This window comes from Tolumonas auensis DSM 9187, from assembly GCF_000023065.1.
Classification (GTDB): domain Bacteria; phylum Pseudomonadota; class Gammaproteobacteria; order Enterobacterales; family Aeromonadaceae; genus Tolumonas; species Tolumonas auensis.
The window spans coordinates 2,527,305-2,584,456 of record NC_012691.1 but is presented as its reverse complement, the minus strand read 5'-3'; the positions used below and the strand labels follow the sequence as shown (position 1 = coordinate 2,584,456).

Here is a 57,152-nt window from a genome sequence, read left to right as displayed (position 1 = left end):
GCAATGTGGTGAATAAAAATGATCTGGAAAAGCTGACTAATAAAATAGATCTTTTACGTTCATTAGATATGGCCGGCCTGAAAGCGTTATATAAAGAGCAACGGCGTAAACCAGTGACGGACAATGCACCGGGTGCCGGGCTGGGTTTAATTGATATGGCGCGAAAATCAAGTCAGCCGCTGGCTTATGAAGTTCAGGAAATAGATAACAAAACTGCATTCTTTACATTAAAAGCAGTGGTATAGGGGTAAAAAATGGAATTATTAAGCCGGGTTGCCAGTATCTCATCACCTGCCGTTTATTTTGATCCGGAAAATGGTCAGCTGACGATGTCAGGTGAAAGTTATCCTGAAAATACCTTCGAGTTTTATGCTCCCATTATTGGCTGGTTGAAAGCGTTCGTTGCAGAAACTGATTTTGCTATTACGCTGACGCTTGAACTGGCGTATCTGAACACCGGGAGTGTTAAATGTCTGATGGATATTTTTGATTTACTGGAGGATGCATTTCAGGAAGGGCGACAAGTATTAATAATCTGGCGCTACCATAAGAAAAATAGCCGGGCACTGGAAACAGCCGAAGAATTCAGTGAGGATTTAATGCTGCCATTTCAGATTGAGGCCTTATAACCATGAACGGACAGGATGACACTTTACAGCCGGTTGATTCGGGTAAACGGTATATTCAGCTGGAAAAACAATATACCGGACATCCTTTATTGGCTGAACTGGACAGCTTGCACAGACAATACCAGCGGCTGGAGCGTCGTCTTAATAAAATCGCCCGGATTGGTGATTTAATGCAGGCACAGATCATGGATCTGAATTCCGAGCTGGATAAACGGGCGAAAACAGACCCGTTAACCGGTTTGTTTAACCGTGGCGGGTTATATCCGCAGATGTTTGCATTGAAAAAGCAGCTGGAGCTGAACCACTCCTGTTTTGGTGTATTACTGCTGGATCTGGATTATTTCAAGGAAGTGAATGATCAGTTCGGCCATCTGCAGGGCGACCACTTGCTGATTTCCGTCGCCGCTATCCTGCAGTCAATCTGTTCAACGCAGGGTGTTTGTGCCCGCTGGGGTGGGGAAGAGTTCCTGATCCTGATGCCGGATTGCAGTGAAAAATCACTACATACCATGGCTGAAAATATTATGCAGGCTATCCGGAGTGTTCCGTTGCCGGGTAATGATGAACGCTATCTCTCAGCCAGTATCGGGGTTTATTTTTGCCGGGAAGCAGAGATGATCGATGACAGTATCCGTAAAGCGGATCTGGCGATGTATAAGGCAAAAGCACAGGGACGCGATCAATTGGTGACTTATTCCCCTGAATTGGGTGAAACAAAGGTTGTTCTTTAACCCTGACTTTGATAGATTAGCGGCCGTCTTATCAGCCGGTATGTAACATTCTGATGTTACTGTATTTTATTTAACCGGTCATGCCTTGCGGGCATCGTATAATGGCTATTACCTCAGCCTTCCAAGCTGATGATGCGGGTTCGATTCCCGCTGCCCGCTCCAATTTCCCCGAATCTGCTTCTCTTCCGTTTTGCTGTTAGCATTCTTTTGTTCAAATGCGGCCGAAGGTTTTTCTCCGGCAATGCCAGTGTTAGAATGTGATCTGTCCTAAAATCCTGAAAATTATTCCAGTCACAAGGAAGCCCATGAAAGTCAAAACCCGTTTTGCGCCGAGCCCGACTGGCTTGCTGCACATTGGTGGTGCCCGTACTGCACTCTATTCCTGGTTATATGCTAAAAATCAGGGTGGCGAGTTTGTTCTGCGTATCGAAGATACTGACACTGAGCGTTCTACTCAGGCAGCAATCGATGCCATCATGGAAGGGATGACCTGGTTAGGTTTTGACTGGGATGAAGGCCCGTATTATCAGACCAAGCGCTTTGACCGTTACAACCAGCTGATCGATCAGCTGCTGGCGGAAGGTAAGGCGTACAAATGCTACTGCTCGAAAGAACGTCTGGAAACCTTGCGTGAAGCGCAAATGGCGAACGGTGAAAAACCACGTTATGACGGTCATTGCCGTGACAGCGATGAACATCATGCCGATGATGAACCGCATGTGATCCGTTTCCGTAATCCGCAGGATGGTGTCGTGGCGTTTGATGACCATGTGCGTGGCCGTATCGAATTTGCCAACACCGAGCTGGATGATCTGATCATTCGTCGTACTGACGGTGTTCCTACTTACAACTTCTGTGTGGTGGTGGACGACTGGGATATGGAGATCACCCACGTGGTGCGTGGCGAAGACCATATCAACAACACACCGCGTCAGATCAACATCTATAAGGCACTGGGTGCACCAGAACCTGAGTTTGCCCATGTATCCATGATTCTGGGTGATGATGGTGCCAAGCTGTCGAAACGTCATGGTGCGGTCGGTGTGATGCAGTACCGTGATGATGGCTATCTGCCGGAAGCGGTGCTGAACTATCTGGTGCGTCTGGGCTGGTCGCATGGCGATCAGGAAATCTTCACCCGTGAAGAGATGATCAACCTGTTCAGTCTGGATTCCATCAGCAAATCAGCATCTGCATTCAACACAGAAAAACTGAGATGGCTGAATAACCATTACATCCGTACCATGGATCCGGTTTATGTTGCTTCGCATCTGGAATGGCAGATGAACGATCTGGGTATTGATTATAAAAATGGCCCGGCGCTGGCCGAGATCGTGACACTGCTGGCGGAACGTTGCCACACCTTGCGTGAACTGGCACAGCAAAGCCGTTATTTCTACGAAGAATATGAAGAAATTGACGCAGCGGCTGCGAAGAAACATCTGAAAGCAGCGGCGCGTGAACCACTGGCCCTGATCCGCACCAAGCTGGCGGCGCTGGAAAGCTGGGAAACAGAACCACTGCACCATGTTATTCAGGACACTGCGACTGAACTGGAGCTGGGAATGGGCAAAGTAGGCATGCCGTTGCGTGTTGCTGTGACCGGTCTGGGTCAGTCACCGTCGATTGATGCGGTGATGCAACTGATTGGTAAAGAACGCGTACTGGCGCGTCTGGACAAAGTGCTGGCACTGTTGCCGGCTGCGGAATAATTTCTTGATAACCAGAGGCGGATAACCAAGAAGGTTTCCGCTTCTTTGATAATAATGATGGGAGCTCCAACATGAAAAAATACAGTTTAAGTCTGCTGGCAGCGTCTGTACTGGTTGCTGGTGCCGCGCAGGCTGCTGATGATTTCAGCATCGGTGCCGGTCTGGACTACATGTATTCCGACATGGATGGTTCGGCGGAAGGCAAGGATCGCAATTACTCTTCTAACAGTCTGTGGACGACATACGTTGATTTCCGTCATCCATTGCTGCTGGTGCCTAATGCAGTTTTTCAGGCCACAGATATCTCTTCTGATGCATCTGCCTTTGATAACAAGCTGAAAACCTACGATTTCGCGTTGTATTACTCTCCGCTGGAGCTGGATACGCTGACCCTGAACGCCGGTCTGAACCTCCGCAGCTATGATGGTACGCTGAATCATCACCACGATTATTCTAACGACACCATCATGCTGTACGGTGCTGCAGAAACATTGATCCCGGGTACTGATCTGGGGGCTTTTGCTGATATGCGTGTTTCGCATTGGGATGGCGATCATTCTCATGACTGGAGAATGGGTGTGAGCTATGTGGTATTCCCGGACGATATTCTGAAGCTGAAGCTGCGTGCCGGCTACCGTAATATGCGTGTGAATTACACCGAAGACAGCGTGCAACTGGATCAGCATCTGGACAACTGGTTCCTGGGTGCAGAGCTGCGTTATTAATTTTTTCGATATAGAAAAAATATAAAACCGATAACTGCGAAAGAGGATGCATATAACGGCATCCTCTTTTTTATTGCCTGTTTTTCATTAAGTTATGCTTGTTTCTGACAATGGAATGCGTAAATCGCCGGTTCTTCGCTGAAAAGCGCTCAGCTATATCCACAAATTGACTATAGATATGACATTTCTATATTAAGAATTTCGATTAATTCTTTGTGAAGCACCTGTTTTGCTTGTAAGCTAATTTTATTCTTAATGCAGGAATCGGCATATGAGCGACAAATCTCCATCTTTGGGTCCCATCGGCGGACCGCAGCTTTCTAAATTGGCGGAAGCCGTAGCAAATTTATCTCCGACTGAACTGATCTGGGCCAGCGGCTTTTTGTTTGGTTTGGCACAAGGTGCGGGTGGCGTTGCTGTTGCCGGCACTTCATCAGCGACCAGTAGTGCAGTTGCTGCGCAACCAACCGGTAGTCTGACTATTCTGGTGGGTTCACAAACCGGTAATGCCAAAGGCGTTGCGGAAAGCGTGAAAGCACAAGCTGAAGCGCGTGGTATTCCTGTGTCACTGGTGGCCATGAATGACTACAAACCAAAACAGCTGAAAAAAGAAACCCATGTCCTGATCGTCACCAGCACCTACGGTGAAGGCGAACCGCCGGAAGCCGCAGCCGATCTGCACGCGCAACTGAAAGGCGGCAAAATCGGTAAACTGTTCGGTCTGCAATTTGCGGTACTGGGTCTGGGCGATTCTTCTTATGAATTTTTCTGCCAGACAGCCAAAGATTTTGATGCGTTCTTCGAGAAAGCCGAAGCAACCCGTCTGCAGGATGCGGCAATTCTGGATGTCGATTACCGTGCTGCGGCCGATGCCTGGGCCGCGAGCTTTCTGGATAAACTGGCCGCAACTTTAACAGCAGCACCGGCTGTTGCGGCAGTGGCTGGTTCAGCCGTGATTGCTGCAGGTCATAGCGCGTATGACAAATTTAACCCGTTTACCGCGACGCTGAGCACCAACCAGAAAATTACCGGTCGTGATTCGACGAAAGATATCCGCCATTTTGAGATCAATCTGGAAGGCTCTGGTATCACCTATCAACCGGGTGATGCGCTGGGTATCTGGTTTGATAATGATGCTGCCGTGGTAGCTGAAATTCTGGCACTGACTGGTTTAACGGGTGATGAGCAGGTAACCGTATCAGGTAAAGCCGCTGCATTAAGTGATGCCCTGACCAATCAGTTTGAACTGACCCGTCTGCATGCCGCTTTTATTACTGGTCTGGCTGAAATTTCTGCTGACGACAAACTGAAAGCCCTGGCAGCGGATAAAGATGAAACCCGAAAATTTGCCGCAAACGCACAGATTGTCGATGTCTTAAAACGCTTCCCAACTAAACTGACGGCTGAACAGCTGGTGGGTTTACTGCGTGCACTGAGCCCGCGTTTGTACTCTATCGCTTCTGCACAGTCTGAAGTGGAAGAAGAGGTGCATCTGACCGTCGGTGTCGTGCGTTATCCGCAGGAAGATGGTTCTGTGCGCTCTGGTGGAGCTTCTTCATTCCTGGCTGATCGTGTTCAGGAGGGTGGCGAAGTGCGCGTGTTCGTGGAACACAACGACAGCTTCCGGCTGCCAGCTGACTCGAATACGCCAGTGATCATGGTGGGGCCGGGTACTGGTATTGCACCATTCCGTTCTTTTATTCAGGAGCGTGATGCCCAAGGCGCCGAAGGCAAAAACTGGTTGTTCTTCGGTAATCCGCATTTCACCCAGGACTTTCTGTATCAGGTGGAATGGCAGAAATATGTGAAGAGCGGTTTGCTGACTAAAATTGATTTAGCCTTCAGCCGTGATCAAGCGAATAAAATCTACGTACAAGATAAATTAAAGGCCAAAGGCGCAGAAGTGTGGCAATGGCTGCAGGAAGGTGCACATTTCTATGTCTGCGGTGATGCCAACCGTATGGCGAAAGATGTTCACGATGCACTGGTGAATATTGTGGTGGAACACGGCGGTAAGAATGCCGAACAAGCCGAAGAATATGTAAATGAACTGCGTCGTGCCAAGCGTTACCAGAGGGATGTCTACTGATGAGCGAGCAAAAATTATCTGACAACGAACGTCTGAAAGCGGAAAGTAATTTCCTGCGCGGTACGATTGAGCTGGATCTGAAAAATGATCTGACCGGCGGCTTTACCGGCGACAACTTCCAGCTGATCCGTTTGCATGGCATGTATCAGCAGGATGACCGCGATATTCGTGCCGAGCGCGCTCAGCAGAAACTGGAACCGCTGCACAACGTGATGTTACGTGCCCGTATGCCGGGCGGTATCATCACTCCGGAACAATGGTTAGGTATTGATAAGTTTGCGCATGACCACACCATGTATGGCAGCATTCGTCTGACTACGCGTCAGACCTTCCAGTTCCACGGTGTGCTGAAGCCAAACATCAAAATGATGCATCAGACACTGAACAAATACGGCATCGACTCTATCGCTACTGCGGGTGACGTGAACCGTAACGTGCTGTGTACGTCGAATCCGGTGGAATCAGAGCTGCATCAGGAAGCCTATGAGTGGGCGAAGAAAATCTCTGAGCATCTGCTGCCGAAAACGCGTGCGTATGCTGAAATCTGGTTAGATGGCGAGAAGTTAGGTCCGGATGAAGAGCCAATTTTGGGTTCAACTTATCTGCCGCGTAAATTTAAAACCACCGTGGTTATTCCGCCGCACAACGATATCGATGTGCATGCTAACGACCTGAACTTCGTGGCCATTGCCGAAGATGGCAAGCTGGTTGGTTTCAACGTGCTGGTGGGTGGTGGTTTGGCCATGACGCATGGCAACAAAGAAACCTTCCCACGTAAAGCGGATGATTTCGGTTTTATCCGCAAAGAAGACACGCTGAAATTTGCCGAAGCTGTTGTCACCACACAACGTGACTGGGGTAACCGTGTTAACCGCCAAAACGCGAAAACCAAATACACGCTGGAACGTGTCGGTGTTGATGCATTTAAAGCGGAAGTGGAAAAACGTACCGGTATCAAGTTTGAAGAAAGTCGCCCGTATGTATTCACCAGCCGTGGTGATCGTTTCGGTTGGGTGGAAGGTATCGATGGCAAACAGCATCTGACGCTGTTCATCGAAAACGGCCGTATTCTGGATTTCCCTGGCAAACCGCTGAAAACCGGTCTGGCTGAAATTGCGAAAATTCACAAAGGTGATTTCCGCATGACCGCGAACCAGAACCTGATCATCGCGGGTGTGCCGAAAAAAGATAAAGCGAAAATCGAGAAAATTGCCCGTGCGCATGGCTTGATTGACGATGCCATTACCGAACAGCGTAAAAACTCGATGGCGTGCGTGGCATTGCCAACGTGCCCATTAGCGATGGCAGAAGCAGAACGTTTCCTGCCTGCGTTCACCACGCAAATCGAAGCAGTGATGGCAAAACACGGTTTGGCTGATGATCATGTGATTTTCCGTGTCACTGGCTGCCCGAATGGTTGTGGTCGCGCGATGCTGGCGGAAATTGGTCTGGTGGGTAAAGCCATGGATCGTTATAACTTCTATATCGGTGGTAACCGTGAAGGTACGCGTATTCCGCGTCAGTACCGTGAGAACATCACCTCTGCTGAGATCTTGAAAGAGATCGATGCGCTGCTGGGTCGTTGGGCGAAAGAGCGTAATGAGAACGAAGGCTTTGGTGATTTCGTGATCCGCGCTGGTATCGTGAAACCTGTCGTTGATTCTGCTAAGGATTTCTATGCCGCATAATCTTTTGTCGCTGAGTGCACTGGTTGCACTCTCTAAAGAAGAACAGACAGCTCAGCTCGCTGAAGTAAATCAGCAGTTGGAGGCGCTCAGCGCACAAGAGCGTGTGCAATGGGCATTTGAACATCTGGAAGGCGAGTTCATTCTCTCTTCGAGCTTCGGTATTCAGGCTGCCCTGATGTTGCATCTGGTGACGCAGGTGCGCCCCGATGTGCCAGTGGTGCTGACCGATACCGGCTATCTATTCCCGGAAACCTATCAGTTTATTGATCAGCTGACCGAACGTTTGAAACTGAATCTGAAAGTATATCAGGCTCCGATCACCCCGGCCTGGCAGGAAGCCCGTTACGGCAAACTGTGGGAACAGGGCGTGGAAGGTATTGAGAAATACAATCAGATCAACAAAGTCGAACCGATGGCACGGGCGCTGAAAGAGCTGGATGTCAAAACCTGGTTCTCCGGTTTGCGTCGTGAGCAGTCATCGACCCGTGGCAATTTGCCGGTGCTGGCGGTGCAGCGCGGGATCTTCAAGTTCCTGCCAGTGATCGACTGGACCAACAAAGACGTGTTCTATTACTTCAAAGAACATGATCTGCCATATCACCCACTGTGGGAGCAAGGCTACCTGTCAGTGGGTGATGTGCAGACCACCGCGAAGTGGGAACAGGGGATGACGGAAGAACAAACCCGTTTCTTCGGTCTGAAACGCGAGTGCGGATTGCACGAAGAGAAATAAACTTAGCAAAAGGGCGCAGCAAGCGCCCTTTTTTCTGTCCGTCAGTTTTTATCTGTCATGTTTTATCCGCTTCACGCTGTAACACCAGCTGAATAAATGCATCCCGGATCGGGTTATCGTAATGCGGATTCCACGCTATACCGATATCCCATTGCGTGTAATCGCCCGATAATGGAATGATATCTACCTCTTCCGGCGCAATAAATACCGCACTTTGCGGCACAATCGCCACACCCAGTCCGGCTGCCACCAGCGCCAGTAAGGTCTGATTATCGCCTGCATATTGCGCAACCACTGGGTAACAATTATGAAAAGCCAGGAATTGATCAATCTGCCGATTAAAACGTTGCCCTTGTGTTGGCGTTAAACGCAGCAGTGGTAATTGCTCCAACTGGCGTAAAAAATCTGCTTCGTCATGGCCGGAATAATGGTGTCGGTTCACCGCTAATACTAATTGATCGGTTAATAACTTATGCGCGACCAACGGTGGCTCAATGGGTAATCGTAAGAAGCCTAATTGCGATTGATCAGCCAGTAATTGGGCTATCAGCGGCACTGATGAGGTGTCTTGAAAGGTGATGGTGACATCGGGATACAGCACGCGGAATTGCGCGGTGAACGATGATGCCAGACGCAGGCTGGAAAGCCCGATCCCGATCGCTAGCTTGCCGGATTGCCCTTTTAACACCCGTTGCGCGTGTCGTTTTAACTGCTCGGCTTGCAATACCAGCGTGCGGGTTTGTTCATGCAGTTCTTTACCCAACGGCGTTAATTCTGCTCCGCGCCGGTTACGGGTAAACAATAATCCGCCCAGCGTTTCTTCCAAAGCATGGATCTGCTTGGAAAGAGCCGGCTGGGTAATAAATAACTTTTGCGCTGCTTCTGTAAAATTCAGGCAATCAGCCAAAGTCACAAAAGCACGTAACTGACGTAGTTCCATTCCGTTTGGTTATCACTGGTGGATAATTATTCATTTTAAAGAATACCAGACCTCTGCTGTAATCACTACATCGGTTAGGCCTAACCTTGATGACGAATACGAATCACTACAGCGATGTAACCGGGGGGTTATATGACTAAGAAATTTATATTTTTGATCAAGAATAAGGTCGTAACACAAGTTTGTCAGGATGAAGAATACAGCGAAGAAATTACCGAACAATTGCTGAGACAAGGGTTTTATATTTCGCACCATCATATCTATGCCGACAATGACAGAAAGGCGATGGCGAAATATGATGAGATCCAGTCAGCAGGTAAATAATCAATTATGCTGAGTAACCGACTCGGATTGTTTGGTCGCGATGAATTTGAAATATAAATAAAACAGGATTATCTCAATGAAATGCAAAGGGTTTCTTTTTGATCTCGACGGCACGCTGGTCGATTCCTTACCTGCGGTTGAACGTGCATGGTCAAACTGGGCGAAGAGCCGTGGTCTGGATCCGGAAGAGGTATTAGGGTTTATTCACGGCAAACAGGCGATCACCTCACTGCGTCATTTCATGCAGGGGGAGAGCGAAGAGGTAATTCAGGAGCAATTCCGCCTGCTGGAGAAAACCGAAGCCGAAGATACAGTTGGTATTTCTGCCTTACCGGGCGCTGTGGAGCTGTTGCATCGTCTGAATGAATTATCAGTACCCTGGGCCATCGTGACCTCCGGTTCTGTACCGGTAGCCCATGCCCGGCATGCGGCGGGTGAGCTGGCTCGCCCGGAGATTTTTATTACCGCAGAGCTGGTGGCGCGTGGCAAACCTAATCCGGATCCGTATCTGCTGGGCGCTGAAAAGCTGGGACTGAAACCCGAAGAGTGTGTCGTGGTGGAAGATGCACCGGCCGGTATCCTTTCCGGACTGGCGGCGGGTTGCAAGGTGATTGCTGTCAATGCACCGGATGATGCGCCTGGGCTGGATAAGGTAGATTTGGTGCTGCAATCACTGGCGGCACTGCAGATTGAAGCTGGTCAGGATAACGAGTTCATCATTAGCCTGACTAACGGCTGATCATTACCATCTTGAGAAAAAACAGAAAACCGCACATGTTCACGCACCGATCTTAAAGCGGGTGAGCGGAAACATGTGCGGTTTTGTTTTTTGCTCTAAAACCCAATCCTGGCCATCATCAGCGTGGTATCCAGCATGCGGTTGGCAAAGCCCCATTCGTTATCGCACCAGACCAGTGTTTTGATCAGATGTTTGCCACTGACGCGGGTTTGCGTGCCATCGACAATCGCGCTGTGCGGGTCGTGGTTAAAATCAATCGAAACCAGTGGTAGCTCGGTGTAATCGACGATGCTGCGGAAATCGCCTTTGGCGGCGCGTTGCAGCATGGTATTAACGTCCAGCACAGAGACCGCATTGGTGACCGTCACGCTGAGATCAATGGCTGTCACGTTAATCGTCGGCACCCGCACGGAAATCGCTTCAAAGCGATCGCAGAATTTAGGAAAGATACGCGTGATGCCGGCGGCAAGTTTGGTATCGACCGGAATGATCGACTGACTGGCGGCGCGGGTACGGCGCAGATCCGGGTGATAGGCATCGATCACCTGCTGATCGTTCATCGAGGCATGAATCGTCGTCACGGTACCGGATTCAATACTGAAGGCATCATCCAGCAATTTAATAATGGGGATGATGCAATTGGTGGTACAGGAACCACTGGAAACGATACGATGTTCCGACTGTAACTGCTGATGGTTCACGCCATAAATCACGGTCGCATCCAGATCGCTGCTGCCCGGATGCGAGAACAGTACTTTTTTGGCGCCGGATGCCAGATGCATTTCACCATCTGCCCGCTTGCCATAGACACCACTACAATCCAGCACGATATCCACGCCCAGATCGCCCCACGGCAGTTGGCTGATCTCTTTCTGATGCAGTAAACGGATGGCATCATCACCGACATACAGCACATCGCGTTCCTGACGCACATCCCAGTCAAAACGGCCATGTGTCGAGTCATATTTCAGCAGGTGCGCCATACCTGCGGCATCCGCAGGTTCATTAATGGCGACGACCTTGATTTCGGCGCGACGGCCTGATTCATATAACGCGCGCAGGACATTACGACCAATGCGGCCAAAACCATTGATTGCGATACGGATGGTCATGCTATTTCCTGATTAATCATCTCCGGCAGAGCTGGTGAAGTTCGCATAACCATTGCCGTTTGTCTACCCTACAGGTCTGTGGGTCTTTTTCATGTTGTTTATGACTTGATCATTTCAATTATGCTTGTAGCATTGAAATTATGAATAAAGAAAACGCAGTTATTATTTTTGAATCTTTGGCATCCGCGCTCGATTGCGTTATTGCAACAACAGCAAGTGCCCTGGGATCAGTTTCTTTGAACGTGATCCGGATGAATTGAAGCAACTAACAATTTCATGTCAGCCAGCAGGTGATGCCGGGCTGACATGAAAATCAACTTTTTTCTTTGAAATCAGCTCATTGCATGTATTACAAAAAAAATCGACAGAGCAGCACTTAAATTTTTGTAACTCCGAGTGGCAGGTTGGGCAAAATCCCACAATATTGAATTCTTTTTTGCAATGGATGCAGGCAATAGGGCTATATCGCGGATCCAACCCTTCCTGCTGGCAGGCAGGACATTTAATCAGATAAGTCATAAGTGCCTCACTCAGCGGTTACAGCATCGGCTGACAACTACATCTGTTTCTTCTCTGATTTAAGTTTAGTTATTCCAACACCCAGATGCAGTTTTTACGCGGTGAATATGTTTTTCCGTTTTTCGTGGTTTTTCCGCATCTTTTTCCTGTGTATTTCGTCTTCTTTAACACAGCCATTATTTTTCCTGACTATCCAGGTGTAACGATAGACAAAGGGTTAAGATTTATTTGTTAAGCCGCAAGATAAGGGACATTGCTATCTGCTGGCTCATACAGACAGCATACATTAAGGATTTATCATGGGTATTTTTGAGCGTTATCTCACTGTCTGGGTTGGCCTGTGCATCATTGCCGGTGTAGTGCTCGGCAATCTGGTTCCGGGGATATTTGGTGTGATTGCCAGTCTGGAATGGGCGCACGTCAATCTGGTGGTGGCGCTGTTAATCTGGGTCATGATTTACCCGATGATGGTGCAGATTGATTTCTCCGCAGTTAAAAATGTGGGGAGACGACCCCGGGGGCTGGTATTAACCCTGGTCGTCAACTGGCTGATTAAGCCTTTTACCATGGCGTTTCTGGGCTGGTTGTTTTTCCGGGTCATCTTTGCGGACTGGGTGAACCCGCAATCGGCGGGGGAATATATCGCGGGTATGATCCTGCTGGGTGTCGCACCCTGTACCGCGATGGTGTTTGTGTGGAGTCAGATGACCAGAGGCGATCCGAACTATACGCTGGTTCAGGTAGCGATTAATGACCTTATCATGGTCTTTGCATTTGCGCCGATTGCGGCATTTCTGCTGGGTGTCAGTGACATTGAAGTGCCATGGGAAACGTTGTTATTTTCCGTGGTGCTGTATGTATTGCTGCCGCTTTTTGCCGGTGTATTCACTCGTCATCATCTGGAAAGCAAAGGTGGTGATGTCAGTCTGCATGCGTTTCTTGGCCGCATTAAGCCCTGGTCGATCGTCGGACTGCTGGCAACCGTAATTTTATTATTCGGCTTTCAGGCTGAAACCATCATGCAGCAGCCACAAACCATTGTGCTGATCGCAATACCATTATTGCTGCAGTCGTACGGGATTTATGCGATCTCATTTATTGGTGCCCTGATCTTGCGGCTGCCGTTTAATATTGCGGCACCTGCCTGCATGATTGGTACCTCTAATTTCTTTGAGCTGGCGGTTGCCGTTGCCATTTCGCTGTTCGGACTGCATTCCGGTGCCGCGCTGGCTACTGTGGTGGGGGTTTTGGTCGAAGTGCCGGTCATGCTGTCACTGGTCGCGATATCGAACAGAACTCAGCACTGGTTTCACTGGACCAGATGACGATGAGCGGAAGGCGTGATGTCAGTGCACGCCTTCCTCCTTCTGCAGATTATTAACCCGCAAATGCGACTTCCGGCAGACCTGCAACATCCATCGGAATGGCCAGCACCGCGCCCTCCAGCGGATGTGCGGCCAGATGTTCTTCCGACATCCCCTGACTAGCACTAGTGATATACAGCGTTTTCAGATCCGGTCCGCCAAAGCAGGGCATGGTTGGGTTGGTAACCGGCAGTTCGATATTACGCAGCAATTCGCCTTGCGGGCTGATGCACAGCACCCGGCTACCGGCGTATTGCGCAGACCAGTAATTGCCTTCGCTGTCGACCGTGGCGCCATCAGGACGCCCCATTCCTTCCGGTACATGGAAAAACAGCTGCTGATTACTGACATTACCGGTTTCGACATCATAGTCACAGCGATAGATATTCCGGTTCTGAATCGGTGTATCAGACCAGTACAGCGTTTTCCCGTCCGGGCTGAAAGCCAGGCCGTTACAAGTCCAGCTTTTGCCCACCAGCTGACGTAAATTCAGTGCCGCATCTAATTGATAAAATGTGCCGTAAGAATCATCTTTGCGGCCGTTCATGGTGCCGGCAATAAAGCGGCCGGCCGGATCGCAGCGGCCATCATTGAAACGTTGCCACGGTTTATCTGCTTCCGGAGCGGCGATCGGGCGTAATACTGGGTTTGTCAGATCGTCGATAAAGGCCAGACCGGATTGCAGCCCTACGATCAAACCGCCTGTTTTGCGCCAGATAAAACAGCCAATCTCTTCTTCTAACTGAATGACGCCGTGTGCACCACTGGCCGGATGATGATGGTGGATCTGATGTTGCAGAATATCGACCCACCACAGTGTTTGTGTTTCTGCATGCCAGCGGGGACATTCACCTAGTTGATCGCGCTGTGCTGATATTGCCTGCATGATGTGCTCTCCGTGAAATATTCTGTGCAGACTAACAAAATGTTCCCGGTAACATAAAATGAAACCGGTTTTATTGTGAGCTGGTTCAAGTTAATCATGGCTGTCATGGAACGGATGCCGGTTCCGGCTGAATCATTGAAAGTTACCGGAATACCGACTCACCAGCTGATAATCCCGCCATTTCTTTTCAAATTTCCTGATTCAGCCAGTGCGAGTCTTTTATTGCCAACGACATACTGTATCGCGGCTAATTTTCAGGCTATTCTACCGCCATTTTTCAGATGACCGGGGTTGTTCCATGGATGTAAAAACAGAGGGTGAACTGAAGCGCGGGTTGAAAAACCGGCATATTCAGTTGATCGCGTTGGGTGGTGCGATTGGCACAGGATTATTTTTGGGTATTGCGCAGACCATCAAAATGGCGGGTCCGGCAGTGCTGCTGGGCTATGCACTGGGTGGTCTGATCGCGTTTCTGATCATGCGCCAGCTGGGTGAGATGGTGGCTGAAGAACCGGTATCCGGCTCGTTCAGTCATTTTGCCTATAAATACTGGGGCGATTTTCCGGGCTTCCTGTCTGGCTGGAACTACTGGGTATTGTACGTGCTGGTCGGCATGGCTGAACTGTCAGCCGTGGGTATCTATGTGCAGTACTGGTTGCCGGATCTGCCAACCTGGGTTTCGGCTCTGGTGTTCTTCTTTGTTATTAATGCGATCAATCTGACCAACGTGAAGTTCTTTGGTGAGATGGAATTCTGGTTCGCCATCATTAAAGTCGTGGCGATTGTCGGCATGATCCTGTTTGGTGGCTGGCTGCTGATGAGTGGTCAGGGTGGCGAACAGGCAAAAGTCAGTAACCTGTGGGCACTGGGCGGTTTTATGCCGAATGGCTGGCATGGCGTGATCATGTCACTGGCGATCATCATGTTCTCGTTTGGCGGGCTGGAGCTGGTAGGGATCACGGCGGCTGAAGCCGATAACCCACGCAAGAGCATTCCGCAGGCAGTGAATCAGGTGATCTACCGTATTCTGATTTTCTACATTGGTGCACTGGCCGTACTGCTGTCGCTGTTCCCGTGGAGTCAGCTGGCCGAAGGTGGCAGCCCGTTTGTCATGATCTTCTCCGCATTGGGTGAAAGCACGACTGCACATATTCTGAACCTGGTGGTGCTGACGGCGGCATTGTCGGTTTATAACAGTGGTGTGTATTGCAACAGCCGTATGCTGCATGGTCTGGCACAGCAGGGCAATGCGCCACGTATTCTGGGTAAAGTCGACAAACGCGGTGTGCCGGTTCCGGCGATCATGTTGTCCGCACTGGTGACTTTGTTGTGCGTGGTCATCAACTACCTGTTACCGGGTAAGGCATTTGCCTTGCTGATGTCACTGGTGGTGGCGGCTCTGGTTATCAACTGGGGCATGATCAGTCTGGCGCATCTGAAATTCCGTGCGGCGAAAGATCGTGAAGGCGTTACGCCGATCTTCAGAGCGTTCTGGAGTCCGTTTACCAACTATCTCTGTCTGGCCTTCATGGGGCTGTTACTGGTGCTGCTGTATATGAGCGGTGAAACCATTGCCGTGGAGCTGGTACCGGTCTGGTTAGTACTTAACTGGCTGGGTTATCGCTATAAATGCCGCACTTTAGGCAATAGCTCTGGTGATAGCGTAGTAATTGATCAGTAATCTGTAACCGTGATTATGCAGGGATGTCAGGTGACATCCCTTTTTTGTCGTATCTGCAACAAACCCGTCAGTATGTTTCAATATTGACGCTCTCCGCAATTAAATATCTTATAGAAATCAATTGGTTATTTTGGGAATGGGAATTGCTGAATCCTGTTATGCAGGAGGTGCATTATGGCCCGGAAAACCACATTTCAGAAACCATCGCTCATCATCAATGATACTACGCTGCGCGACGGTGAGCAGTCAGCCGGTGTGGCATTTACTCAGGATGAGAAAATTGCCATTGCCCGTCAGTTGTGGGAAATCGGTGTTCCTGAACTGGAAGTCGGTATTCCGGCTATGGGGCTGGATGAATGCCGTCGGATTGGCGCGCTGCGTCAGGCGTTACCGGATGCCACGCTGATGGTCTGGTGCCGCATGCATGCCACGGATATCCGGCAGGCGGCTGCACTCGGCATGAACTGGGTGGATATTTCCATCCCGATCTCCGAACAGATGATGGAACACAAGCTGGCCCGCAGCCGGGATCAGGTGCTGAGAGAGCTGGCGGACCATGTCTCGCTGGCGAAATCGCTGGGCCTGAACGTGTGCATCGGCTGTGAAGATGCTTCCCGTGCGTCACTGGCCGATCTGCGGGTTGTCGCCGATCTGGCGTTGCGTACCGGTGCCGAACGTCTGCGCTATGCCGATACGGTCGGTATTCTGGATCCGTTCACCACCTATGATCGCATCCGGGCGCTGCGCCAGTTTTGGCCGCTGCAGCTGGAAATGCATGCCCATGATGATCTGGGACTGGCAACGGCGAATACGCTGGCCGCATTCCGGGCGGGTGCGACACATGCCAATACCACCGTGATCGGTCTGGGCGAGCGGGCAGGTAATGCACCGCTGGAAGAAGTGGTCATGGCGCTGAAACAGTGCTTCAACATTGATTTGCAGATCCCCAGCCACCGTTTGCCGGCGTTGTGTGATTTTGTCGCAAAAGCCTCCGGACGCAGTATCGCACAACAAAAACCGCTGGTGGGTGAGTATGTGTTTACGCACGAATCAGGGATGCATGTCGATGGCTTGCTGAAAGATAAAAATAACTATCAGGGTGTCGACCCGGCCAGTTTAGGACGCGAGCACAAACTGGTGCTGGGCAAACATTCCGGACGCAATGCGGTACGTTCCGTGTTTGCTTCTCTCGGGTATCAGCTGGCGAACGAGCAGATTGATCTGGTGCTGGAACAGATCCGTTATTTTGCGGAACGCGCCAAACGTAACCCTACTGAATCAGAATTACGCTGGGTTTATCAGCGTTTGTTTAAATCCCCTCAACGTGTTGCCTTGTAATGCAGGCCAAGGAGTCAATATGGATTGGTTTACCTCACTGGATGGTGTTGATGAGTTAGAGACTACCGAAGCCTTTCTGGATTATTTCGGTATTTCATATGAACCGCTGCAGGTACGCAGTAAACGACTGCATATCATGCATCACTTTAATCAGCAGATAAAAAAAGCCAAAACGGATCGCTGTCTGACAGAGCAGGATCGTTTCTTACTGGCAAAAACTTTGCTGACCGACAGCTATCAGACTTTCCATCATCAGGAAGTGAAAGAACATTCCACACTGGGTGTTTATAGTCGCTTAACGCCCAGTTTCGTTACCTTTGCCCAACTGCAGGAGGTTTGCCTGTGAAGCCTGAATATGACTATGGTGAAGTGGTAAGGGTTGTACGTACCATCCGTGATGATGGCACGTTCCCGGGAAAACAACGCGGCGACCTGATTGTCCGTAAGGGCAGCACCGGCTATGTGCGTGACGTCGGTGTCTTCCTGCAGGATCAGTTGATCTATCAGATCCATTTCATTGAAGAGGATCTGATCGTCGGTTGTCGTAGTCAGGAGTTGATCTCAGCGGATGAACCCTGGGTGGAAAGCGAGTTTGAATTCGGCGACTGGATCCGTGCGGTCAATCATCTGGCGATCAAAGGTGAAATCATTGCCGAGGCCGGTGCCGAAGGGCAGGTGATGTCGGTGCGCCGTGATCTGGATCCTGTATTGTATGAAGTACTGTTCCGCGACCGGATGTTACTGGTGCCGATTTCAGCTATCTGCTGGCCTCCGGAAACTGAACAGACTGAGGAGGTGGCATGCTGAACTGGCAGGCATATCCACGTTTAAAACTGGCATCCCAGCATTTCGGCAAGACGCCGGCTGATTTGTCTGCGGATGAACAAATCCAGCTGGAAAAAATGCTGGAGCATCAGCTGGCGATGGAAGCCCGGATCCTGGATTATGCCGCACAGGCGGGTATCTCGGTGCAGGCGGCTGATCTCAATGCTGCTCTGGATGAGGTAAAAAAAGCCTATGCCGATGAAGAGGTCTGGAAAGTCTCCATGGCCGCGGTAAAGCTTGATTTGCCGAGTCTGAAAGAGGCATTGCGGCGTGAGTTGCTGGTCTCGCAGGTGATGGATAAGGTGGTGGAAAATATCAAACCACTGACACAGGAAGCGGCGAAGGCCTGGTATCTGGATCATCCGCGACAGTTTTTGCAACCGGAACGCCGGATGGCGCGGCATATCCTGATCACCATTGATGATGCAAATCCGGATAACTACGAAGAGACCTCGTATGCGCGGTTACTGGATATCCGCGGCCAGCTGATTCAGTCACCGGGAAAATTTGCCGCGCTGGCGATGCGTTATTCGGAATGTCCGACCGCTGTCAATGAAGGTAAAATTGGTCTGGTGAAAGCCGGGCTACTTTACCCAGAGCTGGATGCGGCGTTATTCCAGCTGCCGGAACGGGGCTTCAGCAATATCCTGCGCAGTCCAATGGGGTTCCATCTGCTGTGGTGTGAAAAAATCCATCCGGCAGTACCGATGCCGCTGGATGAGGCAGTGCCGAAAATTATTGCGGCGCAGCTGGATCATGCGAAGAAAAAGCTGCAGAAACAGTGGCTGACCTGGTTAATGCAACAGGAGGCATGATGCCTCCTGTTCCTATTTTTTCGTGTGCAGCGTGAAGGTGACAATCTCGGTCGGTACGCCCAGCCGGTAAGGCCAGATATGCCCCATACCAACAGAGACATACATCTGGCTTTGTTGTCGCTGAAACCAGCCCTTGAGATAGTCCGACCAGAGTCTGCCGACGGTATAGCCCAGTGGTAACGCCTGTCCGCCATGAGTGTGACCGGCCAGACTGAGGCTGGTCTGATTGGCGGCTGCTAGATCAAAAAAATCCGGATGGTGTGTCAGGCTCAGGATCCACTGCTCCCGCGTCACATCAGAGAACGCTTTTTTCGCGGAACTCTGCAGATATTCCAGTTTGGCGGTTTCAGCCAGTTTGCGGCGGGAATCGGGTAAAATCGGATAATCCACACCAACAATCTGAAATTCCGTACCGCGATAGCTCAGATTCATTTTCTCATCCACCAGTAGCCGGATCTGGCCACTGGTTTCCGCGTTTTTATATTGCTGCAGGATTGCCGGTAATCCCTGATATTTCTCATGATTCCCCAGCACAGCCACCACCCCGAGCGGGGCATTCGCACTGGCCAGCGCCGCAAAAGCACTGGCCAGCTGACGTTCATCATCCAGCAGATCGCCGGTCACCACCAGCAGATCCGGTTTCTCAGCATTCAGTCTGCTCACTGCCGATGCCAGTTCCGCACTACTGACAAAATCGCCCACATGACTGTCGGTGATCTGGGCAATTTTCATTCCTTCCAGCGCGGGAGGCAGTTGCTCAAGATAGACATCAAAATGACGCAACTGCGGCGGCGACATGGCCTCATAAACGCCGGACACCGACAAAATGCTGACAAACGGTATTAGCCACGCATTGGGCTTACGCCAGAACAAGCTGCGCAGTTTACGGCGAAACAGCCGCAGCAGCATGGAAATCACCAGAAAGCCCATCCCGGTGGCGACATAGGCCATATTGGCATTCAGCCACAGCGCAATGATCCAGCGTAGCGGGGCAGAGGTAACCAGCCAGTTCTGTGTGGAAAATTGCGACACATACCAGACTCCCATTATCAGCAGGTTAGTCAGCCAGTAGCACTGTAATGCGCGTTTGTGCAGCCGCATATGCGGGATCGCGGTCAGCAGCAGACCTGCAATGCCGCAATAAATCATCCCGCGGTATACAAACCAGAGAGTGGTACTGATAGTCATATGCTGCGCGGATGCCGTTTATGTAACAAACAAGCACCCAACACCGCTGCCGCATACAGAGTATGTAGCGCCAATGATGCTGCCACCAGCACACAAACCGCAGTGGCCATGATCGCTTGTTTACGTTCTTTTCCTTGCAGCAGTTTCAGCCCGGACAACGCCGCAGAAAGATAGATCAGCACAAACACACCATTGGCATAACCGATCAGGCCATCGAGTGGTAAATGCACGTTCATGCGTAACAGCAGTGTGATGGCAATTAACCCACAAGTGATCAGCAGACCATTGGTCGGTGCGCCGTAACGGTTGAGTTTTCCCGCCCAGGCATGGATCTGCCCGCGCTCCGCCATGCTGTAGAACAGACGCGAGAAACTGGTGATATACAGATTCACCGCGATAAAGCAGGTCATCAGACCAAATAAGCCGATCAACAGATGCCCGGTTTGTCCGGTCAGTGAACTCATCAGCTGAATAATCGAGGTCAGGTTTTGTGCTTCATTGCCATAAAAACCCGAGGAGAGCAGCACGGTGCTCAGGCACAGATATAACACTAGTGCGATCACCATGCCGAGCATCACGACCCGCGGAAAATCACGTGCCGGATGGTGAAATTCACCGCTTAGATGCGCAATGGCTTCGATGCCGACGAAACACCAGAAAATCAGCCCGGTTGCCTGCGCCAGATTCGTCATTGAGAAATCCGTGGCGGGTAAGCTGACCGGATGCCCGTAAAGGTATAATCCCACCGCTAACAGCAAGGTGCTGCAGATGCCAAAGCTGATAAAACTCTGGATCCACGCGGCGGTTTTCATGTTCAGTAAATTCAGCCCCAGCATGCTGCCTAACAGCAGAAATTGCCAGACTCCATGCTGGCTTTCCGGCAGGCCAAACGTTTGGCACAGATAACCGGTCGCGGTGACGATCACCACCGGCGGGCCAATCATAATCACCGACAGAAACAGCCAGCTGATCGCATCGGCGGCGCGTTCACCAAAGGCTTGTTCGACAAAAAAAGCGGTGCCACCGGCATCAGGGTAACGTTTGCCTAAGGAAGCAAAGGTAAAGACGATGGGCAGGATCAATATCCCCATCAGCACCCAGGCCAGTAATGACCAGCTACCCGCCAGACTGGCGGTCATGGCCGGAACGATGAAAACGCCGGAACCCAGCAAGGTCGAAACCAGCAAGCCAGTGCCTTGCCACAGTCCGATATGTTGTTTCAAATGTGCCATCGGGAAGGAACCCATGGAGTCAGAAAGGAAGGAGATTATGCGTCAAACTGTGAATGAGCGCAAAAAATCACGGGGAACTGAAAGGCGCAGATGGATCAGCGGGAAAAAAAGAGCCGCAGGTGCAGGAATCTGCGGCTCAAAACGTGACGAGTAGTGAACAGTAGTATCAGAGTGCAAATTCAGATTTCAGGGATGCCACCCAGGTCTTAACACGTTCAGGTGTCAGACTGGACTGGTTGTCCTGATCAATGACCAGACCGACAAAATCATCGCCATCCAGTGCATTAGAGCTGTTAAATTCATAACCTTCGTTTGGCCAGAAACCCACCACAGACGCGCCTGCTTCAGAAACGACGTCATACAGTTCGCCCAGCGCATCAACGAAAGCATTACCGTAGCTGGTTTGATCGCCTAAACCAAACAGCGCCACTTTCTTGCCAGCCAGATCAGCCGACTCAAGTTCCGGAACAAATTCTGCCCAGCTTTCTGCCTGACAGTCACAATCCAGGCCAGGCAACGCGCCATCGCCCAGTGTTGGTGTGCCCAGAATCAGGTAATCATAGGCCAGCAGATCATCAATACTGGCTTTGTTGATATTCACCGGTGCCGCCACATCATCACTGGCGAACGCGTCCTGAATCAGTTTTGCTACCTTGCGGGTTTTACCTGTGTCACTGCCGAAGAAAATGCCGACTTTAGCCATGGTGTGTCTCCTTGAATACGGTGTTTTTCTTAATGATGCAGGAACAGTGCCGCCGCTTTATTTATTTTAACAGCATGAAAATAAAGGATTTATTTATTTATTGGCTTGGTTTGGCTTGTGATAAACCTCACAATCTGCGACAAAAGCGCAAAAAAAAGACCACCGGGGAGGGTGGCCTTCATTGTGGGTATCGCCTTTTTACGCGTTCGGCGAAACAGTAACCTGTTGCTGCACTACGTTTTCCTGCATTGTCTTATGGGGGGCATGAGGATTCCAGCCTGACAGAGCCAGCAAGACAAAGAAGCCAATAACGTAAGATACCGCCACATGCCAGCCCTGACGCACCCAGTTCACGGCAGAACGGGCTTCCGGGTACATGTTGGAGAGGGCAACCCCGGCTGATGAGCCGAACCACAGCATGGAACCACCAAAACCAACGGCATAAGCCAGAACACCCCAATCGTAACCGCCTTGTTCCAGACACAGTTTGGTGAGTGGAATATTGTCAAAGACCGCAGATACGAAACCGAGGAAGAAAGTAGTTACCCAGGATGCTGGTGGCAGTTCATCAACAGGCATCAGGGATGCACAGGTGACCAGTCCCATCAGGAATACGGTGCCTGAGGCGGCATTTTTCAGCTCGTCCCAAGGGGTCTTAACTACGAAAGAACCAAGCAGGATCGCGACCCAGACACCCAGTGCCGGGAAGTCAAACGCATAGTTAGTTACGATCGCACACACCAGAATCAGCGCGACGATACCTAATTTAGGCCATTCGACGGTCGCATTAATCTGCGCGTCCTTGACGATACGCTGGTATTTGTCCTGCTGCAGCGAGGCGATTACACCAAACAACACCAGTGCAGTAGCTGCAGCGATATAAGCATGCACTACATCAAGTGGGTTCACACCGTCGATCCACATCAGTGTCGTTGTGGTATCGCCAACCACCGAGCCGGATCCACCGGCATTACTGGCCGCGACAATAGCCGCGAGATAACCGACATGCACACGTTTATTGAAAACCACGAAAGCAATTGCGCCACCAATCATGGCTGCGGCAATGTTGTCGAGAAACGCGCTGATCACGAAGATCATCACCAGCAGCGTAAATCCGCCTTTCCAGTCATCCGGCAGATATTTTGGCAATATTTTTGGCAGATCTGACTCTTCAAAATGTTTGGCCAGAATTGCGAAGCCAAACAGAAGACCGAGCAGGTTGAGCAGGATCCGCCATTCACCTTCGTGGCCATTACCACCAATGATGTGATGAATAAAAGAAAAGTCATTTAGGAACAAATATTTACTGGCGAGGATAGCTGCCAGCCCTGTCAGCGCAACCCACATGGTGTAATGGTGGAACAATGCAACGCCGAGTAATGTGGCTGCGAAAAGGACGAATTCGAGTCTTATCCCGGCAATGGTTAGCATCGAACCGCCATCGGCGGCAGTCGCCAGAGCCGGAAAGAGAAGTGCGGTCAGCAAAAATAGCCAGGAACCGACATTTTTACCTGTGTTAGTTTTTTTCATTGAAAGATCATCCTTGTATTCTACAACCGGAAAATACGTAGTTTGTTTACTGCTTATGCTTTTAAATAGCATCCAGCTTTAATGTGTTTTTTGAAAGCATCGTTATATAGCAGTAAATATCATGAGGCGGCATGATCACCGACAAAACTATGCATCATCGTCTTCATCTTCGTCAGCCTGACGCTGTACCGGCAGATATATTTCAACCCGATCACCTGCTTTTAATACTGTATCAGCCGCACAGAATTTGCCAAAAATACCGATGCGATGTGTATCCAGATCAAGATCTGGATAATGCTGAAAGACGGGTGAAGCCTGTAATGCTTCCTGCGCGGTGACGGGTTCAGGCAAATCAAGCTGATACCAGTTTCCTTTTGCTCCGCGAGCATGTGCGACACTGATTTTCATACGTGGCAACCTCCCTCAGTCGCAGGTGTAGTGGTAGCGGGTGCATTTTTCCCGGCTAACAGACGTTTGCTTATCCGGATGGCACAAAGCAATAAGCCCATCATGATGAAACCGCCTGGCGGTAACAGCATCAGCAGAAAGCCGTGGTAGCCCGGCAGGACATGTAATTCCATAAATTTGAAATGCGGGCCTAACAGCAGTGAGGCACCGGAAAAAAGAGTGCCGCTACCGAGAATTTCCCGGCAACCACCCATGATGGTCATGGAGAGGGTGAACCCGAGCCCCATACCTAAACCATCTAACATGGCCAGAACCGGCGGATTTTTCATGGCATAGGCTTCGGCACGACCGAGAATGGCGCAGTTCACCACGATCAAGGCAATGAACAAGCCCAGCACTTTATGCAAATCGTGCATCCAGGCATTCATACCCAGATCAACCAGTGTCACCAGTGCCGCAATCAGCAGGGTAAAGATGGGTATGCGGATCTGGTTAGGCACGATAGAACGAATCAACGACACCAGCAGGTTTGATGCGACTAAAACCAGCGTAGTTACAGCGCCCATACCCAGACCATTAGTGGCGGTAGTGGTTACCGCCATCAGTGGGCAGAGTGCCAGCAACTGCGTAAAGATGACGTTTTCTTTCCATAAGCCATTAGTAAATACGTTTTTAGTGCTCATGATCAACTCCCTTTCCGATCCAGAAATTCGTTCTGGTGGCGTTGGAATAACTGCAACGCTTCATGTACGCCTTTCACCACAGCTCGTGGGGTAATGGTGGCGCCAGTAAATGAATCGAACTGGCCGCCATCCTTTTTCACATGCCAGCCTTTCTCGTCTGGCTGCTGCAGCGATTTACCGTTAAAACTTAAAACCCACTGGCTTTTGTTCAGGTCGATCGCATCACCGAGGCCGGGTGTTTCGGTATGACTTAATACCCGGACACCGGTCAGTGAACCGTTGGCATCAATACCCAGTAAAATGCGGATCACGCCGGAATAACCACTGGTTTCGGCGAACAGAGCGACACCGGAACCGGCACCACCTTTACGGGCACGGAAGAAATGTACCGGTTTGCCACCCAGTGTCAGGGTGATCTCTTCCTGACTGGGCATGTTGTCGTACAAGCTTTGTGGCAACACCTGTACCAGCTGGCGCTGAGTATCTTCAATGCTTCTGGCAAGGATGGATTCTTTGGTCATTGCTGAAAATGCAGCGACCGCACCACAGACAAACAGAGCAAACAGGCTGAGCAGAAATGCCTGATAGTAAGGCTGTTCTCTGACAGGTAAAGCGACGGATTGATTCATTATTTTTCCTCCGTTTTCAGGCCGTAGCCATACATCCGCGGACGGGTGTACTGGTCAATCAATGGGGTTACGGCATTCATGATCAGGATGGAGAAGGCCACACCTTCCGGAAAATTACCGAAAGCGCGGATGACGAAGATCAGGAAGCCGGTGCCGGCACCAAAAATCAGCTTGCCGCGGTTACTGGTCGGGGTGGTCACCGGATCGGTGGCAATGAAGAAGGCACACATCAGCAGCCCGCCACTGGTCAGTTGCGCCAGTGGTTCGGGGATCGCAGCCGGATCGGACAGCCACATTGCGGTGCCGGGTAGCAGACAACCGGCAAGCGTCGCCAGCGGAACATGCCAGGTGAATACTTGTTGATGGATCAGCCAGACACCACCCAGCAGCATCAGCATGGCCGAGGTTTCACCCAGACTGCCGGTGCTGGTACCCAACACATGTGACAGCCAGTGAAAGCCGGTTTCTGCGCCTTCCTTGCTCAGACCCAGCGTGGTCGCGCCGGAGACACCATCGACGCCCATCTTGTACCAGATGCCGTCATAGAATGCACTGGGCGTGATCCATTTGGTCATTTCAACCGGAAATGAAATCAGCAATACGACACGGGCCAGCATCGCCGGGTTAAACAGGTTCTGGCCTAAACCGCCATACACCTGTTTGCCGAAGAAAATAGCAAACGCAGAGCCGAGCGCACCCAGCCAGAGCGGCGCATGCGGTGGCAGACTCATCGCCAGAATCAGGGCCGTAAGAATGGCAGCACCATCATTGATTTTACCCTGAGCCCGCGGATTTAATTTCAGTGAAATCACCTCACATGCGAGTGCACTGAGGATAGTCGTAACCACCAGAAACAGCGCGGGCATACCAAATTGCAGTATTCCCAGTAACACCGCCGGCAACAGTGCAATGTTCACTTTGAACATCACTTTCTTGATTGAGATGCCTTCATGGGCATGGGGGGCACGTAAGATCATCATGCGGACTCCTCTGTCGCGGATGCACTGCTACGGCGTGACGGCCGGCGAGTAGCGGCTTTTGCAGCTTTAGCGGCTTCTTTTTCTACTGCTTCACGTTCCATCCGTTCACGACGGGCGGCGCTGTTCAGACAGGTTCGGGATGTTTTTTGTTCGGAAAGCCGGATTTTGCTGACTTCCTGTTTGCCCCAGTCGAAATATTGGGTGAGCGGGATGGCAGCCGGACAGACATAGGCACAGGAGCCACATAATAGGCAATCCATCACGCCCATCTCAGCGGCTTTGCCAAAGTTGTCGACTTTTAGTTCAGCCACCATATCCAGTGGCGTCAGGCTCATCGGGCAAGCCCCGATGCAACGGCCACAACGCACACAGGCACTGGCTTTCGGATTGGGTAATTCATCCTCGGTCAGCAGCAGCACACCACTGGTGCCTTTAGTGACAGGGGCGTGGATATCCGTGATGGCGCGTCCCATCATCGGGCCGCCCAGTACAATGCGGGCCGGCGTCGATTTCAGACCACCACACTGTGCCACAATCTCAGAGATCGGCATGCCGACAGGCGCCATCACGTTACTTGGTACTTCCACCGCATCACCGGAAATCGTGATCACGCGATGTGTCAGCGGACGGCCAAAACGTAGCGCTTCAAAGATGGCGATGCTGGTGGCCACGTTTTGTACCAGAACACCAACATCGGCAGATAATTTACCACTCGGTACCTGACGACCAGTGACTGCTTCAATCAACTGCTTCTCCGAACCCATCGGATACAGCGCAGGCAGGCCGACAACCTGCATGTTTTTTTCTGCCTTACATAAGGCTTCCATCGCGGCGATGGCTTCCGGTTTGTTTTCTTCAATACCGATGAACACCTTATCCGCCAGCGTAATTTGCTGCAGATAACGGATGCCACCCATGATGCGATCCCCCTGTTCCTGCATCAGACGATCATCACAGGTCAGATAAGGTTCACATTCACTGCCATTGATAATCAGCGTGTCGATCAGGTAATGCATGCTGAGGCGCAATTTATCTGAAGTCGGGAACATAGCCCCGCCCATACCGACAATGCCAGCCTCTTCTACCAGGTTGATCATCTCTTCCCGGGACAGTGTATTATTGGCGCGCGCCGTGTTCCCTGCATTGTTCCGCGGATTCTGTACATCCACTTTAATGGTGATGTTGTTCTGATCCACCGCACTGATCACACCCGCTAATGGGGCGTGGATAGGCATAGAGAAACGCCCGTTTCCTTTCGCTATTAACTGATCGGCTTTCACGGTGTCGCCAACCGCAACAACAGGTAACGCAGGCGCACCGGCATGCTGTTTGAGCGGTAAAATCAAACGCCATGGTGCCTGCATCGGAATAACCTGATTCTGGCTGGTCAGTTGTTTATGGCTGTCCGGATGAATACCACCATGCGGACGAATTCTGGCCTTAAGCATTTTTCACCTCCAGAGTGGCTGTTTGGATCACACCCGGCTTCGTTACCCGGCTCATAAATGCAGGGTCCGGATACAGCGATATTCCGTTATGCGGACAGACAGCAACACAGGCACCACAACCGGTACAGGCATCGGCAATCACGCCATGTAACTGTCGGGTTGCACCGACAATCGCATCGTAACTGCATTGTTTGATGCAGCGGCCACAACCATCGCAGCCGTCCATATCTATGGCTGCCACCTGTGGGCCTTTTGAACCACTGCTATCCAGTGACACGCCTAATACCGCGGCTATTTTCTGGGCCAGTGCATCGCCACCGGGAGGGCAAACATCCGGTGCAGCTTCGCCACAGGCCATCGCTTTCGCGGCCTGAGTACAACCGGGATAACCACATTGACCACACTGACCGTTTGGCAGTAAGGCACTGATTTCATCAACCAGCGGATCACCTTCCACTTTCAGATGAATAGCGGCATACCCCAGCGCATAACCGATGCCAGCGGCAATCAGCGGAATCGCTAATAAATAAAGTAATGTGAGCATCTCTGCCTCCTTAACCGGCCAGGCCGCCGAAACCGGCAAATGCCATTGCCAGAATGCCCGCGGTAATAAAACTGATTGGGGTGCCGTGGAAGAGATCAGGTAACACCGATTTCTCCAGACGTTGACGTAAACCGGCAAAAAGAATGATCACCAGTGAAAATCCCAGGGCAGAACTGAGGCCGTAAACCAGTGCCTGAATGAAGTTCAGGTTTTCCTGAATTGTCAGCAGTGACACGCCTAGTACGGCGCAGTTCGTGGTGATCAATGGCAGGAAGATCCCCAGCGTACGGTGTAACTCAGGGCTCTGTTTGGCGATAAACAGCTCGGTCAGCTGAACCAGAGAAGCAATAACCATGATGAAACTCAGCAGACGCAGATATTCCAGTCCCAACGGAACCAGCACCGCATGTTCAATGATCCAGCCCACACCGGTTGCCATCGTCAGAACAAAGGTCGTCGCCATCGCCATACCGATTGCTGACGACACCTTATTGGAAACCCCCATAAATGAGCACAGCCCGAGAAACCGGGACAGCACCACATTATTGACCAGCCCGTTGGCCAGTATGATTAGCAGCAGATCACGCATTCCGTTTGCCTCTTTCAAACCCAGATACAGGGAAAATGCGAAAGATATGCCAAAAAGTGTGGTCTGCATCACATTGAACCGGTGCACCATAACAAGGCACCCGGATCTGACAATAACGGCTTTTTATTGAGTTAAAGCGGACAACGCCACCCCATTTTGTTGCAATAAACCTGATTTTTGTGTGGTTTTGTGCCGGATATGACAAATCGGTCTGCTGATCGTGTTAAACGGAATGACTTTTGCTTTAACCGGATATGCTGGCGACAACCACAGCACAGATTCATCAAGACCGACAAATTGTCTGATTGCTCACAGCAACTGATTTAGCGCATGAAGGAGAGGATATGACTATCCTGCAAAACTACACCCCTGAGACTACCGGTGCGGTCTGCATCAATAGTGCCAGTTTGCAGCAAATGGTATCACTGCTGCCGATGGAGCTGTTCTATGGTGTGGTGGAACAATCATCAGTTGGTATATCCATCACTGATCCGAAAGCCAATATCCTCTACTGCAATACTGCCTTTTGTCGCCTGACCGGCTACAAGCGTGGAGAGCTGCAATATCGGAACCACAATATTCTGGCCAGTCAGCAAACGCCGAAATCGCGTTATCAGGCAATGTGGCATCAGCTGACACAGCATCAGCCGTGGACCGGATGTCTGATTAATAAACGGAAAGATGGCTCTCTGTACCTGGCGGAGGTTACCGTCACGCCTGTGCTGAACGGCGACAGTAAAATCACGCATTTTCTCGGCATGCACCGCGACATCAGTGATCAGTTTGCGCTGGAACAGCGGGTCCACAATCAGAAAGCGATGATTGAAGCGGTGCTGGATGCCGCGCCAACGGCTATCGCCGTGCTGAATGAACATCATCAGGTCGTGCTGGATAACCTGACATATAAAACACTGCGTACCGATCTGCGTGGTATGGAGCCTTTTACCGCTCTTGGCTTTATTCCCGGACAACATCGTCCGGAACGTGATCATCTATGGCCACTGACGATCCGTGGTCGTCAGCGCTGGTTCAGCATCAACATCCAGCCGTTGTCCGAATTAAACGAAGAAGCGGGACTTTATTTCGGTGATGGCAAGCATCCTTGTTCGTTATTGATGATCACGGATCAGACGGAGCGCCGTCAGCAGATGGAGCAATCCAGACTGGAACAATTGCGGATGCAGGTGGAAGAACAAACGCTGTTCTCTGCTATCCGGGAAACGCTGGATGTCGCCATGATCCAGAGTCAGGCACCACTGAATATGCTGCAGGCCGCCTTGCGGCTTGAATCTGATACGGACAGCCGTGCGGCAATTGCTATCAACACGGCACTCCAGGCTGGTCGCGAAGCATTGAAGCGCCTGGAACTTTACCGTCCGGCAACGAAAACAGAAGAATCATCCGGTTTCGACTTAACCAGTTTATTTGCTGATTTGCATGATATGCAGGTGCTGCGACTCGAGCATCTTGATGTTCTGATGCAAATCGATATCGCGCCTGATTTACCGAAGCTGTTCATGCAACGAACCCGTCTGCTGACAGGTTTGTGTCTGTTGTTCGATCGGGCCTGTCAATCCGTTGCTGAACAATCAGCCGCTCAGCTCAAGCTCTGTGCTTATCAGAAAGAACAGGAACTTTATCTGGAAGTGCACGATAGCGGAGACGCGCCACTTATTACAGCGACACACCGTTTATTACAACCGCAGACAGACAGTGGTGATAAACGTAACGACATGATGGAACTGGGTTTTGCTCAGAATATCGTTAACGATCATAGGGGAGTGATCGAGGTGGAAACGAGTGATTTAGGGGGGAGTTGCATTCGGCTCAGGCTGCCTTTGTGCGGCATTATCAGGGAGGATAAAAAATGAGTACACAAACCAGCCTGTTTTCTTCAAGCGGTAGTAAAAGTCTCAGCATGCAGCAACAGCTGAATGCCTTACATCAGATCAGTATTGTGCTCAGCCGCTCACTGGATATGGAAGAGACACTGCGCAGTATGCTGCAAACGCTGAGTGACATTGCCCATATGCAATATGGCCTGGTATCTCTGTTTGATCACAACCGGAGTGCCTTATTTATTCAGGCGGTATATGGCATTGATGCGGAAGTGGTTAAGGATGTAAAAAGTGTCCGCTACCGCATGGGCGAAGGCATTATGGGCACCGTTATGCATCAGGGACACTCACTGGTGATCCCGCGGGTCGCCGATGATCCACGCTTTCTGGATCGGCTGAATCTGTACGATTATGGTCTGCCGTTTATCTGCGTGCCGATCCCGGGCGCTGACAGTCAGCCCATCGGCGTATTGGCGGCACAACCGCAATCAGCTGATGAGTCTGAATTGCCAGCCAGAACCCGTTTCATGGAAATGGTGGCCAATTTGATCGGTCAGACCGTCCGTTTGATCGGCAAGGTACACAGTGAACATGAAGCGATTAAAACCGAGCGTGACAGCCTGCGGCGCAAAGTTCGCAGTCAGTACGGTTTTGACAATATGGTCGGCCAGACCCAGTCCATGCGTCAGATCTTCGATTCTATCCGTCAGGTCGCGAAATGGGATACCACCGTGCTGGTGCGTGGCGAAAGTGGTACTGGTAAAGAACTGATTGCCAACGCGATTCACTACAACTCGCCACGTGTGAACGGGCCGTTTGTGAAACTGAACTGTGCCGCCTTGCCGGATAGCTTGCTGGAAAGTGAACTGTTCGGTCATGAGAAAGGGGCGTTTACCGGGGCGGTGAAACAGCGTAAAGGCCGTTTTGAAATGGCAGACGGCGGCACCTTGTTCCTTGATGAAATCGGCGAAATCAGTGCTCCGTTTCAGGCTAAGTTACTGCGTATTCTGCAGGAAGGGGAAATGGAACGGGTAGGGGGCACAGATACACTGAAAGTCGACGTGCGTATTGTCACTGCTACCAACCGTAATCTGGAAGATGAAGTCCGCAAAGGCAATTTCCGTGAAGACTTGTATTACCGTCTGAACGTGATGCCAATCCAGTTACCTGCCTTGCGTGAACGTCTGGAAGATGTGCCGGAACTGGCGAAATTTCTGGTACAGAAACTTTCAGAAAAACAGGGACGTCAGATCCAAATCAGCGATGGTGCAATCCGGATGCTGCTGAGTCATGACTGGCCGGGTAATGTGCGTGAACTGGAAAACTGTCTCGAACGTGCGTCCATCATGTCAGAAACTGGTCTTATCGATCGTGATGTGGTGTTGTTCCATACCAATGATCGTCCGCAGACAGGCATGAATACACTTGCCGCGGTTAATAAACCCGCGATTGTGACTGACGTTGATTTCAATGATCCACAACTGGACGAACGTCAGCGCCTGATTGCGGCTCTGGAACGATGCGGCTGGGTACAGGCCAAAGCAGCCCGCTTACTGGGGATGACGCCACGACAAATCGCTTATCGCATTCAGATCATGAATATCAATATGCGGCGCATGTAATACCTTTCCGCAGAAACAACAGAGGCATGCCAATGCATGCCTCTGGGTATCACTCTTTACACCAGTCAGAACTTATTTCAGTTCATCGACCAGTTGTACAGCACGGCCGATGTAATTCGCCGGTGTCATTTTCTTCAGCTCAGCTTTCACTTCTTCCGGCAGCGCCAGAGTGTCGATGAACTCACGCATACCGGCAGCATCAACGCGACGGCCACGGGTCAGCTCTTTCAGCTTCTCGTAAGGCTTCTCGATACCGTAACGACGCATCACCGTCTGGATCGGTTCAGCCAGCACTTCCCAGTTGCTGTCCAGATCGGCAGCCATGTTGCCTTCGTTCGCTTCCAGCTTGGAGATACCTTTCAGTGTCGCCTGATAAGCAATCAGCGAGTAACCCACAGCCACACCCAGGTTACGCAGGACGGTTGAATCCGTCAGGTCACGCTGCCAGCGGGAGATAGGCAGTTTAGCGGCCAGATGATCAAACAGCGCGTTCGCCATACCTAAGTTGCCTTCGGAGTTTTCGAAGTCAATCGGGTTAACTTTATGCGGCATGGTGGATGAACCGATTTCGCCGGCAATGGTGCGTTGTTTGAAGTGACCCAGGCAGATATAACCCCAGATATCACGATCGAAGTCGATCAGGATAGTGTTAAAGCGGGCAATCGCATCAAACAGTTCGGCGATATAATCATGCGGCTCGATCTGTGTGGTGTACGGGTTCCAGGTCAGACCTAAACCGGTCACGAACTGCTCAGCAAATGCATGCCAGTCCACTTCCGGGTAAGCGCTGATGTGAGCGTTGTAGTTACCGACGGCGCCATTGATCTTGCCGAGGAACTCAACCGCCATGATCTGCTTGTACTGACGTTCCAGACGGTACGCCACGTTCGCCATTTCTTTGCCCAACGTTGTCGGGGAAGCTGGCTGACCATGGGTACGTGACAGCATTGGCACGGCACGATACTTATGCGCCAGATCTTTCATTGCTGTGATCAGTTTTTCGCAGTAAGGGGCAATCACGTCTTCACGGGCTGCTTTCAGCATCAGACCATGAGAGTTGTTGTTGATGTCTTCTGACGTACAGGCAAAGTGAATAAATTCAGTTACTGCATTCAGTTCTTCGCTGACCGCTACTTTTTCCTTCAGGAAATACTCCACCGCTTTCACATCGTGGTTGGTGGTTTTCTCGATGGTTTTAATCCGGGTTGCATCGGCTTCGTTAAAATCGCTGACAATGCTGTCCAGCAGCGCATTCGCTGCAGCAGAAAACGCCGGAACTTCCGGGATGCCAGGGTGGGCTGCTAACTGTTGTAACCAGCGCACTTCCACTTCCACACGGAAGCGCAACAGGCCGTATTCAGAAAAAATCGGCCGCAGGTCGGTACATTTATCACCATAACGACCATCAATCGGGGAAACAGCAGTCAGGGCTGACAGTTCCATCACATCACTCCTCGACACTTTCGGTCTCTGATAAAATTAAAGTTGGCGCAATGCAGCTTCGGCAGCGGCAATGACTTTTTTACGGAAGAACAGGATCTGACGGCGACGACCTCCCAGTTGTCGCCAGAGCACACAGGCTCTGATCCCGGCGAGCAACAACGCACGGATTTTATGTTGCACCTGTGGTTGCTGCAGATAAAGCGGTGCACCGGAAACCTGAATGCGGGGACCCAGGTTACTGATCTGATCACTGTAGATCCCGGCCAGATTACTCAGAACGGTATCCGTCAGCAGATCAAAATGAAAAGCCTGACGTTTCACCTGACTAACCCGTTCAGCCAGCGCAGACAATACGCGCCGTTTGCCACTCAGTTTACGTTCTAATGCCACCATACCGATGACATAGCGTGTCAGTTCAACGTTTTTCGGGTTCCGGTTATTACCCAGCTGTTCTACCAGCGTTTTATAACCTTCACGTAATAATGTGCGATCCGGATAAACAGACTCCGCGTTGTTGGGGTCTGTGATCAGAACGCCCTGCAGTAAACAACGCATGGACTCTTCATCGCAGCTGCCATTACGGGCGACTTGCTGTACTAACCAGGCGGCCTGACAGACAGCTGCCAGCGCCATTGTTTGCATTGCCTGCTTATGTTGCATGGCTACACACTCCCGGAGAATCGTTGTTCAATGATACCGCCGCCAAGACACTCTTCACCCAGATAAAACACGGCTGACTGGCCGGGGGTAACAGCGGCCTGCGGTGATGCAAAAGTTACTTTGATCGTGTCATCATCCAGTGGTTCCACATGGCAGGGAATATCCTGCTGGCGATAACGGGTTTTTACCACGCAATCAAATGGCTCACGACGCACCTGACGATCAACCCAATCCAGCTGTTTCGCGATCAGGCCATCAGAGAACAGGCGAGGGTGATCATGACCCTGTGCGACAATCAATACGTTACGGGCAACGTCTTTGTCCACCACATACCATGGGTTTTCATCGCCGTCTTTCAGTCCGCCGATACCCAAACCTTTGCGTTGGCCTAAGGTGTGATACATCAAGCCCTGATGTTCACCAATCACTTTGCCATCGACGGTTTCGATAACACCGGGCTGTGCGGGCAAATAACGCCCTAAGAATTCAGTAAATTTCCGCTCACCGATAAAACAGATGCCGGTGCTGTCTTTTTTCTTGGCTGTCGCCAGACCTAACTGTTCAGCAATGGCGCGAACCTGCGGTTTTTCCAGATCGCCGACCGGAAACAGACTTTGTGCTATCTGTTCTGAGCTTAGTGTATAGAGAAAATAACTCTGGTCTTTGTTGTTATCCAGACCACGCAGCAGGCGGGGGTGACCCGTGCTGTCATCCCGGCGCACATAATGGCCGGTCGCAATGTAATCCGCACCTAAATCTTCGGCTGCGAATTCCAGAAAAGCCTTAAATTTTATCTCTTTATTGCACAGAATATCCGGATTCGGCGTCCGGCCGGCTTTGTATTCGGCCAGAAACAGTTCAAATACATTGTCCCAGTATTCTGCAGCAAAATTCACGGTATGCAGTTTGATCCCGAGTTTGTCACAAACAGCCTGGGCATCGGCCAGATCGGTCGCGGCAGAACAATACTCGTCTGAATCATCCTCTTCCCAGTTTTTCATAAACAGGCCTTCGACCTGATAGCCTTGTTGCTGGAGCAAATACGCTGAAACGGAAGAGTCTACACCGCCGGACATGCCGACGATGACTTTGATTTGGCTGTTGTTTGTCATCGGGATATCTGTAAAGATGGAAAATCGACGCGTATTTTAGCAAAAAAGCACCTCAACGCCTACAACCTCAGCGGCGATCTTTCAGTGTTGAAAGCGGTAGCCGGACGCCAGCCAGATAATCATCGAAGCATTCCATCACCAGCGGGCTACGTAACTGCTTGCCCAGCGCGCGAATTTCATCCATCGTTTTCCAGTGACAGGCTAAAATATCATTATCCGGATCCTGCGGATAATGCTCGCCCGGCGCTTCAGTGAGCTCACAGTAAAAACAGAAGCGCAGATAGGTGAGTTTACGATAAGGGCTGGTATACATATACGTGCCAAGCCAGCCATCAGGTGCCAGTGTTAACCCGGTCTCTTCCCTGATTTCGCGGCAGGCCGCCTGATAAATCGATTCGCCGGCTTCCAGATGCCCGGCTGGCTGGTTAAAGACATGACGACGGCGATCTAACTCTTCCACCAGTAAAAAACGATCTTCAAAACGAATAACGGCAGCAACGGTTATATTTGGACGAAAAGTCATGCTAACTCCTCAGAGAACCGCTATAGATTACCTGAACAGCTGTCACCGCGTCATCTTTAGTCGTCCGTACACAACAAACTGATTAAATGCATTTTGTTTTCGTGAAATCTGGCTTGCTATACCGAGACGCCGTTTGCAGAAGTCGACTGATGGGCTAAGATGACGGTCACAATAATGATTTGCAAGACAATAAACCGGAAGTCAGGAGACACAGATGGAAAGTAAAATCGTTGTACCCGCTACAGGTGAAAAAATTTCTGTTGATGCGGCGGGTAAGCTGGTCGTACCGAATAACCCAATCATTCCTTTCATTGAAGGTGATGGGATCGGTGTTGATGTGACTCCGGCCATGCTGAAAGTTGTGGATGCCGCAGTTGAGAAAGCCTACAAAGGCGAAAAGAAAATCTCCTGGATGGAAATTTACACCGGTGAGAAATCAACCAAGATTTACGGTGATGATGTATGGCTGCCAGCTGAAACCATGGACGCAATGCGCGAATACCATGTCGGTATCAAAGGCCCGCTGACCACACCAGTCGGTGGTGGTATCCGTTCTCTGAACGTAGCCCTGCGTCAGGAGCTGGATCTGTACGTTTGTCTGCGCCCGGTTCGTTACTATGAAGGCACACCAAGCCCGGTTAAACAACCAGAGCTGACTGACATGGTTATCTTCCGTGAAAACGCTGAAGACATCTATGCCGGTATCGAGTGGAAAGCCGATTCTGCCGAAGCGAAAAAAGTGATCGACTTCCTGCAAAACGAAATGGGTGTGAAGAAAATCCGTTTCCCTGAAAACTGTGGTATCGGTATCAAACCGATGTCAGAAGCTGGTACTAAACGTCTGGTGCGTGCTGCACTGGAGTATGTGATTGATAACGATCGCGACTCACTGACTCTGGTACACAAAGGCAACATCATGAAATTCACCGAAGGTGCCTTCAAAGACTGGGGTTACCAGCTGGCACGTGAAGAATTCGGTGCAGAACTGATTGATGGCGGCCCATGGTGCCAGTTCAAAAACCCGAAAACCGGCAAAAACATCATCGTTAAAGATGTGATTGCTGATGCGTTCCTGCAACAGATCCTGCTGCGTCCGGCTGAATACGACGTTATTGCCACCATGAACCTGAACGGTGACTACATTTCTGATGCGCTGGCCGCACAGGTCGGCGGTATCGGTATCGCGCCAGGCGCGAACATCGGTGACGGCATCGCGCTGTTTGAAGCCACTCACGGTACTGCACCGAAATATGCTGGTCAGGACAAAGTTAACCCGGGTTCACTGATCCTGTCTGCTGAAATGATGCTGCGTTATATGGGCTGGTTCGAAGCGGCTGATCTGATCGTGAAAGGTATGGAAGGTGCGATCCGTAACAAGACTGTGACCTACGACTTTGAACGTCTGATGGAAGGCGCAACCCTGCGTAAATGCTCTGAATTTGCTGACGACATGATCAGTCAGATGTAATTCATCCGGTGACCACAGTTTCAGGCTGTGGTTGTCAGAACGCAAAAAAACAGAAGCGGGAACCTGGTTCCCGCTTCTTCATTTAGGGTACATCCCGTTCTCTCTTGTTATGATTCCTGGGATGCGGTAGGGACAATGCTCGTGGCATGTGACCCTTTAGGCCCTGCTTGTACTTCAAACTCAACAGGCTGCCCCGCTTTCAGCGTCTTGTACCCGTTCATGTCGATAGTGGAATAATGAGCAAAAATATCATCACCGCCTTCATCCGGGCAGATGAAGCCAAAGCCTTTCGCATTGTTAAACCACTTTACGGTTCCAGTAGCCATACATCTACGTCCTCAGAGATGAAATTACTTTAAACGCCGTTGGGATGATCACCATCTGCCGTTGATTTTTATGGGTCAGCTGGTCACCAAAGCATCAATCTAGTGTAAAAAGTCAGTGAGTCAAGTGGCAGATCTCTAAAGCAAGAGCTATTTCAAATAGTATATTGACAACAATTCCTATCTCAGTAGTAATGAAAGAAAAAGGTAGTCGTAAATGGGTAAAACTCGTGTCTCTCCCACCCCGGGTACGGCGGCGGAGAGCAAAACTGAAATTCAGCCGCCTTCTATGTATAAAGTGGTATTGCTGAACGATGATTACACGCCGATGGATTTTGTCGTTGAGGTGTTGCAGCGTTTTTTCCGGATGGATCTGGAAAAGGCGACGCAGGTCATGCTGGCTGTGCACTATGACGGCAAAGGGATTTGTGGCGTCTATACTGCAGATATAGCAGAAACAAAAGTTGATCAAGTTAACCATTACGCTCGTAAGCATGAACATCCGTTGCTGTGTACTATGGAACAAGCCTGAAGATCAGCAGGTGCCCCTTGCATAGCGTTGTCGTCAGTTGGTTTGGGAGGTGCCCATGCTAAACAAAGAACTGGAAAAATCCATTAACCAGGCATTCAAGTCAGCAAGAGATGCGCGTCATGAGTTTATGACAGTAGAGCATTTGTTGCTGGCGTTAATCGATAACCACTCTGCTCATGATGCATTAGTGGCATGCGGGGCTGATATTGACCAACTGCGCAGAGAACTTACTGTTTTTCTGGAACAAACCACACCACTGATTCCGCTCGAAGAATTAGAACGGGATACGCAGCCTACACTCGGATTTCAGCGTGTGTTGCAACGTGCGGTCTTCCATGTCCAGTCTTCAGGCCATAACGAAGTCTTCGGCGCCAATGTGCTGGTGGCCATTTTCAGCGAGCAGGAATCACAGGCTGTTTATTTCCTTAAAAAAGCGGATATCAACCGGCTGGATGTCGTGAATTACATCTCGCATGGTGTACGTAAAGATGCACCGCATCAGGATGACTCGCATTCAGGTCATGATGCAGGTGAAGGTGAGGGCATGAGTGAAGAAGCCGCCGCCAACCAGATTGAAAACTTTGTTACCAACCTCAACCAGAAAGTCGTCGCAGGCGGTATTGATCCGTTGATCGGACGTGATGCTGAAGTGAACCGCACTATTCAGATTCTATGCCGTCGCCGGAAAAATAATCCGCTGCTGGTCGGTGAAGCCGGTGTGGGTAAAACCGCCATTGCTGAAGGGCTGGCTTACCGGATTGTGCATGGTGATGTGCCGGAAGTAATTGCTGATAACACCGTTTATTCGCTGGATATGGGCTCACTGCTGGCCGGCACCAAATATCGCGGTGATTTTGAAAAACGTTTCAAGATTGTGCTGAATCAGCTGGAACGGGAAAAAGGCGCCATTCTGTTTATTGATGAAATTCATACCATTATCGGTGCCGGCGCTGCTTCGGGTGGTCAGCTGGATGCAGCGAATCTGATCAAGCCGATTCTTTCTTCCGGTCAGCTGCGTTGCATGGGCTCTACAACCTATCAGGAATATTCGCAGGTCTTTGAAAAAGATCATGCGCTGGCGCGTCGCTTCCAGAAAATCGATGTGGTTGAACCGTCTGTTGATGACACTACCAAGATCCTGATTGGTCTGAAACCCCGTTATGAAGAGCATCATCACGTGCGCTATACCAATAAAGCGTTGCGTGCTGCTGCAGAGCTTTCCGCGAAATATATCAATGATCGTCATCTGCCGGACAAGGCAATCGATGTGATTGACGAAGTGGGGGCCAGTCAGCGTCTGCTGCCGCCAAGCAAACGCAAGAAAGTGATCAATGTGCCGGATATTGAAGCGATTGTGGCGAAAATTGCCCGTATTCCGGAAAAATCAGTTTCTTCCAGTGATCGCGATACCTTGCGTAATCTGGAACGTAATCTGAAACTGGTGGTGTTTGGTCAGGATAAAGCGATTGAAGTGCTGACCGATGCGATCCGCCTAAGCCGTTCCGGTCTGGGCAATGAGCGCCGTCCGGTAGGTTCATTCCTGTTTGCTGGCCCGACCGGTGTCGGTAAAACAGAAGTCACTCTGCAACTGGCCAAAGCGATGGGCATTGAACTGCTGCGCTTTGATATGTCGGAATATATGGAGCGGCATACAGTTTCCCGCCTGATTGGTGCACCACCGGGCTATGTCGGCTATGAACAGGGTGGGTTACTGACGGATGCCGTGATCAAACAGCCGCATTGTGTTGTGCTGCTTGATGAAATTGAGAAAGCGCATCCGGATGTATTCAATCTGCTGCTGCAGGTGATGGATAACGGTACCTTGACCGATAACAATGGCCGTAAGGCCGATTTCCGGAATGTCGTGCTGGTGATGACCACCAATTGCGGGGTACAGGAAACACAGCGTAAATCAATTGGCTTCCAGCAACAGGATCATACACATGATGCGCTGTCGGAAATCAACCGGACCTTTACGCCGGAGTTCCGTAACCGTTTAGACAACATTATCTGGTTTAACCATCTGGATATGGATGTGATCCATCAGGTCGTTGATAAGTTTATTGTTGAACTGCAAGCACAGCTTGATGCCAAAGGCGTGTCACTGGAAGTTACTTCTGCAGCCCGTCACTGGCTGGCTGAAAAAGGATACGACAAGTCCATGGGCGCACGTCCGATGGGCCGTCTGATCCAGGAACAGATGAAGAAACCATTAGCCAACGAACTGCTGTTTGGTGAACTGGTTGCAGGCGGAAGTGTTAAGGTTGACTTGCAGGATGACAAACTGAAGTTCGACTTTACGCCGAACAAGGAAATTGTCTTGCAGCCATAACGGGTCGTTAAGACCAAAAGAAAAAAGCCCCGGATGATACTGGGGCTTTTTTCTATCTGGATCTTAACGAGAACGGAATACGATGCGACCTTTGGACAGGTCGTAGGGAGTCAGCTGCACTGTTACTTTGTCACCGGTCAGAATACGGATGTAGTTTTTGCGCATTTTGCCGGAGATATGAGCCGTTACCACGTGACCGTTTTCAAGTTCAACACGGAACATTGTATTAGGCAGGGTCTCCAGAATCGTCCCTTGCATCTCGATACTGTCTTCTTTAGACATTGAATCCTCGTAATTACCACCAAAAAAATCTGCTGGATCATGCCGGATTTAACTGGTTGTGTAAAGTTCGGTCAGTCGGAATGGTGTATTTTTTCCAGACTTTATTTTCCAGACGCTCATGTGGCAGGTAACTGGATTTGTAATTCATCTTCTTGCAGTTGTCGACCTGATAGCCCAGATAGAGATAAGTCCGGCCCATGTGCAGTGCCAGCTGTAACTGCGTCAAGATGGCATAAGTGCCGAGAGAACGGGCCTCAAACTCCGGATCATAAAAAGTGTACATAGCGCTCAGGCTATCCGGTAATGCATCGGTGACAGCGACAGCAATTAATTTATCTCTCTGATAAAACTCCAGAAAAACAGGATTCAACCAGTCAGAAAAAAGAAACTGTTTGTATTGGCTGTAGCTGGGCGGATACATGCTGCCATCAAAATGTCGTTGCTGGATATAACGCTCATACAGTGCGTAATAAGCCGGTTTATCGGTATCATTTAATTGCCAGCTGATATCACTGTTTTTGTGTAACACCCGGCGCTGTTTACGGCTGGGTGCAAACTCAGCGGCCTTAATCCGTAATGACTGGCAGGCTGAGCATTGGGTGCAATGCGGGCGGTAGATATCATTACCACTACGCCGGAAACCAGCTTGCAGCAGAGCCTCATAACCGGATGCAGTCCGATAGTTGTCATCCATCAGCACAATAAGCTGCTCATATTGTTCCGGCAGGTAACTGCAGGTATGCGCGGGAGTTATACCAACCCGCAATGGCGTCGGATTCATAATGTCAGTACCTGCGGTTGCCAGCATTCAGCCGGAAATGATTGTTCGCGCAACTGAGCCAGCTGGCGTAAAAATTCTGCCCGGGGCCATTCCTGTACCCCCATGGTTTCGAGGTAACTGTTCTGCATCTGACAATCAATTAAGGGGGCATCATAACGGGAAAGGTGCCGGCATAACGCGACCAGCGCCAGTTTTGATGCATCCGTCTGCCGGTGAAACATGGATTCACCACAAAATAGTTTACCTACGCTGAGACCATACAAGCCGCCCACCAGCTGGTCGTTATCCCAGACTTCGACTGAATGCGCCTGTCCCATCTCATGCAATACCGCATACGACTGCATAAACTCACTGGTGATCCAGGTGTCTTCTGAATAGCGTCGTGGCGCGGCACAGGCAGTGACGACATCCATAAACGCGTGGTTAACCGTAAACCGCAGTGACGTTTTGTTCAGCGTTTTCCGTAATGAACGGCTGATATGCAGTTGCGCCACCGGTAAGACCCCACGGGGATCGGGTGACCACCAGAGAATGGGCTGATACGGGCTGAACCAGGGGAAAATACCATTATAGTAAGCGGTTAATAACCGGGCCGGGGACAGGTCTCCGCCAATTGCCAGCAGTCCGTTGGGCTCGGTCAATGCCTCTTCCGGTGAAGGAAAATACAGTGTGGAGTCCAGTTCAGTCAGATAAATCGTCATCAACTACATTCATTTGAAAAGACGCGCTGATCTGATAATAACCAGCATGCCCGGTTTTGTCATGGCGTCATATCGCCGCCATAAAAAATGCCGCACAAGGCGGCATTCCGGAAAAGAGAGTGAAGCGGATTATTTCGCCAGACTATCGAGATAACGTTCAGCATCAAGCGCGGCCATACAACCGGTGCCGGCAGACGTGATTGCCTGACGATAGATGTGATCCGCCACATCACCGGCAGCAAATACACCTTCAATACTGGTCTGAGTGGCAAAACCATCACTGCCGCCTTTGACTTTCAGATAGCCGTTCTGCATTTCAAGCTGGTTATCAAAAATAGCCGTGTTCGGGCTATGGCCGATAGCGATAAAGGCGCCCATCACTTCCACATCTTCCACGGAATCATCTTTGAGATTGCGCAGACGTACACCTGTCACACCCATCTCATCGCCCAGCACTTCTTCCAGTGTGCGATCCAGATGCAGCTTGATGATGCCTTGTTCAACCTTGTCATACAGACGCTTGATCAGGATCTTTTCTGAGCGGAAGGTGTCACGACGGTGGATCAGATGAACTTCTGACGCAATATTGGCCAGATAGAGTGCTTCCTCCACTGCGGTATTTCCGCCGCCAACGACCGCCACTTTCTGACCACGGTAGAAGAAACCATCACAGGTCGCGCAGGCCGATACGCCACGGCCTTTAAATGCTTCTTCAGAATCCAGACCCAGATAACGGGCAGAGGCGCCGGTCGCAATGATCAGCGCATCACAGGTGTATTCACCATTGTCACCTTTCAGGCGGAATGGTTTCTGTTGCAGTTCAACCGCATTGATATGATCGAAGAGGATCTGCGTATCAAAATGTTCGGCATGCGCTTTCATGCGATCCATCAGGGCCGGCCCGGTTAAGCCTTCGGCATCGCCTGGCCAGTTTTCAACTTCGGTCGTGGTGGTGAGTTGACCACCCTGTTGCATACCGGTAATCAGAACCGGATTCAGATTGGCGCGCGCCGCATAGACGGCGGCGGTATATCCTGCAGGGCCTGATCCGAGAATGAGCAGCTTACTGTGTTTTACCTGGGTCATGGAGGCATCCTTTTGTGGCTTGTACCCGAATAATAGGAAATGATGCTGGTGGGGTAAAGCAGGAGAAACCGATTAAACTAATCGGTTTTATCTATTAAATAGCATTTATGTATAAGCAGGACGGAAAACGAGCAGATAAAATACAATTTATCTGCCCGAAACGCATTTGCCGCTGAAAAACATAGGCTATGCGCTTATCGCCAGTACGCTCTCCGCGGTGACTGTTGGCAGAGCATGTGCCACACCGACTTCAGCACAGGTGAGCTGACCTCTGAACACATTCAATCCGTTGCGTAAATGTTTGTCGCTGCTGAGTGCATCGGCGTAACCCATTTTTGCCAGTTTGATAATAAAGGGCAGGGTGGCATTGTTCAGTGCCTGGGTTGATGTCCGGGCAACGGCTCCCGGCATATTGGCGACACAATAATGGACGACATCATCCACAATATAGGTGGGATTACTGTGGGTGGTCGCATGTGATGTTTCGGCACAGCCGCCCTGATCGATCGCCACATCGACAATGACCGAGCCGTTTTTCATCTTCTTTACCATTGCCGCACTGATCAGCTTAGGTGCCGCAGCGCCCGGCAATAACACGGCCCCAATCACTAAATCAGCCTCAAGAACCGCATGTTCAATTGACTCGGTTGTCGAATAGATTAGTTTTGCCGCCCCCCTGAACTCGTTATCCAGCCGGCGCAGGGTCTCGGTACTTCTATCCAGTACGGTCACATCGGCCCGCATTCCGATTGCCATGCGGGCAGCATTAGAGCCCACGACACCGCCACCTAAAATCACCACTTTGGCCGGAGCAACCCCTGGCACTCCGCTTAATAAGACGCCGGCACCACCGTGTGATCTTTCCAGCGCAGTGGCTCCGGCATGAATGGCCATCCGGCCTGCTACTTCTGACATCGGGGCTAATAACGGTAACCCTCCTTTATCATCTGTGACAGTTTCATAGGCTATACAGATTGCGCCGCTTCGCAGCAGATCCTGCGTTTGAGCCAGATCGGGTGCCAGATGCAAATAAGTGAATAAAATCTGTCCCGGCCGCAGAAGCGACCGCTCAATTTCCTGTGGTTCTTTTACTTTTACAATCATTTCTGCGGCGGCAAAAATTTCGGCTGCAGAGCGTATAATTTCAGCGCCAGCGGCTAGGTAGTGCGCATCCGTAAAACCAATTGCTTTTCCCGCATCAGTTTCTACCAGTACAGTGTGGCCTCTTGCGGTCAATTCGCGTACACTGGCTGGCGTCATACCTATGCGATATTCATGGATTTTTATTTCCTTAGGTACTCCGATGATCATGCTGCTATCTCCTTGTAAATACAGATGATTATGCTGTTTACCCTTAATTTGGATAATAAAGGAATATTGACATAGTCTGACTATGATCTTATAAAAGTTTAGTTTGTTCATTATAAAACAAATAGTGATTATCACTATGTTTCATATCTAAGGTGGAAGGAAATGCTGGAAGAACAGATCAGACTCAGGGATTTGGATCGTATAGATAGAAACATCCTGAATGAACTGCAAAAAGATGGCCGAATCTCTAATGTCGAGCTGTCCAAACGCGTCGGATTGAGCCCGACTCCTTGTCTGGAGCGCGTAAGACGTCTTGAAAGACAAGGCTTTATTGAGGGTTATACTGCAATTCTTAACCCGCACTATCTGGAGGCATCGCTGCTGGTGTTTGTTGAGATCACTCTGCAGAAAGGCGCACCGGATGTATTCGAAGAGTTCAATAAAGCCGTTCTGTCATTAGAAGAAATACAGGAATGCCATCTGGTTTCTGGTGATTTCGACTATTTGTTAAAGACGCGTGTTCCTGATATGTCTGCATATCGCCGCTTGTTGGGTGAAACTCTGCTGCGCTTACCTGGTGTGAGTGATACCCGCACCTATGTGGTAATGGAAGAGGTTAAACAGACCAGCCGTCTGGTAATTAATACCCGCTAAGCATTCAGCCCGTGTTTCTGCACGGGCTTTGTCTTCCATCTCGCGCAACAGAATTGTACCTATTCCCTCACGACCGCTTATAATATGCCGCAGAATTCAAGTCTGAGCATCGATCATATCAATATACTCAGACGCATAATTATCGCTTTCCAATAAGGAGTATAGGTTTGGCTGCTGGAAAGTTTACGCCGATGTCAGGTTTTCGGCGAATTTTTGAGACGGGGCTAATAATTTTAACGGTAGCCGCGTTATTCATGGTGCTTTCATTATTTACCTATCATCCCTCTGATCCGGGGTGGTCTCAGACTGCCTGGGGCGGCAAAGTGCATAATGCAGCCGGTAATGCCGGTGCATGGCTGGCCGATCTGATGTTTTTCGTTTTCGGGGTCTTTGCTTATCTGATCCCCGTGCTGATTGTGGCTCTTGGCTGGGCTATTTTCTGGAAACCGTACCGTCTGCTGGAAGTGGATTACTTCGCGGTCGGCTTACGCATTATCGGTTTTATTGCGTTATTCCTGTCAATGTCTGCCATGGGAAGTATGAATTTCACTGATATTCATAATTTCTCATCCGGCGGCCTGATTGGTGACATGCTTTACACCGCGATCCTGCCTATCTTCGGGCAATTAGGAACAACGCTGGTACTGCTTTGTCTGATCGCAGCCAGTATTACCTTATTTACCGGCTGGTCATGGCTGATGCTGGCAGAAAAAATCGGTGAAGCTGTAACCGGCGCACTGAATTTTGTTTATACCCTGCCAAGCCGGATTGTTGGCTGGTTCGCCGGTAAAGCCGGTTATCAGCGTGTCCATTCCGATTCACAGGATGACGACGATGCATTCAGTGATGATGACGAAGATGATTTCATTCCTTCACCGGCGGGTGTGGATGAAGATTTTATGCCGCACCGCAGCGCACCGAAATTTTCTTTCAGCCGCAAAACGGCGGTCGTGGCTGAAAATGACGATCTGGGTGATGACAAAGACGATAGCGCTCCGGTTGTTGGCGAGCGCCGTGAACCGGAATTTAATCTGAATACGGCAAAGGAAACATCCTCGTCGCGTAGTGAGCCAACCTTTACTGCCAGCTGGTCAGCATTAGAAGACGATGATGATTGGGAACCTGCGCTGCCTTGGGCTAACGATAAAGAAACCCAGCCTGCAGTCGTGGCAGATGCACCTGTGATGCCGGTGCCTGTGGTTGCCAAACCAGCCGCAGCTCCGACTCCGACACCATTGCAACTGGCTGAACAGGCTCTGCTCGAAAAAGCCCGTAAAAAGGCCGCCATTGGTGACTTACCTGCATTCTCGCTGCTGGATACACCACCAGCCAAAGTACAGAGTATGAGTAAAGAAGAGCTGGATCGCATCGCTCGTCTGGTTGAGTCGAAACTGGCTGATTACAACGTTCAGGCCCGGGTCGTCGGTGTTTATCCAGGTCCTGTTATTACCCGCTTTGAGCTTGATCTGGCACCGGGTATGAAAGCCAGCAAAATTACCGGTCTGTCACGCGATCTTGCTCGCTCGCTGTCTGCAGTGAGTGTCCGTGTGGTTGAAGTGATTCCGGGTAAACCGTATGTTGGTCTGGAGTTGCCGAACCGGTATCGCCAGACAGTACATCTGCGGGAAGTCATTGATAGTGAAGCGTTCCATAATGCCGGTAGTCCGCTGGCGTTAGTTCTGGGGCAGGATATTGCCGGTGAACCGTCAGTTGTTGATTTGGCAAAAATGCCGCATCTGCTGGTAGCGGGTACAACCGGTTCTGGTAAATCAGTCGGCGTTAACGCCATGATTATCTCCATGTTGTATAAAGCGACACCGGAAGAAGTCCGCTTCATTATGATCGACCCGAAAATGCTGGAATTGTCGGTCTACGAAGGTATTCCGCATCTGCTGACCGAAGTGGTCACCGACATGAAAGATGCAGCCAATGCGCTGCGCTGGTGTGTTGGTGAGATGGAGCGCCGTTACAAGCTGATGTCAGTAATGGGGGTTCGTAACCTGAAAGGCTACAACGCCAAAATTGGCGCTGCTATTGACTCCGGTAATCCAATTAAAGATCCATTCTGGCGTCCGAATGATTCCTTTGAGGAAGAAGCACCGGATCTGGAACGTCTGCCGCACATCGTCGTTATTGTCGATGAATTCGCCGATATGATGATGATGGTGGGTAAAAAGGTTGAAGAGCTGATTGCGCGTATTGCGCAGAAAGCGCGAGCTGCCGGTATCCACCTGATTCTGGCAACCCAGCGTCCATCGGTGGACGTGATCACCGGTCTGATCAAAGCGAATATCCCGACCCGTATTTCATTCCAGGTATCGTCGAAGATTGACTCGCGTACCATTCTGGATCAGCAGGGGGCAGAAGCGCTGCTGGGGATGGGGGATATGTTGTATATGCCGGCCGGCGAAAGTACGCCAACCCGTGTGCATGGTGCATTTGTCAGCGATAACGAAGTGCATCGTGTAGTTGATGACTGGAAACTGCGCGGTGAACCGAATTATATTGATGAAATCCTGAATGGTGAGATCACGGCAGAGAATGCGCTGCCGGGTGAACAAACCAGCCGGGATGAAGATTTGGATCCATTGTTTGATGAAGCGGTTGAATTTGTTGTAGATTCACGCCGTGGTTCAACTTCCAGTGTTCAGCGTCGTTTCAAAATCGGTTATAACCGGGCTGCTCGTTTGATTGAGCAGATGGAAGCACAGGGAATTGTCAGTGCACCAGGCAGTAACGGGCAACGTGAAGTATTGGCGCCCGCATCTATGAGAGACTGATATGAGAATAATGGCTAAGTGGTGTGCTGCAGGCTTAACCGCCTGTGTCTGGTCGTTAAGTTTTAATGCGCTGGCAGATGACAGCGCAGCACTTAAGAAAAAACTGGCAAGCTTTCGTCAGTTCAGTGCACATTTTGAGCAGGAAGTGCTGGATGCTCAGGGTAAGCCATTACAGAAAGGCAGTGGTGAGATGGTGCTGCAACGCCCGGATCATTTCCGCTGGGAAGCGAAGCAACCGGATGACAACCTGATCCTGTCGGATGGGAAAGCGGTATGGCTGTATGATCCATTTGTGGAACAGGTAACAGTCATGAGCCTGAGCAAGGCGGTGATTAATACACCGTTTCTGCTGATTTCAAGCACCGATGACAAGATCTGGAATAACTACCTGATCGATCAGGATGGTTCAGCATTTACTATCACCAGTAAGAAAAAAGATCAGCGCATCGAATCATTGCGCATGGTATTTGACAGTCAGAACCGTATTTCCCGTATGGAAGTGAATGAGGCTCAGGGGCAGCGTAGTGAGTTTACTCTGTCATCCTTTAATACCAAGCCGGTTATCAAATCTGATACTTTCAACTTCAAAGCACCGGAAGGTGTAACGGTTGATGATCAACGCTGATGAGTAATCTGTCGCTGGATTTTGCTGCTGATTTTCGCCCTCTGGCTGCACGTATGCGGCCGGAGCGGTTAGATCAGTATATCGGGCAGAGTCATTTGCTGGCCGAAGGCAAACCACTGCGACGGGCGATAGAAGCGGGGCATTGTCACTCGATGATCCTGTGGGGGCCGCCCGGTACCGGTAAAACGACATTGGCCGAGTTGATGGCCCGTTATTGCCAGGCGGATGTGGAACGGATTTCCGCAGTGACCTCCGGGGTGAAAGAGATCCGTGCCGCGATTGATCGTGCCAAAGACAATAGTTACCGTGCACGGCGTACCTTACTGTTCGTCGATGAAGTGCACCGCTTCAATAAAAGCCAGCAAGATGCTTTTTTGCCGCACATTGAAGATGGCACCATCATCTTTGTGGGCGCCACCACTGAAAACCCTTCATTTGAACTCAATAACGCACTGTTATCACGTGCGCGGGTTTATCTGCTGAAACGACTGACGGATGAAGAAATTTATCAGGTGGTGCAGCAGGCGCTGACTGATCCGCGTGGTCTGGCGAGCGAACAATTGCAGTTTGATGAAGGCGTATTGAAAGCGCTGGTGCAACTGGTTGATGGTGATGCCCGGAAAGCACTGAACTATCTTGAATTGCTGAATGATATGGCGGATAGCCAGAGCGGTATAAAACATATTGACCGTCATCTGCTGGCCGCGGTATCCGGGGAAAAGGTTGCGCGTTTTGATAATCAGGGCGATGTCTATTACGATCTGATTTCCGCTTTTCATAAATCAATTCGTGGTTCTGATCCGCAGGCCGGACTTTACTGGTATGCGCGGATTGTGGCTGCCGGTGGTGATCCGTTGTATGTCGCCCGGCGTTTGCTGGCGATTGCTTCAGAAGATATTGGCAATGCTGATCCAAATGCGATGCGCGTTGCTCTGGCTGCCTGGGACTGTTTTGAACGGGTAGGGCCGGCAGAAGGGGAACGGGCTATTGCGCAGGCGGTTGTTTATCTTGCCTGTGCGCCGAAAAGTAATGCGGTCTACGTTGCCTGGAAAGCAGCATTACAGGATGCGAAGACACAACCTGATTATGAAGTGCCGCCACATCTGCGGAATGCGCCGACTAAACTGATGGCATCCCTGGGCTACGGTGAAGAATATCGCTATGCCCACAATGAGCCGGGTGCCTATGCCGCCGGTGAATGTTATTTCCCGCCAGAGATGGAAGGTCGTGAATATTACATGCCGTCAGAACGGGGCGCTGAGAAACAGATCGCACAAAAATTAAACTATCTGGCGGATCTGGATGCTCAGACCACTTTCCAGCGTTATCCTAAATCCCGTTCCTGACGGTATCAAAACAGAATAATCCTCGTTTGGACGTACCCGCCACCGGTTGCTTTTGGTAAACTGCAGTCATCGACGACGTTTATTTGGTCGCGGATCGTTCTATTACTCCAATAATTTCGCATATACAGCAGGTTTATCATGCTTGATCCTAAATTTCTGCGTAGTGACATCGAAACAGCAGCTGAGCGTCTGGCTCTGCGTGGCTATAAACTGGATGTGGCTACTATTAATGCGCTGGAAGAACAGCGTAAAGTGCTTCAGACCCGTACCCAGGAACTGCAGGCGGAACGTAATGCCCGCTCTAAAGCAATTGGTGAAGCTAAACGTCTTGGTCAGGATGTTGCGCCATTGATGGCTCAGGTTGGTTCACTGGGCAGTGAGCTGGAGCAGTGCAAAAAGCAGCAGGATGAAATCCTGGAGCAACTGCGTCAGATCGCATTGCTGGTGCCTAACCTGCCGGCAGACACGGTACCGGTTGGTAAAGACGAAAGTGAAAACGTGGAAGTTCGCCGCTGGGGTACACCGCGTCAGTTTGATTTTGAAATCAAAGATCACGTTGCTGTCGGCGAAGATAACGGTGGTCTGGATTTCGCAACTGCGACCAAAATTTCCGGTTCCCGCTTTGTGGTACTGAAAGGGCAAATTGCCCGCATGCACCGCGCCTTAGCACAGTTCATGCTTGATCTGCACACGCAGCAACATGGCTATACCGAATGCTATGTGCCGTATCTGGTGAATGCCGATAGTCTGCTGGGCACCGGCCAACTGCCGAAGTTTGCCGAAGATCTGTTCCACACCGCGATCAACGGTGAAGGTGATGAAGAGGGCAAAGTCCGTAAGTTCTCGCTGATCCCGACGGCAGAAGTGCCGCTGACCAATATCGCGCGTGATGAAATTTATGACGAGAAAGCATTGCCGGTGAAAATGACTGCGCACAGTCCATGCTTCCGTTCCGAAGCCGGTTCTTACGGTCGTGACACCCGTGGTCTGATCCGTATGCACCAGTTCGACAAAGTGGAAATGGTACAGCTGGTTCATCCGGAAAAATCATGGGATGCACTGGAAGAGATGGTGGGGCATGCCGAGAAAGTATTGCAGCTGTTAGGCCTGCCATACCGTGTTGTATCACTGTGCACCGGTGATATGGGCTTCTCTGCCGCCAAGACTTACGATCTGGAAGTCTGGTTGCCGGCACAGAATACCTACCGTGAAATTTCTTCCTGCTCTAACTGTACTGACTTCCAGGCGCGCCGCATGCAGGCTCGTGTGCGTGGTGCTGACAGCAAACCACAACTGCTGCATACGCTGAATGGTTCTGGTCTGGCAGTTGGCCGTACTCTGGTTGCGGTACTGGAAAATTACCAGCAAGCTGATGGCCGTATCGAAGTGCCGGAAGTGCTGCGTCCTTATATGAGCGGCCTGACTCACATCGGTTGATCTGCTGTGCAGTATGAATAAATGAAATAAAGCAGACCTGTCAGAGGGTCTGCTTTTTTATTTCCGCAATCCGTGTCAGTTGTGCCCGCAAAAAAACAGGCGAAAGAGCAGCAGCTGAAAACACAGCAACAGATGAAAGCTCAGAATGCCAAAGCGCAGATACAAAAAAAGACGTAGTGGTGAATTGACGGCGAACGGAAGTGCAGAGAGAAATGGTGGCTATGACGGGATTCGAACCTGTGACCCTCGCATTATGAGTGCGATGCTCTAACCAACTGAGCTACATAGCCTTTCTTAAATATGGCTGGGGTACCAGGATTCGAACCTGGGTATGACGGGATCAAAACCCGTTGCCTTACCGCTTGGCGATACCCCAACTGAAATACTTAAAATATATGGCTGGGGTACCAGGATTCGAACCTGGGTATGACGGGATCAAAACCCGTTGCCTTACCGCTTGGCGATACCCCAACTGGAATATTTTAATAAAGATGGCTGGGGTGCCAGGATTCGAACCTGGGTATGGTGGAATCAGAATCCACTGCCTTACCGCTTGGCGACACCCCAAAAATGGTGGCTATGACGGGATTCGAACCTGTGACCCCCGCATTATGAGTGCGATGCTCTAACCAACTGAGCTACATAGCCAACACTCGAACAACTCAGCAGGGCTGCTGAACTGTGCGGGGCGCATTATGCGTATATGCGCAGTTACCGTCAACCCTTTTTTATTTAACCTGTTCCGTCTGCTTAAATCTTGCCCGCAATTTAGTGAAACGAACAGCTTATCTACTGGTTTTGCTGCACTTTTAGCCGGATTATTTCAATACATCAGGCGCCGAATGCCTGATGCCAGTCCTGATTAAATTGTGTGATTGCCGCATCAACCGCCGGGCTGCGAATTAATTGTTCTGCAACGTCGATTGGCAGGGTAATACTGGTACATCCTGCCAGCAGACAATCCAGTACCTGACGTGGTGTTTTAAAGCTGGCTGCCAGGATCTGACAATGCGGAGCATGTAATGTCAGTAATTGCTGCAATTCCTGAACACATTTAATGCCGCTGCCGCCCTGCGCATCAATACGGTTTACATAAGGGGCAACATAGCTGGCACCGGCAAGTGCAGCCAGCAAAGCCTGCATCGGGGAATAAACCGCTGTTCCCAAAGTCGTAATATTGCGTGTTTTCAATTGCTGTATCGCTAACAGACCTTCAGCTGTTACCGGAACTTTCACTACCAGCTGGTGATCCAGCGTCTGTAACTGTTCTGCTTCTTTCACCATATCTTCTGCTTTGTCTGCCATGACTTGCGCAAACAATATTTTGTCAGGACCGATAAGTGAGCGTAGTGCCGGCAGAGCCTGAGCTAATGGCTTGCCACCTTTGGCAATAATACTGGGGTTAGTGGTTACACCCTGGATGGGCATAAAGCGAGCCAGTCGTTCAATAGCGTTCAGATCGGCACTATCAAGATAAAATTCCATCGTCTTCTCCTGTGAGTCAGTTTACAGATCTAACTATATAAATATGGATTTTGATTTTTATTGATTTAAATCAAAATAAACTTCGAATGAAAGTATTTAAATGAAAGCGAAAACAAAGCTACAGGATGAATTATGATCTGTAACCTGCAACGTTATGCCACACATGATGGCCCCGGAATCAGAACGGTTGTGTTCCTGAAAGGATGCTCACTCAGCTGCCGCTGGTGTCAGAATCCGGAAAGCCGATCCCGAAGCCTTGATTTGCTGTATGACGAACGCCTCTGCATATCAGGATGTCAGCGTTGTACAAAAAATAACGATTGCTTCCAGAGAAAGGATAGCACTGGTGCTGTACTGATTGTCCGAGAGCAGCTCACAGAATCACTAATGCGCCAGGCTGCGGATGCTTGCCCAAGCGGCGCTATTTCGCTGTGTGGTGAAAGTCTGCAGGCAGAACAGATCATGCAGCAGGTTCTGCGCGATAAAGCATTCTATCAACGTAGTGGCGGGGGAATGACAATCTCCGGCGGTGAACCGTTTATGCACCGGAAAATGGTGCAGCACCTGCTACAAATTGCCCGAGATGAAGGTGTTCATTCGGCAGTAGAAAGTTGTCTGCATGTACCGTGGAATTACATTGAACCGGTTGTTGATCTGCTCGATTTATGGCTGATTGATCTTAAGCATGTCGATGCGGAAAAATTCCTGCAGTGGACTGATGGACAACTATCTTTAATTCAGCAGAACATCCGCAGATTGGGAGAGCATGGCGCCAATGTGGTGTTTCGTGTCCCGATCATTCCTGATTTTAATGATGATGAACCAACGCTGGCTGCCATCATTCAGCAAGCATCTGAGCATTACCGCCAGTTTGGCGGCAGTGGCGAAATTCATTTCCTGCCATATCACACCTATGGCATGCACAAATATCACTTACTTGGGCTCGACTACAACTGTGCCCGGCAACCACTTGAGCGCCCCGAGTTACTGGCTTTTGCGGAACAGCAAGCCAAAGACTGTGGCCTGACTGCGATTCTTAGGGGGTAACTATGACTGAACTGGATCTGACCACACTGACTGAGCGTACGCGTAACCATAAACGCCGTCTTGTTGAAATTGTTTCACCACCAGTCTGTACGGAACGTGCGTTGCATTACACGCAGGCATATAAAGCCAATATTGATAAACCGGTTGTATTGCGTCGTGCGCTGGCGCTGGCGCATCACTTAGAACAACGCACTATCTGGATTGATAATGATGAGCTGATCGTTGGTAATCAGGGTGCTTATCTTCGTGCGGCACCAATCTTCCCTGAATACACGATGGATTGGGTGGTTAAAGAGATCAATGAGTTAGCTGAACGTCCCGGCGCTGGTTTCAGTGTTTCTGAGAAAGATAAAGCGATCATTCATGAAATTGCCCCATTCTGGGCTGGTCAAACGGTACGTGATCGTTGCTATGCGCTGTTTTCAGATGATCAAAAGGCGTTGCTGGACTCAGGCATTATCAAGGCAGAAGGCAATATGAATTCCGGCGATGCTCACATGGCCGTGGATTATGAGCTGGTCCTGCAAGTGGGGATTGCAGGTGTACGGCAGAAGGTCGCTGAACGTCGTCAGCGTCTGGATCTTGCCGACTGGGAGGATCTGCACCGTGAGCAATTCCTGAAGTCTGTGGATATTTCTTTCGGAGCACTGACTGCGCATATTCGCCGCTATGCTGATCTGGCCAGACAAATGGCGTCGACAGAAGACCGGACTGAACGCCGTGACGAGTTACTTAAAATTGCGGAAAACTGCGATCTAATTGCGGAACAGCCACCAAAAACTTTCTGGCAGGCGCTGCAACTTTGTTACTTCATTCAGTTGTTTTTACAGATTGAATCTAATGGTCACTCTGTCTCGTTTGGCCGGATGGATCAGTACCTGTACCACTGGTACCGTCGCGACGTTGAAATGGAACAGACTTTAACCCGTGAACAAGCGATCGAGTTACTGAATGGCTGTTGGTTGAAGTTGCTGGAAGTAAACAAGATCCGTTCTGGTTTGCATTCCAAATCCTCTGCGGGCAGTCCGATGTATCAGAACGTCACGATTGGCGGGCAGAAATTACATCATGGCGAGCCGGTTGATGCCGTGAACCCGCTGTCCTACACGATCCTGGAGTCTTGCGGCCGTCTGCGCTCCACTCAGCCGAATTTAAGCGTGCGTTATCATGCCGGAATGAGCAATGACTTCCTGGAAGCCTGCATGGCGGTGATCCGCTGCGGGTTTGGTATGCCTGCGTTCAATAACGATGAAATTGTTATTCCTGAATTCATCAAACTGGGTGTGGAAAAAGAAGACGCTTATAACTATTCCGCGATTGGTTGTATCGAAACAGCAGTTCCGGGCAAATGGGGCTATCGTTGTACCGGTATGAGCTTCCTTAACTTTACCCGTGTCATGCTGGCAGCGCTGGAGCAGGGGAAGGACGCGACTACCGGTAAAATCTTCCTGCCACAGGATAAAGGGTTATCTCTGGGCAACTTCAATAGTTTCGATGAAGTGATGGCCGCCTGGGATCGTCAGGTGCGCTACTACGCCCGTAAGACGATAGAGATCGATTGCGTCATTGATACCATGCTGGAAGAAAACGCGCATGACATTATCTGTTCTGCTCTGATTGATGACTGTATTGAACGCGGTAAAACGGCAAAACAAGGTGGTGCGAAATACGACTGGGTTTCTGGTTTACAGGTTGGGATTGCAAATACCGGTAACAGTCTGGCAGCTGTCCGTGATTTTGTCTTTGCTGGCAAAGTGTCACAACAGGAACTGGCGGCTAAACTGGCGGATGACTTCGCGGGTGAAGAGGGGGAAGCTTTACGGCAGATCCTGCACAATCGCGCACCTAAATACGGTAATGATGATGATTCAGTTGATGAACTGCTGGTTGATGCATACCAGAGTTACATTGATGAAATCAGTCACTTCCATAACACCCGCTATGGCCGGGGCCCGATCGGTGGTGGTTATTATGCCGGTACCTCATCAATTTCAGCTAACGTACCGTTTGGCGCGGGCACAATGGCCACACCTGATGGCCGTAAAGCGCATACGCCACTGGCTGAAGGTGCCAGCCCGTCGTCTGGTACGGATAGTCATGGTCCGACCGCCGTATTTAACTCACTGGGTAAATTGCCGACTGCCGCCATTCTGGGCGGGGTGTTACTGAATCAGAAACTGAACCCGAACAGTCTGGAACAACCTCGTGATCGTCAGAAACTGATGACATTGTTGCGTACCTTCTTTGAGGTACATAAAGGCTGGCATGTGCAGTACAACATTGTTTCCCGCGAAACCCTGCTGGCTGCCAAGGAACATCCGGATCAGTATCGTGATCTGGTGGTGCGGGTGGCAGGTTACTCTGCATTTTTCACCGCACTTTCGCCCGATACTCAGGATGACATCATCGCCAGAACGGAACATACGCTGGCCTGAGCGTAAATTAAGACTGGTGTTAAGCCCCGCGATGTTTGTGGGGTTTTTTTCGTTTAGCTGAAACAAAAATGCCCGCATTATGCGGGCATTCAGAACTAAAAAAGCTTAGACGTTGAACAGGAAGTTCAGCACGTCACCATCTTTAACGATGTAGTCTTTACCTTCGGCACGCATCTTACCGGCTTCTTTTGCACCCTGTTCACCCTTGTAGGTGATGAAGTCTTCAAACGCGATGGTCTGAGCACGGATAAAGCCTTTTTCAAAGTCGGTATGAATTTTACCGGCGGCTTGTGGTGCGGTGGCACCGACTGGAATAGTCCAGGCGCGCACTTCTTTCACGCCGGCAGTGAAATAAGTCTGCAGATTCAGCAGCTCATAACCTGCGCGGATCACACGGTTCAGACCCGGTTCTTCCAGACCCAATTCCGCCATGAACTCAGCGCGATCTTCTTCTTCCATTTCAGCTAAGTCAGCTTCGATGGCAGCACACACTGGCACCACGACAGAGCCTTCTTTGGCGGCAATAGCACGCACCTGATCCAGAT

General features: G+C 50.4%; 55 protein-coding genes and 6 tRNA genes (2 of these 61 cut by a window edge). 29 read left to right on the top strand and 32 right to left on the bottom strand.

Annotated elements, in window-relative coordinates:
• The 9 genes from TOLA_RS11995 to TOLA_RS11955 form a co-directional block, all read left to right on the top strand.
• Positions 1-245, top strand: partial view of a SiaB family protein kinase gene (locus TOLA_RS11995; RefSeq protein WP_015879425.1) — the 3' end only. 304 nt of this gene lie to the left of the window's left edge; only the last 245 of its 549 coding nucleotides appear in the window; the start codon falls outside the window, past its left edge; the stop codon is at positions 243-245.
• 9 nt (positions 246-254) lie between these two features.
• On the top strand, positions 255-629 hold the full coding sequence (locus TOLA_RS11990) for a SiaC family regulatory phosphoprotein (RefSeq protein ID WP_015879424.1): 375 nt from the start codon (positions 255-257) through the stop codon (positions 627-629).
• 2 nt (positions 630-631) lie between these two features.
• Positions 632-1,360 (top strand): GGDEF domain-containing protein, encoded by a 729-nt coding sequence (locus TOLA_RS11985; protein WP_015879423.1) that lies wholly within the window; start codon positions 632-634, stop codon positions 1,358-1,360.
• Between the two features lie 87 nt (positions 1,361-1,447).
• Positions 1,448-1,522: transfer RNA gene (locus TOLA_RS11980), tRNA-Gly, on the top strand.
• Positions 1,523-1,665: 143 nt separating this feature from the next.
• On the top strand, positions 1,666-3,072 hold the full coding sequence (gltX, locus tag TOLA_RS11975) for a glutamate--tRNA ligase (protein WP_015879422.1): 1,407 nt from the start codon (positions 1,666-1,668) through the stop codon (positions 3,070-3,072).
• 71 nt (positions 3,073-3,143) lie between these two features.
• A complete protein-coding gene (locus TOLA_RS11970; RefSeq protein ID WP_015879421.1) occupies positions 3,144-3,797 on the top strand; it encodes a TIGR04219 family outer membrane beta-barrel protein in 654 nt (217 codons plus the stop codon).
• Positions 3,798-4,068: 271 nt separating this feature from the next.
• Positions 4,069-5,886 (top strand): assimilatory sulfite reductase (NADPH) flavoprotein subunit, encoded by a 1,818-nt coding sequence (locus TOLA_RS11965; protein ID WP_015879420.1) that lies wholly within the window; start codon positions 4,069-4,071, stop codon positions 5,884-5,886.
• Entirely contained in the window at positions 5,886-7,574 is a 1,689-nt protein-coding gene (gene cysI / locus TOLA_RS11960; protein ID WP_015879419.1) for an assimilatory sulfite reductase (NADPH) hemoprotein subunit, read from the top strand. The genes TOLA_RS11965 and cysI overlap by 1 nt, the downstream gene beginning before the upstream one ends.
• Entirely contained in the window at positions 7,564-8,307 is a 744-nt protein-coding gene (locus TOLA_RS11955; RefSeq protein ID WP_015879418.1) for a phosphoadenylyl-sulfate reductase, read from the top strand. The genes cysI and TOLA_RS11955 overlap by 11 nt, the downstream gene beginning before the upstream one ends.
• 55 nt (positions 8,308-8,362) lie before the next feature.
• On the opposite strand, the gene TOLA_RS11950 is transcribed toward TOLA_RS11955, so the two are convergent.
• A complete protein-coding gene (locus TOLA_RS11950; protein WP_015879417.1) occupies positions 8,363-9,247 on the bottom strand; it encodes a LysR family transcriptional regulator in 885 nt (294 codons plus the stop codon).
• Positions 9,248-9,379: 132 nt separating this feature from the next.
• Between TOLA_RS11950 and TOLA_RS11945 the strand changes: the two genes are divergently transcribed.
• Positions 9,380-9,571 (top strand): hypothetical protein, encoded by a 192-nt coding sequence (locus TOLA_RS11945; protein WP_015879416.1) that lies wholly within the window; start codon positions 9,380-9,382, stop codon positions 9,569-9,571.
• Positions 9,572-9,647: 76 nt separating this feature from the next.
• Complete coding sequence (locus tag TOLA_RS11940) at positions 9,648-10,310, top strand: sugar phosphatase (RefSeq protein ID WP_015879415.1); 663 nt, start codon at positions 9,648-9,650, stop codon at positions 10,308-10,310.
• Between the two features lie 95 nt (positions 10,311-10,405).
• Here TOLA_RS11940 and epd read toward each other — a convergent pair whose 3' ends face one another.
• Positions 10,406-11,422, bottom strand: a complete 1,017-nt coding sequence (gene epd / locus TOLA_RS11935; protein ID WP_015879414.1) for an erythrose-4-phosphate dehydrogenase — start codon at positions 11,420-11,422, stop codon at positions 10,406-10,408.
• A 279-nt stretch (positions 11,423-11,701) separates the two neighbouring features.
• Entirely contained in the window at positions 11,702-11,941 is a 240-nt protein-coding gene (locus TOLA_RS16550; protein WP_015879413.1) for a zinc ribbon domain-containing protein, read from the bottom strand.
• A gap of 299 nt (positions 11,942-12,240) precedes the next feature.
• On the opposite strand from TOLA_RS16550, the gene arsB reads away from it, so the two are divergent.
• Entirely contained in the window at positions 12,241-13,266 is a 1,026-nt protein-coding gene (gene arsB, locus TOLA_RS11930; protein WP_015879412.1) for an ACR3 family arsenite efflux transporter, read from the top strand.
• A gap of 52 nt (positions 13,267-13,318) precedes the next feature.
• Here arsB and TOLA_RS11925 read toward each other — a convergent pair whose 3' ends face one another.
• Positions 13,319-14,191 (bottom strand): SMP-30/gluconolactonase/LRE family protein, encoded by an 873-nt coding sequence (locus TOLA_RS11925; RefSeq protein WP_015879411.1) that lies wholly within the window; start codon positions 14,189-14,191, stop codon positions 13,319-13,321.
• A gap of 298 nt (positions 14,192-14,489) precedes the next feature.
• Between TOLA_RS11925 and TOLA_RS11920 the strand changes: the two genes are divergently transcribed.
• From TOLA_RS11920 to nifM, 5 genes are all read left to right on the top strand, one after another.
• Positions 14,490-15,872, top strand: coding sequence for an amino acid permease (locus tag TOLA_RS11920; protein ID WP_015879410.1), 1,383 nt, complete (start codon positions 14,490-14,492; stop codon positions 15,870-15,872).
• A gap of 174 nt (positions 15,873-16,046) precedes the next feature.
• The gene (nifV, locus tag TOLA_RS11915) at positions 16,047-17,210 is read left to right on the top strand and encodes a homocitrate synthase (RefSeq protein WP_015879409.1); all 1,164 of its coding nucleotides are present in this window, start codon (positions 16,047-16,049) and stop codon (positions 17,208-17,210) included.
• Between the two features lie 19 nt (positions 17,211-17,229).
• A complete protein-coding gene (nifW, locus tag TOLA_RS11910) occupies positions 17,230-17,556 on the top strand; it encodes a nitrogenase-stabilizing/protective protein NifW (protein WP_015879408.1) in 327 nt (108 codons plus the stop codon).
• Complete coding sequence (locus TOLA_RS11905) at positions 17,553-18,017, top strand: nitrogen fixation protein NifZ (RefSeq protein WP_015879407.1); 465 nt, start codon at positions 17,553-17,555, stop codon at positions 18,015-18,017. Before nifW ends, TOLA_RS11905 begins: the two co-directional genes overlap by 4 nt.
• Complete coding sequence (nifM, locus tag TOLA_RS11900; protein WP_015879406.1) at positions 18,011-18,850, top strand: nitrogen fixation protein NifM; 840 nt, start codon at positions 18,011-18,013, stop codon at positions 18,848-18,850. Before TOLA_RS11905 ends, nifM begins: the two co-directional genes overlap by 7 nt.
• 12 nt (positions 18,851-18,862) lie before the next feature.
• Here the strand turns inward: nifM and TOLA_RS11895 are convergent, their stop codons facing one another.
• The 11 genes from TOLA_RS11895 to rsxA form a co-directional block, all read right to left on the bottom strand.
• Positions 18,863-20,038: a metallophosphoesterase gene (locus tag TOLA_RS11895; protein WP_015879405.1), complete on the bottom strand. Its 1,176-nt coding sequence runs from the start codon at positions 20,036-20,038 to the stop codon at positions 18,863-18,865.
• Positions 20,035-21,270 (bottom strand): L-methionine/branched-chain amino acid transporter, encoded by a 1,236-nt coding sequence (yjeH, locus tag TOLA_RS11890; RefSeq protein WP_041609529.1) that lies wholly within the window; start codon positions 21,268-21,270, stop codon positions 20,035-20,037. The genes TOLA_RS11895 and yjeH overlap by 4 nt, the downstream gene beginning before the upstream one ends.
• A gap of 166 nt (positions 21,271-21,436) precedes the next feature.
• Positions 21,437-21,973 carry a flavodoxin gene (locus TOLA_RS11885; RefSeq protein WP_015879403.1) on the bottom strand — a complete coding sequence of 179 codons (537 nt, stop codon included), beginning with the start codon at positions 21,971-21,973 and terminating at the stop codon, positions 21,437-21,439.
• Between the two features lie 198 nt (positions 21,974-22,171).
• Positions 22,172-23,503, bottom strand: coding sequence for an SLC13 family permease (locus TOLA_RS11880; RefSeq protein WP_015879402.1), 1,332 nt, complete (start codon positions 23,501-23,503; stop codon positions 22,172-22,174).
• Between the two features lie 147 nt (positions 23,504-23,650).
• Positions 23,651-23,911: an RnfH family protein gene (locus TOLA_RS11875; RefSeq protein ID WP_015879401.1), complete on the bottom strand. Its 261-nt coding sequence runs from the start codon at positions 23,909-23,911 to the stop codon at positions 23,651-23,653.
• Complete coding sequence (locus TOLA_RS11870) at positions 23,908-24,594, bottom strand: electron transport complex subunit E (protein WP_015879400.1); 687 nt, start codon at positions 24,592-24,594, stop codon at positions 23,908-23,910. Before TOLA_RS11870 ends, TOLA_RS11875 begins: the two co-directional genes overlap by 4 nt.
• A 2-nt stretch (positions 24,595-24,596) precedes the next feature.
• Positions 24,597-25,223 (bottom strand): electron transport complex subunit RsxG, encoded by a 627-nt coding sequence (rsxG, locus tag TOLA_RS11865; RefSeq protein WP_015879399.1) that lies wholly within the window; start codon positions 25,221-25,223, stop codon positions 24,597-24,599.
• The gene (locus TOLA_RS11860) at positions 25,223-26,203 is read right to left on the bottom strand and encodes an RnfABCDGE type electron transport complex subunit D (RefSeq protein ID WP_015879398.1); all 981 of its coding nucleotides are present in this window, start codon (positions 26,201-26,203) and stop codon (positions 25,223-25,225) included. Before TOLA_RS11860 ends, rsxG begins: the two co-directional genes overlap by 1 nt.
• Positions 26,200-27,651 carry an electron transport complex subunit RsxC gene (gene rsxC / locus TOLA_RS11855; protein WP_015879397.1) on the bottom strand — a complete coding sequence of 484 codons (1,452 nt, stop codon included), beginning with the start codon at positions 27,649-27,651 and terminating at the stop codon, positions 26,200-26,202. Before rsxC ends, TOLA_RS11860 begins: the two co-directional genes overlap by 4 nt.
• Positions 27,644-28,195: an RnfABCDGE type electron transport complex subunit B gene (locus TOLA_RS11850; protein WP_015879396.1), complete on the bottom strand. Its 552-nt coding sequence runs from the start codon at positions 28,193-28,195 to the stop codon at positions 27,644-27,646. The genes rsxC and TOLA_RS11850 overlap by 8 nt, the downstream gene beginning before the upstream one ends.
• Before the next feature lie 10 nt (positions 28,196-28,205).
• On the bottom strand, positions 28,206-28,784 hold the full coding sequence (gene rsxA, locus TOLA_RS11845; RefSeq protein WP_015879395.1) for an electron transport complex subunit RsxA: 579 nt from the start codon (positions 28,782-28,784) through the stop codon (positions 28,206-28,208).
• A 344-nt stretch (positions 28,785-29,128) separates the two neighbouring features.
• Between rsxA and nifL the strand changes: the two genes are divergently transcribed.
• On the top strand, positions 29,129-30,655 hold the full coding sequence (gene nifL / locus TOLA_RS11840) for a nitrogen fixation negative regulator NifL (RefSeq protein ID WP_015879394.1): 1,527 nt from the start codon (positions 29,129-29,131) through the stop codon (positions 30,653-30,655).
• The gene (gene nifA, locus TOLA_RS11835) at positions 30,652-32,244 is read left to right on the top strand and encodes a nif-specific transcriptional activator NifA (protein WP_015879393.1); all 1,593 of its coding nucleotides are present in this window, start codon (positions 30,652-30,654) and stop codon (positions 32,242-32,244) included. Before nifL ends, nifA begins: the two co-directional genes overlap by 4 nt.
• Positions 32,245-32,316: 72 nt before the next feature.
• Here the strand turns inward: nifA and purB are convergent, their stop codons facing one another.
• The 4 genes from purB to TOLA_RS11815 all read right to left on the bottom strand — a co-directional run bounded on the left by purB (position 32,317) and on the right by TOLA_RS11815 (position 35,982).
• A complete protein-coding gene (gene purB, locus TOLA_RS11830; protein WP_015879392.1) occupies positions 32,317-33,687 on the bottom strand; it encodes an adenylosuccinate lyase in 1,371 nt (456 codons plus the stop codon).
• Positions 33,688-33,723: 36 nt separating this feature from the next.
• A complete protein-coding gene (hflD, locus tag TOLA_RS11825; RefSeq protein ID WP_015879391.1) occupies positions 33,724-34,347 on the bottom strand; it encodes a high frequency lysogenization protein HflD in 624 nt (207 codons plus the stop codon).
• A 2-nt stretch (positions 34,348-34,349) separates the two neighbouring features.
• The gene (gene mnmA, locus TOLA_RS11820; protein WP_015879390.1) at positions 34,350-35,459 is read right to left on the bottom strand and encodes a tRNA 2-thiouridine(34) synthase MnmA; all 1,110 of its coding nucleotides are present in this window, start codon (positions 35,457-35,459) and stop codon (positions 34,350-34,352) included.
• Between the two features lie 67 nt (positions 35,460-35,526).
• The gene (locus TOLA_RS11815) at positions 35,527-35,982 is read right to left on the bottom strand and encodes an NUDIX hydrolase (RefSeq protein ID WP_015879389.1); all 456 of its coding nucleotides are present in this window, start codon (positions 35,980-35,982) and stop codon (positions 35,527-35,529) included.
• 214 nt (positions 35,983-36,196) lie between these two features.
• Between TOLA_RS11815 and icd the strand changes: the two genes are divergently transcribed.
• Entirely contained in the window at positions 36,197-37,450 is a 1,254-nt protein-coding gene (icd, locus tag TOLA_RS11810) for an NADP-dependent isocitrate dehydrogenase (protein WP_015879388.1), read from the top strand.
• Between the two features lie 107 nt (positions 37,451-37,557).
• Here the strand turns inward: icd and cspD are convergent, their stop codons facing one another.
• Entirely contained in the window at positions 37,558-37,776 is a 219-nt protein-coding gene (gene cspD, locus TOLA_RS11805; protein ID WP_015879387.1) for a cold shock domain-containing protein CspD, read from the bottom strand.
• Positions 37,777-37,990: 214 nt separating this feature from the next.
• On the opposite strand from cspD, the gene clpS reads away from it, so the two are divergent.
• Entirely contained in the window at positions 37,991-38,305 is a 315-nt protein-coding gene (clpS, locus tag TOLA_RS11800) for an ATP-dependent Clp protease adapter ClpS (protein WP_015879386.1), read from the top strand.
• 55 nt (positions 38,306-38,360) lie between these two features.
• Positions 38,361-40,637 carry an ATP-dependent Clp protease ATP-binding subunit ClpA gene (clpA, locus tag TOLA_RS11795; RefSeq protein ID WP_015879385.1) on the top strand — a complete coding sequence of 759 codons (2,277 nt, stop codon included), beginning with the start codon at positions 38,361-38,363 and terminating at the stop codon, positions 40,635-40,637.
• A gap of 63 nt (positions 40,638-40,700) precedes the next feature.
• Here clpA and infA read toward each other — a convergent pair whose 3' ends face one another.
• The 5 genes from infA to ald all read right to left on the bottom strand — a co-directional run bounded on the left by infA (position 40,701) and on the right by ald (position 44,798).
• Positions 40,701-40,919 carry a translation initiation factor IF-1 gene (gene infA / locus TOLA_RS11790; protein ID WP_015879384.1) on the bottom strand — a complete coding sequence of 73 codons (219 nt, stop codon included), beginning with the start codon at positions 40,917-40,919 and terminating at the stop codon, positions 40,701-40,703.
• Between the two features lie 37 nt (positions 40,920-40,956).
• Positions 40,957-41,700 carry an arginyltransferase gene (locus tag TOLA_RS11785; RefSeq protein WP_015879383.1) on the bottom strand — a complete coding sequence of 248 codons (744 nt, stop codon included), beginning with the start codon at positions 41,698-41,700 and terminating at the stop codon, positions 40,957-40,959.
• Entirely contained in the window at positions 41,697-42,401 is a 705-nt protein-coding gene (gene aat, locus TOLA_RS11780; protein ID WP_015879382.1) for a leucyl/phenylalanyl-tRNA--protein transferase, read from the bottom strand. The genes TOLA_RS11785 and aat overlap by 4 nt, the downstream gene beginning before the upstream one ends.
• A gap of 129 nt (positions 42,402-42,530) precedes the next feature.
• On the bottom strand, positions 42,531-43,487 hold the full coding sequence (gene trxB, locus TOLA_RS11775) for a thioredoxin-disulfide reductase (RefSeq protein ID WP_015879381.1): 957 nt from the start codon (positions 43,485-43,487) through the stop codon (positions 42,531-42,533).
• 186 nt (positions 43,488-43,673) lie between these two features.
• Positions 43,674-44,798, bottom strand: coding sequence for an alanine dehydrogenase (gene ald / locus TOLA_RS11770; protein WP_015879380.1), 1,125 nt, complete (start codon positions 44,796-44,798; stop codon positions 43,674-43,676).
• A 162-nt stretch (positions 44,799-44,960) separates the two neighbouring features.
• Here ald and lrp point away from each other — a divergent pair, with 162 nt between their 5' ends.
• The 5 genes from lrp to serS all read left to right on the top strand — a co-directional run bounded on the left by lrp (position 44,961) and on the right by serS (position 51,640).
• The gene (gene lrp / locus TOLA_RS11765) at positions 44,961-45,452 is read left to right on the top strand and encodes a leucine-responsive transcriptional regulator Lrp (RefSeq protein WP_015879379.1); all 492 of its coding nucleotides are present in this window, start codon (positions 44,961-44,963) and stop codon (positions 45,450-45,452) included.
• Positions 45,453-45,643: 191 nt separating this feature from the next.
• On the top strand, positions 45,644-48,232 hold the full coding sequence (locus TOLA_RS11760) for a DNA translocase FtsK (protein WP_148210506.1): 2,589 nt from the start codon (positions 45,644-45,646) through the stop codon (positions 48,230-48,232).
• A 1-nt stretch (position 48,233) separates the two neighbouring features.
• Entirely contained in the window at positions 48,234-48,857 is a 624-nt protein-coding gene (gene lolA, locus TOLA_RS11755; protein WP_015879377.1) for an outer membrane lipoprotein periplasmic chaperone LolA, read from the top strand.
• The gene (locus TOLA_RS11750; protein ID WP_015879376.1) at positions 48,857-50,203 is read left to right on the top strand and encodes a replication-associated recombination protein A; all 1,347 of its coding nucleotides are present in this window, start codon (positions 48,857-48,859) and stop codon (positions 50,201-50,203) included. The genes lolA and TOLA_RS11750 overlap by 1 nt, the downstream gene beginning before the upstream one ends.
• 138 nt (positions 50,204-50,341) lie before the next feature.
• Complete coding sequence (gene serS / locus TOLA_RS11745; protein ID WP_015879375.1) at positions 50,342-51,640, top strand: serine--tRNA ligase; 1,299 nt, start codon at positions 50,342-50,344, stop codon at positions 51,638-51,640.
• A gap of 213 nt (positions 51,641-51,853) precedes the next feature.
• Here serS and TOLA_RS11740 read toward each other — a convergent pair.
• The 6 genes from TOLA_RS11740 to fsa all read right to left on the bottom strand — a co-directional run bounded on the left by TOLA_RS11740 (position 51,854) and on the right by fsa (position 53,125).
• Positions 51,854-51,930, bottom strand: a tRNA-Met gene (locus TOLA_RS11740).
• Between the two features lie 11 nt (positions 51,931-51,941).
• Positions 51,942-52,016 (bottom strand) — tRNA-Gln (locus TOLA_RS11735).
• A 20-nt stretch (positions 52,017-52,036) separates the two neighbouring features.
• Positions 52,037-52,111, bottom strand: a tRNA-Gln gene (locus TOLA_RS11730).
• 21 nt (positions 52,112-52,132) lie between these two features.
• Positions 52,133-52,207 (bottom strand) — tRNA-Gln (locus tag TOLA_RS11725).
• Positions 52,208-52,211: 4 nt separating this feature from the next.
• A tRNA-Met gene (locus tag TOLA_RS11720) sits at positions 52,212-52,288 on the bottom strand.
• 183 nt (positions 52,289-52,471) lie between these two features.
• The gene (fsa, locus tag TOLA_RS11715; protein WP_015879374.1) at positions 52,472-53,125 is read right to left on the bottom strand and encodes a fructose-6-phosphate aldolase; all 654 of its coding nucleotides are present in this window, start codon (positions 53,123-53,125) and stop codon (positions 52,472-52,474) included.
• Between the two features lie 132 nt (positions 53,126-53,257).
• Here fsa and TOLA_RS11710 point away from each other — a divergent pair, with 132 nt between their 5' ends.
• A complete protein-coding gene (locus TOLA_RS11710; protein ID WP_015879373.1) occupies positions 53,258-54,172 on the top strand; it encodes a glycyl-radical enzyme activating protein in 915 nt (304 codons plus the stop codon).
• Between the two features lie 2 nt (positions 54,173-54,174).
• Positions 54,175-56,607, top strand: coding sequence for a formate C-acetyltransferase/glycerol dehydratase family glycyl radical enzyme (locus tag TOLA_RS11705; protein ID WP_015879372.1), 2,433 nt, complete (start codon positions 54,175-54,177; stop codon positions 56,605-56,607).
• 105 nt (positions 56,608-56,712) lie between these two features.
• Here TOLA_RS11705 and ychF read toward each other — a convergent pair whose 3' ends face one another.
• Positions 56,713-57,152, bottom strand: the end of a protein-coding gene (gene ychF / locus TOLA_RS11700; protein WP_015879371.1) for a redox-regulated ATPase YchF. 652 nt of this gene lie beyond the right edge of the window; only the last 440 of its 1,092 coding nucleotides appear in the window; its start codon lies beyond the right edge, outside the window; it ends in the stop codon at positions 56,713-56,715.

Excerpts from the sequence above, each read along its gene's own strand:
- TOLA_RS11705 (WP_015879372.1), top strand. The coding sequence starts at position 54,175 with ATGACTGAACTGGATCTGACCACACTGACTGAGCGTACGCGTAACCAT.
- icd (WP_015879388.1), top strand. The coding sequence starts at position 36,197 with ATGGAAAGTAAAATCGTTGTACCCGCTACAGGTGAAAAAATTTCTGTT.
- TOLA_RS11945 (WP_015879416.1), top strand. The coding sequence starts at position 9,380 with ATGACTAAGAAATTTATATTTTTGATCAAGAATAAGGTCGTAACACAA.
- TOLA_RS11750 (WP_015879376.1), top strand. The coding sequence starts at position 48,857 with ATGAGTAATCTGTCGCTGGATTTTGCTGCTGATTTTCGCCCTCTGGCT.
- lolA (WP_015879377.1), top strand. The coding sequence starts at position 48,234 with ATGAGAATAATGGCTAAGTGGTGTGCTGCAGGCTTAACCGCCTGTGTC.
- TOLA_RS11870 (WP_015879400.1), bottom strand. The coding sequence starts at position 24,594 with ATGAGCACTAAAAACGTATTTACTAATGGCTTATGGAAAGAAAACGTC.
- arsB (WP_015879412.1), top strand. The coding sequence starts at position 12,241 with ATGGGTATTTTTGAGCGTTATCTCACTGTCTGGGTTGGCCTGTGCATC.
- TOLA_RS11985 (WP_015879423.1), top strand. The coding sequence starts at position 632 with ATGAACGGACAGGATGACACTTTACAGCCGGTTGATTCGGGTAAACGG.
- TOLA_RS11950 (WP_015879417.1), bottom strand. The coding sequence starts at position 9,247 with ATGGAACTACGTCAGTTACGTGCTTTTGTGACTTTGGCTGATTGCCTG.
- yjeH (WP_041609529.1), bottom strand. The coding sequence starts at position 21,270 with ATGGCACATTTGAAACAACATATCGGACTGTGGCAAGGCACTGGCTTG.
- TOLA_RS11970 (WP_015879421.1), top strand. The coding sequence starts at position 3,144 with ATGAAAAAATACAGTTTAAGTCTGCTGGCAGCGTCTGTACTGGTTGCT.
- TOLA_RS11895 (WP_015879405.1), bottom strand. The coding sequence starts at position 20,038 with ATGACTATCAGTACCACTCTCTGGTTTGTATACCGCGGGATGATTTAT.
- clpS (WP_015879386.1), top strand. The coding sequence starts at position 37,991 with ATGGGTAAAACTCGTGTCTCTCCCACCCCGGGTACGGCGGCGGAGAGC.
- TOLA_RS11965 (WP_015879420.1), top strand. The coding sequence starts at position 4,069 with ATGAGCGACAAATCTCCATCTTTGGGTCCCATCGGCGGACCGCAGCTT.
- mnmA (WP_015879390.1), bottom strand. The coding sequence starts at position 35,459 with ATGACAAACAACAGCCAAATCAAAGTCATCGTCGGCATGTCCGGCGGT.
- purB (WP_015879392.1), bottom strand. The coding sequence starts at position 33,687 with ATGGAACTGTCAGCCCTGACTGCTGTTTCCCCGATTGATGGTCGTTAT.
- TOLA_RS11875 (WP_015879401.1), bottom strand. The coding sequence starts at position 23,911 with ATGAAAATCAGTGTCGCACATGCTCGCGGAGCAAAAGGAAACTGGTAT.
- TOLA_RS11955 (WP_015879418.1), top strand. The coding sequence starts at position 7,564 with ATGCCGCATAATCTTTTGTCGCTGAGTGCACTGGTTGCACTCTCTAAA.
- TOLA_RS11920 (WP_015879410.1), top strand. The coding sequence starts at position 14,490 with ATGGATGTAAAAACAGAGGGTGAACTGAAGCGCGGGTTGAAAAACCGG.
- lrp (WP_015879379.1), top strand. The coding sequence starts at position 44,961 with ATGCTGGAAGAACAGATCAGACTCAGGGATTTGGATCGTATAGATAGA.
- serS (WP_015879375.1), top strand. The coding sequence starts at position 50,342 with ATGCTTGATCCTAAATTTCTGCGTAGTGACATCGAAACAGCAGCTGAG.
- nifM (WP_015879406.1), top strand. The coding sequence starts at position 18,011 with ATGCTGAACTGGCAGGCATATCCACGTTTAAAACTGGCATCCCAGCAT.
- trxB (WP_015879381.1), bottom strand. The coding sequence starts at position 43,487 with ATGACCCAGGTAAAACACAGTAAGCTGCTCATTCTCGGATCAGGCCCT.
- infA (WP_015879384.1), bottom strand. The coding sequence starts at position 40,919 with ATGTCTAAAGAAGACAGTATCGAGATGCAAGGGACGATTCTGGAGACC.
- TOLA_RS11940 (WP_015879415.1), top strand. The coding sequence starts at position 9,648 with ATGAAATGCAAAGGGTTTCTTTTTGATCTCGACGGCACGCTGGTCGAT.
- nifW (WP_015879408.1), top strand. The coding sequence starts at position 17,230 with ATGGATTGGTTTACCTCACTGGATGGTGTTGATGAGTTAGAGACTACC.
- TOLA_RS11990 (WP_015879424.1), top strand. The coding sequence starts at position 255 with ATGGAATTATTAAGCCGGGTTGCCAGTATCTCATCACCTGCCGTTTAT.
- fsa (WP_015879374.1), bottom strand. The coding sequence starts at position 53,125 with ATGGAATTTTATCTTGATAGTGCCGATCTGAACGCTATTGAACGACTG.
- nifA (WP_015879393.1), top strand. The coding sequence starts at position 30,652 with ATGAGTACACAAACCAGCCTGTTTTCTTCAAGCGGTAGTAAAAGTCTC.
- cysI (WP_015879419.1), top strand. The coding sequence starts at position 5,886 with ATGAGCGAGCAAAAATTATCTGACAACGAACGTCTGAAAGCGGAAAGT.
- clpA (WP_015879385.1), top strand. The coding sequence starts at position 38,361 with ATGCTAAACAAAGAACTGGAAAAATCCATTAACCAGGCATTCAAGTCA.
- TOLA_RS11785 (WP_015879383.1), bottom strand. The coding sequence starts at position 41,700 with ATGAATCCGACGCCATTGCGGGTTGGTATAACTCCCGCGCATACCTGC.
- ald (WP_015879380.1), bottom strand. The coding sequence starts at position 44,798 with ATGATCATCGGAGTACCTAAGGAAATAAAAATCCATGAATATCGCATA.
- TOLA_RS16550 (WP_015879413.1), bottom strand. The coding sequence starts at position 11,941 with ATGACTTATCTGATTAAATGTCCTGCCTGCCAGCAGGAAGGGTTGGAT.
- TOLA_RS11860 (WP_015879398.1), bottom strand. The coding sequence starts at position 26,203 with ATGATGATCTTACGTGCCCCCCATGCCCATGAAGGCATCTCAATCAAG.
- cspD (WP_015879387.1), bottom strand. The coding sequence starts at position 37,776 with ATGGCTACTGGAACCGTAAAGTGGTTTAACAATGCGAAAGGCTTTGGC.
- aat (WP_015879382.1), bottom strand. The coding sequence starts at position 42,401 with ATGACGATTTATCTGACTGAACTGGACTCCACACTGTATTTTCCTTCA.
- rsxC (WP_015879397.1), bottom strand. The coding sequence starts at position 27,651 with ATGCTTAAGGCCAGAATTCGTCCGCATGGTGGTATTCATCCGGACAGC.
- gltX (WP_015879422.1), top strand. The coding sequence starts at position 1,666 with ATGAAAGTCAAAACCCGTTTTGCGCCGAGCCCGACTGGCTTGCTGCAC.
- rsxG (WP_015879399.1), bottom strand. The coding sequence starts at position 25,223 with ATGAATCAATCCGTCGCTTTACCTGTCAGAGAACAGCCTTACTATCAG.
- hflD (WP_015879391.1), bottom strand. The coding sequence starts at position 34,347 with ATGCAACATAAGCAGGCAATGCAAACAATGGCGCTGGCAGCTGTCTGT.
- TOLA_RS11710 (WP_015879373.1), top strand. The coding sequence starts at position 53,258 with ATGATCTGTAACCTGCAACGTTATGCCACACATGATGGCCCCGGAATC.
- TOLA_RS11925 (WP_015879411.1), bottom strand. The coding sequence starts at position 14,191 with ATGCAGGCAATATCAGCACAGCGCGATCAACTAGGTGAATGTCCCCGC.
- TOLA_RS11815 (WP_015879389.1), bottom strand. The coding sequence starts at position 35,982 with ATGACTTTTCGTCCAAATATAACCGTTGCTGCCGTTATTCGTTTTGAA.
- TOLA_RS11885 (WP_015879403.1), bottom strand. The coding sequence starts at position 21,973 with ATGGCTAAAGTCGGCATTTTCTTCGGCAGTGACACAGGTAAAACCCGC.
- nifL (WP_015879394.1), top strand. The coding sequence starts at position 29,129 with ATGACTATCCTGCAAAACTACACCCCTGAGACTACCGGTGCGGTCTGC.
- TOLA_RS11850 (WP_015879396.1), bottom strand. The coding sequence starts at position 28,195 with ATGCTCACATTACTTTATTTATTAGCGATTCCGCTGATTGCCGCTGGC.
- TOLA_RS11880 (WP_015879402.1), bottom strand. The coding sequence starts at position 23,503 with ATGAAAAAAACTAACACAGGTAAAAATGTCGGTTCCTGGCTATTTTTG.
- rsxA (WP_015879395.1), bottom strand. The coding sequence starts at position 28,784 with ATGCGTGATCTGCTGCTAATCATACTGGCCAACGGGCTGGTCAATAAT.
- epd (WP_015879414.1), bottom strand. The coding sequence starts at position 11,422 with ATGACCATCCGTATCGCAATCAATGGTTTTGGCCGCATTGGTCGTAAT.
- TOLA_RS11760 (WP_148210506.1), top strand. The coding sequence starts at position 45,644 with ATGTCAGGTTTTCGGCGAATTTTTGAGACGGGGCTAATAATTTTAACG.
- nifV (WP_015879409.1), top strand. The coding sequence starts at position 16,047 with ATGGCCCGGAAAACCACATTTCAGAAACCATCGCTCATCATCAATGAT.